This is a genomic window from Pseudomonas sp. TH39(2020) (assembly GCF_016650715.1).
GTDB lineage: Bacteria > Pseudomonadota > Gammaproteobacteria > Pseudomonadales > Pseudomonadaceae > Aquipseudomonas > Aquipseudomonas mandelii_C.
Genome location: NZ_JAEKFF010000008.1, coordinates 1 through 57,671 on the forward strand (window position 1 = coordinate 1; position 57,671 = coordinate 57,671).

At 59.4% G+C, this 57,671-nt stretch carries 51 protein-coding genes and 1 pseudogene (1 of these 52 running past the window's edge); 23 read left to right on the plus strand and 29 right to left on the minus strand.

Annotated elements, in window-relative coordinates:
• Positions 1-154 (plus strand): annotated as a pseudogene (locus tag JFU47_RS33195) (GntR family transcriptional regulator); the annotation flags it as partial.
• Positions 155-236: 82 nt separating this feature from the next.
• Here the strand turns inward: JFU47_RS33195 and JFU47_RS28275 are convergent.
• The 10 genes from JFU47_RS28275 to JFU47_RS28320 all read right to left on the minus strand — a co-directional run bounded on the left by JFU47_RS28275 (position 237) and on the right by JFU47_RS28320 (position 12,754).
• Positions 237-2,621 (minus strand): efflux RND transporter permease subunit, encoded by a 2,385-nt coding sequence (locus tag JFU47_RS28275; RefSeq protein WP_201187370.1) that lies wholly within the window; start codon positions 2,619-2,621, stop codon positions 237-239.
• Between the two features lie 28 nt (positions 2,622-2,649).
• Entirely contained in the window at positions 2,650-3,717 is a 1,068-nt protein-coding gene (locus JFU47_RS28280; RefSeq protein WP_201187372.1) for a WD40/YVTN/BNR-like repeat-containing protein, read from the minus strand.
• 582 nt (positions 3,718-4,299) lie between these two features.
• Positions 4,300-5,316 (minus strand): IS110 family transposase, encoded by a 1,017-nt coding sequence (locus JFU47_RS28285; RefSeq protein WP_201187374.1) that lies wholly within the window; start codon positions 5,314-5,316, stop codon positions 4,300-4,302.
• A 219-nt stretch (positions 5,317-5,535) separates the two neighbouring features.
• Positions 5,536-5,700 (minus strand): hypothetical protein, encoded by a 165-nt coding sequence (locus tag JFU47_RS28290; RefSeq protein WP_201187376.1) that lies wholly within the window; start codon positions 5,698-5,700, stop codon positions 5,536-5,538.
• Between the two features lie 537 nt (positions 5,701-6,237).
• Entirely contained in the window at positions 6,238-8,895 is a 2,658-nt protein-coding gene (gene pepN / locus JFU47_RS28295) for an aminopeptidase N (protein ID WP_201187378.1), read from the minus strand.
• A 10-nt stretch (positions 8,896-8,905) separates the two neighbouring features.
• Complete coding sequence (locus JFU47_RS28300) at positions 8,906-9,736, minus strand: DUF2797 domain-containing protein (protein WP_140679041.1); 831 nt, start codon at positions 9,734-9,736, stop codon at positions 8,906-8,908.
• On the minus strand, positions 9,733-9,993 hold the full coding sequence (locus JFU47_RS28305; protein ID WP_008152127.1) for a YeaC family protein: 261 nt from the start codon (positions 9,991-9,993) through the stop codon (positions 9,733-9,735). The genes JFU47_RS28300 and JFU47_RS28305 overlap by 4 nt, the downstream gene beginning before the upstream one ends.
• A 33-nt stretch (positions 9,994-10,026) precedes the next feature.
• Positions 10,027-10,896, minus strand: a complete 870-nt coding sequence (locus JFU47_RS28310; RefSeq protein ID WP_201187385.1) for a rhomboid family intramembrane serine protease — start codon at positions 10,894-10,896, stop codon at positions 10,027-10,029.
• Entirely contained in the window at positions 10,893-11,867 is a 975-nt protein-coding gene (locus JFU47_RS28315; RefSeq protein ID WP_403145944.1) for a metallophosphoesterase, read from the minus strand. The genes JFU47_RS28310 and JFU47_RS28315 overlap by 4 nt, the downstream gene beginning before the upstream one ends.
• Complete coding sequence (locus JFU47_RS28320; protein ID WP_030130396.1) at positions 11,864-12,754, minus strand: NAD(+) kinase; 891 nt, start codon at positions 12,752-12,754, stop codon at positions 11,864-11,866. The genes JFU47_RS28315 and JFU47_RS28320 overlap by 4 nt, the downstream gene beginning before the upstream one ends.
• A 112-nt stretch (positions 12,755-12,866) precedes the next feature.
• On the opposite strand from JFU47_RS28320, the gene JFU47_RS28325 reads away from it, so the two are divergent.
• Positions 12,867-13,817 (plus strand): DUF1853 family protein, encoded by a 951-nt coding sequence (locus JFU47_RS28325; RefSeq protein ID WP_201187387.1) that lies wholly within the window; start codon positions 12,867-12,869, stop codon positions 13,815-13,817.
• Between the two features lie 113 nt (positions 13,818-13,930).
• Here JFU47_RS28325 and JFU47_RS28330 read toward each other — a convergent pair whose 3' ends face one another.
• Together JFU47_RS28330 and JFU47_RS28335 are read right to left on the minus strand one after the other, a co-directional pair.
• The gene (locus JFU47_RS28330) at positions 13,931-15,214 is read right to left on the minus strand and encodes an arsenic transporter (RefSeq protein ID WP_201187389.1); all 1,284 of its coding nucleotides are present in this window, start codon (positions 15,212-15,214) and stop codon (positions 13,931-13,933) included.
• 263 nt (positions 15,215-15,477) lie between these two features.
• Complete coding sequence (locus JFU47_RS28335; protein WP_201187391.1) at positions 15,478-16,581, minus strand: DUF2855 family protein; 1,104 nt, start codon at positions 16,579-16,581, stop codon at positions 15,478-15,480.
• 55 nt (positions 16,582-16,636) lie between these two features.
• Here JFU47_RS28335 and JFU47_RS28340 point away from each other — a divergent pair, with 55 nt between their 5' ends.
• On the plus strand, positions 16,637-17,296 hold the full coding sequence (locus JFU47_RS28340; RefSeq protein WP_201187393.1) for a TetR/AcrR family transcriptional regulator: 660 nt from the start codon (positions 16,637-16,639) through the stop codon (positions 17,294-17,296).
• A gap of 13 nt (positions 17,297-17,309) precedes the next feature.
• On the opposite strand, the gene JFU47_RS28345 is transcribed toward JFU47_RS28340, so the two are convergent.
• Positions 17,310-17,870: an NADPH-dependent FMN reductase gene (locus JFU47_RS28345; protein WP_123364175.1), complete on the minus strand. Its 561-nt coding sequence runs from the start codon at positions 17,868-17,870 to the stop codon at positions 17,310-17,312.
• Between the two features lie 175 nt (positions 17,871-18,045).
• Between JFU47_RS28345 and JFU47_RS28350 the strand changes: the two genes are divergently transcribed.
• Both JFU47_RS28350 and JFU47_RS28355 read left to right on the plus strand, forming a co-directional pair.
• Complete coding sequence (locus JFU47_RS28350) at positions 18,046-18,306, plus strand: hypothetical protein (RefSeq protein WP_140679053.1); 261 nt, start codon at positions 18,046-18,048, stop codon at positions 18,304-18,306.
• A gap of 88 nt (positions 18,307-18,394) precedes the next feature.
• On the plus strand, positions 18,395-19,288 hold the full coding sequence (locus JFU47_RS28355; RefSeq protein WP_140679055.1) for a LysR family transcriptional regulator: 894 nt from the start codon (positions 18,395-18,397) through the stop codon (positions 19,286-19,288).
• On the opposite strand, the gene JFU47_RS28360 is transcribed toward JFU47_RS28355, so the two are convergent.
• The 5 genes from JFU47_RS28360 to JFU47_RS28380 form a co-directional block, all read right to left on the minus strand.
• Positions 19,254-19,868: a GNAT family N-acetyltransferase gene (locus JFU47_RS28360; RefSeq protein WP_140679057.1), complete on the minus strand. Its 615-nt coding sequence runs from the start codon at positions 19,866-19,868 to the stop codon at positions 19,254-19,256. The genes JFU47_RS28355 and JFU47_RS28360 overlap by 35 nt on opposite strands.
• Before the next feature lie 14 nt (positions 19,869-19,882).
• Complete coding sequence (locus JFU47_RS28365; RefSeq protein WP_201187395.1) at positions 19,883-22,138, minus strand: Orn/Lys/Arg family decarboxylase; 2,256 nt, start codon at positions 22,136-22,138, stop codon at positions 19,883-19,885.
• A gap of 127 nt (positions 22,139-22,265) precedes the next feature.
• Entirely contained in the window at positions 22,266-23,024 is a 759-nt protein-coding gene (gene dnaQ, locus JFU47_RS28370; protein WP_140679061.1) for a DNA polymerase III subunit epsilon, read from the minus strand.
• Positions 23,025-23,236: 212 nt separating this feature from the next.
• Entirely contained in the window at positions 23,237-23,689 is a 453-nt protein-coding gene (gene rnhA / locus JFU47_RS28375; protein ID WP_201187397.1) for a ribonuclease HI, read from the minus strand.
• Positions 23,690-23,781: 92 nt separating this feature from the next.
• A complete protein-coding gene (locus JFU47_RS28380) occupies positions 23,782-24,540 on the minus strand; it encodes a methyltransferase domain-containing protein (protein ID WP_008152097.1) in 759 nt (252 codons plus the stop codon).
• 65 nt (positions 24,541-24,605) lie between these two features.
• Here JFU47_RS28380 and gloB point away from each other — a divergent pair, with 65 nt between their 5' ends.
• From gloB to fabI, 8 genes are all read left to right on the plus strand, one after another.
• Positions 24,606-25,373: a hydroxyacylglutathione hydrolase gene (gene gloB / locus JFU47_RS28385; RefSeq protein WP_201188519.1), complete on the plus strand. Its 768-nt coding sequence runs from the start codon at positions 24,606-24,608 to the stop codon at positions 25,371-25,373.
• Positions 25,374-25,472: 99 nt separating this feature from the next.
• Complete coding sequence (locus tag JFU47_RS28390) at positions 25,473-26,921, plus strand: transglycosylase SLT domain-containing protein (RefSeq protein WP_201187400.1); 1,449 nt, start codon at positions 25,473-25,475, stop codon at positions 26,919-26,921.
• A 189-nt stretch (positions 26,922-27,110) separates the two neighbouring features.
• Positions 27,111-28,943 (plus strand): extracellular solute-binding protein, encoded by a 1,833-nt coding sequence (locus JFU47_RS28395; RefSeq protein ID WP_140679067.1) that lies wholly within the window; start codon positions 27,111-27,113, stop codon positions 28,941-28,943.
• A complete protein-coding gene (locus JFU47_RS28400; RefSeq protein WP_201187402.1) occupies positions 28,940-30,781 on the plus strand; it encodes an extracellular solute-binding protein in 1,842 nt (613 codons plus the stop codon). The genes JFU47_RS28395 and JFU47_RS28400 overlap by 4 nt, the downstream gene beginning before the upstream one ends.
• Before the next feature lie 4 nt (positions 30,782-30,785).
• Positions 30,786-31,859 (plus strand): microcin C ABC transporter permease YejB, encoded by a 1,074-nt coding sequence (locus JFU47_RS28405; RefSeq protein WP_201187406.1) that lies wholly within the window; start codon positions 30,786-30,788, stop codon positions 31,857-31,859.
• 1 nt (position 31,860) lies between these two features.
• Positions 31,861-32,880: an ABC transporter permease gene (locus tag JFU47_RS28410; protein WP_123364351.1), complete on the plus strand. Its 1,020-nt coding sequence runs from the start codon at positions 31,861-31,863 to the stop codon at positions 32,878-32,880.
• A 1-nt stretch (position 32,881) separates the two neighbouring features.
• On the plus strand, positions 32,882-34,492 hold the full coding sequence (locus JFU47_RS28415; RefSeq protein ID WP_140679071.1) for an ABC transporter ATP-binding protein: 1,611 nt from the start codon (positions 32,882-32,884) through the stop codon (positions 34,490-34,492).
• 21 nt (positions 34,493-34,513) lie between these two features.
• Complete coding sequence (fabI, locus tag JFU47_RS28420) at positions 34,514-35,308, plus strand: enoyl-ACP reductase FabI (protein WP_008152082.1); 795 nt, start codon at positions 34,514-34,516, stop codon at positions 35,306-35,308.
• 93 nt (positions 35,309-35,401) lie between these two features.
• On the opposite strand, the gene JFU47_RS28425 is transcribed toward fabI, so the two are convergent.
• Positions 35,402-36,268, minus strand: a complete 867-nt coding sequence (locus tag JFU47_RS28425; RefSeq protein WP_201187409.1) for a LysR family transcriptional regulator — start codon at positions 36,266-36,268, stop codon at positions 35,402-35,404.
• 111 nt (positions 36,269-36,379) lie between these two features.
• On the opposite strand from JFU47_RS28425, the gene JFU47_RS28430 reads away from it, so the two are divergent.
• A complete protein-coding gene (locus JFU47_RS28430; RefSeq protein ID WP_201187412.1) occupies positions 36,380-36,805 on the plus strand; it encodes a VOC family protein in 426 nt (141 codons plus the stop codon).
• On the opposite strand, the gene JFU47_RS28435 is transcribed toward JFU47_RS28430, so the two are convergent.
• From JFU47_RS28435 to JFU47_RS28455, 5 genes are all read right to left on the minus strand, one after another.
• Positions 36,774-37,373: a GGDEF domain-containing protein gene (locus tag JFU47_RS28435; protein WP_201187415.1), complete on the minus strand. Its 600-nt coding sequence runs from the start codon at positions 37,371-37,373 to the stop codon at positions 36,774-36,776. The two genes, JFU47_RS28430 and JFU47_RS28435, sit on opposite strands and share 32 nt — an antisense overlap.
• A 74-nt stretch (positions 37,374-37,447) precedes the next feature.
• Positions 37,448-38,026, minus strand: a complete 579-nt coding sequence (locus JFU47_RS28440) for a hypothetical protein (RefSeq protein WP_201187418.1) — start codon at positions 38,024-38,026, stop codon at positions 37,448-37,450.
• 1 nt (position 38,027) lies between these two features.
• Complete coding sequence (locus JFU47_RS28445; protein WP_201187421.1) at positions 38,028-40,196, minus strand: xanthine dehydrogenase family protein molybdopterin-binding subunit; 2,169 nt, start codon at positions 40,194-40,196, stop codon at positions 38,028-38,030.
• A 25-nt stretch (positions 40,197-40,221) separates the two neighbouring features.
• Entirely contained in the window at positions 40,222-40,677 is a 456-nt protein-coding gene (locus tag JFU47_RS28450) for a (2Fe-2S)-binding protein (protein ID WP_201187424.1), read from the minus strand.
• Positions 40,678-40,977: 300 nt separating this feature from the next.
• Positions 40,978-41,823 carry an oxidoreductase gene (locus tag JFU47_RS28455; RefSeq protein ID WP_201187434.1) on the minus strand — a complete coding sequence of 282 codons (846 nt, stop codon included), beginning with the start codon at positions 41,821-41,823 and terminating at the stop codon, positions 40,978-40,980.
• Positions 41,824-41,937: 114 nt separating this feature from the next.
• Here JFU47_RS28455 and JFU47_RS28460 point away from each other — a divergent pair, with 114 nt between their 5' ends.
• Complete coding sequence (locus JFU47_RS28460; protein WP_242485186.1) at positions 41,938-42,858, plus strand: LysR family transcriptional regulator; 921 nt, start codon at positions 41,938-41,940, stop codon at positions 42,856-42,858.
• A 72-nt stretch (positions 42,859-42,930) separates the two neighbouring features.
• On the opposite strand, the gene JFU47_RS28465 is transcribed toward JFU47_RS28460, so the two are convergent.
• On the minus strand, positions 42,931-44,289 hold the full coding sequence (locus tag JFU47_RS28465) for an XAC2610-related protein (RefSeq protein WP_201187446.1): 1,359 nt from the start codon (positions 44,287-44,289) through the stop codon (positions 42,931-42,933).
• 180 nt (positions 44,290-44,469) lie between these two features.
• Between JFU47_RS28465 and JFU47_RS28470 the strand changes: the two genes are divergently transcribed.
• The 3 genes from JFU47_RS28470 to JFU47_RS28480 all read left to right on the plus strand — a co-directional run bounded on the left by JFU47_RS28470 (position 44,470) and on the right by JFU47_RS28480 (position 49,743).
• Positions 44,470-44,973, plus strand: a complete 504-nt coding sequence (locus JFU47_RS28470; RefSeq protein WP_129444773.1) for a VOC family protein — start codon at positions 44,470-44,472, stop codon at positions 44,971-44,973.
• Positions 44,974-45,008: 35 nt separating this feature from the next.
• Complete coding sequence (locus tag JFU47_RS28475; RefSeq protein WP_201187449.1) at positions 45,009-45,842, plus strand: AraC family transcriptional regulator; 834 nt, start codon at positions 45,009-45,011, stop codon at positions 45,840-45,842.
• A gap of 235 nt (positions 45,843-46,077) precedes the next feature.
• The gene (locus tag JFU47_RS28480; RefSeq protein WP_201187451.1) at positions 46,078-49,743 is read left to right on the plus strand and encodes a hypothetical protein; all 3,666 of its coding nucleotides are present in this window, start codon (positions 46,078-46,080) and stop codon (positions 49,741-49,743) included.
• 10 nt (positions 49,744-49,753) lie between these two features.
• Here JFU47_RS28480 and JFU47_RS28485 read toward each other — a convergent pair whose 3' ends face one another.
• Positions 49,754-50,341, minus strand: coding sequence for a LysE family translocator (locus JFU47_RS28485; protein WP_201187453.1), 588 nt, complete (start codon positions 50,339-50,341; stop codon positions 49,754-49,756).
• A 170-nt stretch (positions 50,342-50,511) separates the two neighbouring features.
• On the opposite strand from JFU47_RS28485, the gene JFU47_RS28490 reads away from it, so the two are divergent.
• From JFU47_RS28490 to JFU47_RS28510, 5 genes are all read left to right on the plus strand, one after another.
• Positions 50,512-51,132, plus strand: coding sequence for a LysE family translocator (locus JFU47_RS28490; RefSeq protein ID WP_140894510.1), 621 nt, complete (start codon positions 50,512-50,514; stop codon positions 51,130-51,132).
• Positions 51,133-51,205: 73 nt separating this feature from the next.
• A complete protein-coding gene (locus JFU47_RS28495) occupies positions 51,206-52,246 on the plus strand; it encodes a DMT family transporter (RefSeq protein ID WP_201187455.1) in 1,041 nt (346 codons plus the stop codon).
• 80 nt (positions 52,247-52,326) lie between these two features.
• On the plus strand, positions 52,327-53,409 hold the full coding sequence (locus JFU47_RS28500) for a bifunctional transcriptional activator/DNA repair enzyme AdaA (protein WP_201187457.1): 1,083 nt from the start codon (positions 52,327-52,329) through the stop codon (positions 53,407-53,409).
• 41 nt (positions 53,410-53,450) lie between these two features.
• Positions 53,451-54,263, plus strand: a complete 813-nt coding sequence (locus JFU47_RS28505) for an isocitrate lyase/PEP mutase family protein (RefSeq protein ID WP_201187459.1) — start codon at positions 53,451-53,453, stop codon at positions 54,261-54,263.
• A gap of 5 nt (positions 54,264-54,268) precedes the next feature.
• The gene (locus JFU47_RS28510; RefSeq protein ID WP_201187461.1) at positions 54,269-54,943 is read left to right on the plus strand and encodes a DNA-3-methyladenine glycosylase family protein; all 675 of its coding nucleotides are present in this window, start codon (positions 54,269-54,271) and stop codon (positions 54,941-54,943) included.
• A gap of 10 nt (positions 54,944-54,953) precedes the next feature.
• On the opposite strand, the gene JFU47_RS28515 is transcribed toward JFU47_RS28510, so the two are convergent.
• The 3 genes from JFU47_RS28515 to JFU47_RS28525 form a co-directional block, all read right to left on the minus strand.
• Positions 54,954-56,051 carry an extracellular solute-binding protein gene (locus JFU47_RS28515; protein WP_201187463.1) on the minus strand — a complete coding sequence of 366 codons (1,098 nt, stop codon included), beginning with the start codon at positions 56,049-56,051 and terminating at the stop codon, positions 54,954-54,956.
• Between the two features lie 3 nt (positions 56,052-56,054).
• Positions 56,055-57,179 carry an agmatine deiminase gene (gene aguA / locus JFU47_RS28520; RefSeq protein ID WP_201187465.1) on the minus strand — a complete coding sequence of 375 codons (1,125 nt, stop codon included), beginning with the start codon at positions 57,177-57,179 and terminating at the stop codon, positions 56,055-56,057.
• Positions 57,180-57,279: 100 nt separating this feature from the next.
• Positions 57,280-57,671 carry the 3' portion of a LysR substrate-binding domain-containing protein gene (locus tag JFU47_RS28525; protein ID WP_201187467.1) on the minus strand. Its footprint extends 493 nt past the window's final position, so only the last 392 of its 885 coding nucleotides appear in the window; the start codon falls outside the window, past its right edge; the stop codon is at positions 57,280-57,282.

The window sequence follows — 57,671 nt, forward strand, 5'->3', positions numbered from 1 at the left end:
ACCGAACCTGCATGAACTGGCATTGCCCCGGCACAAGGCGATTCTTACGGCGATCGAGAACCGAGATGCGCTGGGTGCGCGACATGCGACATTGGTGCAGTTGGATGATGCGCGTAGTGCGTTGAATGCAGTGCTCGGCACTGATCCCTCATAAACAACGACATTGGATTTGGTGTGGAATTTGAGATGTAAAAAAGCCGCAACCATGGTTGCGGCTTTGTTGTTTCAGCGACCGGTCAGTGAGCAAACAGCGAGTTGCCCTTCTGCCCCGCCAGTTTCTCCGGTTTGATCAGGAACCGCGCCAACGCCGGCAACAGCCACAGTGCACCAAACATGTTCCAGAGCAGCATGAAAGTCAGCATCAGGCCCATGTCGGCCTGGAACTTGATGGCCGAGAAGATCCAGGTGCACACGCCGATCGCCAGGCACAGGCCGGTGAACAGTACGGCTTTACCGGTGGACTTCAGCGTCTGGTAGTACGCCTCTTGCAACGGCAGACCCGCACGGAGGAAGCTTTCCAGGCGGCTGTAGATGTAGATGCCGTAGTCCACGCCAATCCCCACCCCGAGCGCCACAACCGGCAGGGTTGCGACTTTCACGCCGATGCCCATGAAGGCCATCAGGGCGTTACCGAGCACCGAAGTCAATACCAGCGGCAGCACGATGCACAACGTCGCCGCCCATGAACGGAAGGTGATCATGCACATGGTCGCCACGCAGAGGTACACCAGGATCAGGATGGTCAGCTCGGATTCCTTGATCACCTCGTTGGTGGCGGCCTCGATCCCGGCGTTACCGGCGGCAAGGATGAATTCCAGGCCTTCCTTGTTGTTCTCCTTGGCGAAGTCTTGCACCGCATGCACGGCGCGATCCAGCGTGGCGGCCTTGTGATCGTTGAGGAACACCAGCACCGGCGCCAGGGAGCAACTGTTGTTGTACAGACCATCAGCCCGAGCGATCGAGTTGTTCAGCACATCCGGGTTACGCGACAAGGTTTCCCATTTCAGGTTGCCTTCGTTCATGCCCTTGATCATCTGCTTGGACACGGTCACCAGCGAGATCGCCGACTGCACGCCCTCGGTGTTCTGCATCTTCCACATCAGCTCGTCGATCGGCGCCATGGCTTCGTAGCGCGAGCAGCCTTCGGACTTGGTCTTGACCATCACCACCAACACGTCGGAACTGGTGGAGTAATTGCTGATGATGAAGTTGTTGTCCTTGTTGTAGCGCGAGTCCGGACGCAGTTCCGGAGCGCCCTGATCCAGGTCACCGATTTTCAGGTTCTGGCTGTACCAGAGGCCACCGCTGAAGGCCAACAAGGCCAAAACAATCGACACCGGCGCCACTTTCGGACTGGCAAAATTCGACAGCAAACGCCAGAACGGGTGTTCGCGGTGCGCGTCTTTCTTGCTGCGTTCGACCGCGCGTTTGCTGATGCCGACGTAGGAAATCGCCACCGGCAGCAGGATCAGGTTGGTGAACACAATGACCGCCACGCCGATAGACGCGCCGATGGCCAGTTCACGAATTACGCCGATGTCGATGATCAGCAGCGTGATGAAACCCACCGCATCCGCGAGGATCGCAATCATCCCCGGCAGGAACAGCTGACGGAACGTGCGCCGCGCCGCGGTCAAGGCGTTGTCTGCCTCGCTGGACTGCAAGGCAATACCGTTGATTTTCTGCACACCGTGGGAAATACCGATGGCGAAGATCAGGAACGGCACCAGCATCGAGTAGGGATCGAGCCCGAAACCAAAGAAGTGCATCAAACCGAGTTGCCAGACCACCGCCACCAACGTGGTGCTCAACACCGCCACGGTGCTACGCATGCAGTTGGTGAACCAGTAGAGCAGGATCAATGTGATGATGAAGGCGACGCCGAAGAACATCACCACCATGACCAGCCCATCGATCAGGTCGCCGACTTTCTTGGCGAAACCGACGATGTGGATCTGAACGTTAGGGTTCTGGGCTTCGAATTTATTGCGGATCTTGTCTTCGAGTTCGTGAGAGAACTTGCGATAGTCCAGCGCCAGCAACTTGCCTTGGTCCTGCGGGTCCGGGTAGGACTCCAGCAGCGGGATATCGACAATGCTCGACTTGAAGTCGTTGGCCACCAGACGCCCGACCTGACCGGACTTGAGCACGTTGTTGCGCAACAGGTCGAGGCTTTGCTGGGAGCCGTTGTAGCTCTGCGGAATCACTTCACCACCGGCGAAGCCCTCCTCTGTCACTTCGGTCCAGCGTACGCTCGGGCTCCACAGCGACTTGAGACCGGAACGGTCAACACCGGAAATGTAGAACACCTCGTCATTGATCTGACGCAGAGTCTCCATGTACTCCTTGGAGAAGATGTCGCCATCAGTGGCTTCCACCGAGATGCGCACCGTGTTGCCCAGGTTCGCCAGATCGTTGCGATGCTCCATCATCTTTTGAATGAACGGATGCTCGAGCGGGATCATTTTCTCGAAACTGGTGGACGGCCGGATCAGCGTCGCTTGCCAGAACAGGAAAATACTGACCAGCAGGCAGATGACGATCACTGCCGGGCGGTTGTTGAAAATCAGGCGTTCGAGAAACGTCGCCTTGTCATGATGATGAGTGCTCAAGGATGTCATAGACCCGCCTTCTTATTATTTGCCCGGCTCATTTGGACGACCCATTTTTTTCATTCTCTGCGCCGGTTGGCGAAGTGACGCGAACGCCACCCTGTCCTGCCAGAATCAGATTGCCGTTGCCCGCTGCGGTGACTGCCGAAACGGAAATGCGATCCGGACGGTTGAACACGCTGAAGGTTTCGCCGTTGTCGTTGCTGCGGATCACGGAGCCGCCGTTGCCGACGATCACGATGGAACCGTCGTCGAGCAGCGTCGCGCCGGACAGACCGAACTCCAGCGCACCGCGAGTGGCCTGGAGCTCAACCGGCTCCCAGGTCGTACCGAAATCGGTGGAGCGAAACAGATTGCCCCGCAGCCCGTAGGCCAGCAGCGTATTGGCTTGAGCGGTGCCGATCACGCCAAACAGTGAGCCCTCATAGGGACCTTCAAGCTTCTCCCAGGTCTGGCCCCAGTCGGCGGAGCGGAACATGCTGCCCTGCTCACCAACGATGAACAGACCGGAGTCCTTGACCGCGGCGATGCCGTTGAGGTGGTACTGGTCTTCGTTGTCGAGGCGATCGCTGACATCTTCCCAGTTCTTGCCGCCGTCGGTGGTGGCCAGTAACGCGCCGTAAGCGCCTACGGCAAAGCCGCTATTAACGTCCTGGAACCAGACGTCGAGCAGCGGCGATTCGCGTTTCAGATCTTCGAATTGCTTGGTCCAGGTGACGCCGCCGTCCTCGCTCGCGAGGATCTGCGCATCATGGCCGACGGCCCAACCGTGCTTGTCGTCGACGAAAAACACCGACGTCAGCAGTTGCCGGGTCGGCACCTTGGCTTGGGTCCAGATCGTGCCCTGGTCATCTGAATACAAAATGTGCCCGCGATCCCCGACCGCCACCAGACGCTTGCCGGCATGCACGACGTCGAGCATCAGGCTCTTGCTGGCTTTGGCAGATTCAACGGAATAGACAATGTCGGATGCTGGCGCAGCAGCGGCCAGCACAGGTGCCGACAGCACGGCACAGCCCAACAGCGAGAGCGCTGTAGCCAGCAACGCGAATTTGCGTAGTGCCGGCGGGCGGCAGATACCCACACCCATGACAGGCTCACTCATAGACCTTCCCCCATTATTATTGTTAGGTCGTTCAACCTTTCAGGGCGCCGTAAGGGCTGCTCTTTGGGATTGTCTTTTCTGGAGCATAGTCCTGAAATACGCAATCTAGAGCCCCTTCGGAAGCTGGCTTATCCTATCGGGGTTTGGAAAGGTCTGACAATCGACGCCACGTTATGTTTTGTTAACCTGGGGGGTATGGGTGGGTGCTGAATGATTCGGTATCAGGTGGGATGATTGGGTTTTGGGTTTGGTGTACATATCCGTTGCTGCGGTAACGGCCGCTTAGGGTTTCGCCCTTACGGCGACTCACTTTTCCAGACGCCGAAAAGTAAGCAAATGTATGGTCAGCCCATCTTCTGCCACCCAGCACTGATGAGCGGTAAATCGAGCTTGCGCTAATGTATCCGGGCTCAGTGTGAGCACGGATAGCGCTCGGCCCTTGATGAGTAGTCGCTCCTGCCTGTCCTTTAAAAAGGCTTCAGCCTCCAAAGCTCTTTTGCTTCTCAGGTTTTCAGCCAGGATGTCTGCCGTTTATCGTCATCAGCTACTAACGTCGCAAAAGCCGGTGGTAAAGCGTACGGGTCAAGCCTGGAGATGTGAGCTGTAGGTGCCGCCCTTGGTTAACAATGCCCAGACGATTCTGGCCAGTTTGTTTGCCAGGGCGCAGGCCACTTTGTTCAGAGGCTTGCGGGCGAGCAAGTTTTTGGCCCACATACCGAGGGCGTCGGTTCGGTGATCGACTCGACACAACACGGCGTGAGCGCCCTGTACAAGCAGGCTTCTCAGGTATTTATCACCCCGTTTGCTGATGCCGAGCAGAACAGTTTCGTCGCCTGTTGAATACTGTCGCGGCACCAACCCCAACGAGGCGGCGAAGTCGCGGGACGATTTGAAAACCGAAGCGTCGCCGACATCGGCCACCAGCGCGCTAGCGATGAGGGGGCCGATGCCGGGGATGCTTTGCAGGCGTTGGCCGGCGTCGTTTTGGACGAGGTTTTGCTTGATCTCGACATCAAGTTTTTTGATCTCGCAGGTCAGCTGCCGAATGTCTCCAAGCATGCGTTCAATGGCATTTATCAAGCGAATGGGCAGTTCACGGCTTTGCATCAAGCCCGAGACCCGATCAAGGGCGGCGTATCCGGCCGGAAAGATGACGCCGAACTCCAGCAGAAACCCATGCACCTGATTGATGACCGCAGTGCGTCGACTGACCAAGGATTTGCGCAATCGGTGCTCCGTGCACAACACCTGCTGTTCTACGGTTTTGACTTGGACTGAGCGAGTTCTAGGACGCGAGGCCGCTTCACAAATGGCCTCGGCATCAATGAAGTCGTTTTTGTTGCCGGTGACATAGGCCTTCACATGTTGCGGTGCAATCAACTGCACTTGATGGCCTTGCTCCTTGATTTTCCGGGCAAGCCACTGCGATCCGCCGCAGGACTCCATGGCAATTTTGCAGGTCGGAATCTGCGCCAGATAGGGGAGCAACTGGTTGCGGTTAAGCTTCTTGCGCAGCACCTGATGGCCTCTGGCGTCCTGGCCATGCAGGTGGAAAGTGTTCTTGCCAATGTCGATACCCAGAAGCGTCACGGTGTTCATGAGAGATCCTCCTTCGGTAAAGAGAGAACCTCGGCAAGTTTAGACTCGCCGAGGTTCTCACCGGGCTGACCATCTCATTAAGGCTTCGCCCCGGCGTACGGCACTTCGCTAAAGCTCAGTGTTCCCTCGCTCCGGTGTCCATCAGGGGGCATCGCCTACGGTCTGCTTCGCGACGACCTCCTCTCGATGTGTGCGGCTTCGCCGCACGGCGCTACGCGCCTAACCCCCTGATGAACACCTCCACTCGGCCTGCCGAAGGGGCGAAAGATCAAGATCAAGATCAACGTCAAAAGCCAACGGCAACGGCAACGGCAACGGCAACGGCAACGGCAACGGCAACGGCAACGGCAACGGCAACGGCAAGATCAACAGCTTCGCGAGCAAGCTCGCTCCCACAGGGATTGGATGTTTGGCAGTAAGAGATTGGTCGGCTGTCAGGCCGCCTTCGCGAGCAAGCCCGCCCCCACAGGGGATTGGTGTTCGCTTTTCGCTTCTCACCACTCAACAGGCCGAGCGTTAGCTCGCCTGCAGCTCTTGATCTTGCTTTGCCCGCCCCTTCGGGAGGCTGAGTGGAGGTGTTCATCTGGGGGGCAGGCGCGCAGCGCCGTTCGACGAAGTCGAACACATCGAGAGGAGGTTGAAGCGAAGCCAACCGGAGGCGATGCCCCCAGATGAATGCCGGAACGAAGGAACGCCGAGCCTAAGCGAGGGGCCGGACGCTCGGGGCGAGCCTTTTTTTGCTTACTTTTTTTTGGCGTTTGAAAAAAAAGTGAGTCGCCGTAAGGGCGAAACCCTAAGTGGCCGTTACCGCAGAAATGGATATGTACACCATCAAAATCCCGGTCGGCTCTAAGGCCGCCATCGCGAGCAAGCTCAGCTCCTACAGGGTTCAGGTGAACCACTGTAGGAGCGAACCCAAAGTCAGGCCAGACTTTTGCTGACCACCTCGAACACATCGCTCGACAGCTGACCCGAAGCGCGAATCCGCTCCAGTTCACCTTTCATCAACGCCTGACGCGCATCGTCATACTTGCGCCAGCGAGTCAGCGGTGCCAACTGCCGAGAAGCGATCTGCGGGTTGAACCCGTTCAGCTCGATCACCAGATCCGCGAGGAACCGATACCCCGAACCATCGGCCGCATGGAAATTAATCAGGTTCTGCCCGGCAAACGCCCCGACCAGTGCGCGAACCTTGTTCGGGTTCTTGATGTTGAATGCCGGATGCTGCATCAACGCCTTGACCCGCTCCAGGCCACCGGGCAACACGCTGCCCGCCTGGACGCTGAACCACTGATCCATGACCAGAGGGTTGTCCATGAAATGCTCGGCAAAACTGGCCAGGGCCTTGGCTTTTTCGTCTTCGAACGACGAATTGACCAGTACCGCCAGTGCCGTCAGGCGCTCGGTCATGTTGTCGCTGGTTTCGAACTGCTCAAGCGTCGCCGCCAACACTTGCGGTTTACCGCTGAGCATCAGGTACGACAGCGCAATGTTCTGCAATGCACGACGAGCGAAGTGCTCGGCCTCGGCGACATACGGGGTTTTCTTCGACAAGTCGCGATTGGCCTGATAACGCAGCCACAACGCTTCGAACAAACCTTCTGCCAATTGTTTACGAGCAAACTCGCGAGCGATGTGAATGGCGTCGACGTCAGCCACTTCGCTGATCTCGGTCAGGTACGCCTCGCCCGGCAGCGAGAGCATTTCCGCGACCATCGCCTGATCCAGCGTCTCGTCCGACAACACGGTGCGCAAGGCAGATACCAGACGCTGATCCAGCACCAGTTTCTCGCCCTTTTGCTGCTGAGCAATCAGCTCTTGCAGCACCTGAACCGACAATTGCTGACCCGCATCCCAGCGGTTGAAACCGTCGCTGTCGTGCTGCATCAGGAACATCAGCTGGTCGCGGTTGTACGGGAAGCTCAGTTTCACCGGCGCCGAGAAGCCACGCAGCAACGAAGGCAATGGCTGTTCCGCGATGTCGATGAAGGTGAATGTCTGCTCGGCTTCGGTCACCGAAATGACCCGTGAGGTGCCCTGAGCACTGGCTTCACCGGAAAGACGCAACGCGATGGCCGCGCCTTTGGAGTCCAGCAGGCCCAATTCGACCGGGATCACAAACGGCAACTTCTCAACCTTGTCCGGGGTTGCCGGGCAGCTTTGACGGAACGTCAGGCTGTAGGTTTTCGCCGCCGCGTCGTAGGACTCGCTGACCGCCAAACGCGGTGTGCCGGCCTGGCTGTACCAGCGCTTGAACTGGGTCAGGTCGACGCCGTTGGCATCTTCCATGGCCTTGATAAAGTCGTCGCACGTCACGGCCTGGCCGTCATGGCGTTCGAAGTACAGGTCGCTGCCTTTGCGGAAGCCTTCGGCGCCGAGCAAGGTGTGAATCATTCCGACCACTTCCGAACCCTTTTCGTACACGGTCAGGGTGTAGAAATTGGAAATCTCGATGAAGCTGTCCGGGCGCACGGCGTGAGCCATGGGACCGGCGTCTTCGGCGAACTGGTGGGTGCGCAGGTACGCCACGTCCTGGATACGCTTGACCGTGGCCGAATTCATGTCGGCGGAGAAGCCCGAATCACGGAACACGGTGAAGCCTTCCTTCAGCGACAACTGAAACCAGTCGCGGCAAGTCACGCGGTTGCCCGACCAGTTGTGGAAGTACTCGTGGGCAACAATCGCTTCGACCCGCTGGTGCGCGGCGTCGGTCGCGGTTTCAGCGCGGGCCAGCACGGCGCTGGAGTTGAAGATGTTGAGCCCCTTGTTCTCCATGGCGCCCATGTTGAAGTCGTTGACCGCGACGATCATGAAGATGTCCAGGTCGTACTCGCGACCGTACACCTCTTCGTCCCAGCGCATGGATTTCTTCAGGCTGTTCATGGCGTGCTGGCACTTGTCGATGTTTTCCGGCTCGACATAAATGCGCAGTGCCACGGAGCGATCGGTCATGGTGGTGAAGGTGTCTTCGACGCACCACAAATCACCGGCCACCAGCGCGAACAGGTAGGCAGGTTTCTTGAACGGATCTTCCCAGGTCGCCCAGTGCCGGCCGTCTTCGCCGGGACCTGAGGCAATCGGGTTGCCGTTGGACAGCAACACAGGATAGCTGTGCTGTTCGGCAACTACCGTTGTGGTGAAGGTACTCATCACGTCCGGACGGTCGAGGTAATAGGTGATCTTGCGAAAACCTTCGGCCTCGCACTGGGTGCAGAACATCGTGCCGGATTTGTACAGGCCTTCCAGCGCAGTGTTGGTTTCCGGATGGATCCTGACGCTGGTGTCGACCGTGAAAGTGGTGCTGGTCGGGTGCAGGGTCAGGTGATTCTCGGTCAACTGGTAGTCGGCTTCACTCAGTTCGCGGTCGGCCAACGTCACCGACAGCAGGTCGAGTTGCTGACCGTCCAGCACCAGCGGCGGCAGGCCCGGGCCACGCTCAGGATTGCGGCGCATCACCAGTTGCGCATGGACCAGGCTGTGGTCCTCGTACAACTCGAAGGTCAGGTGCGTCTCGTCGATCAGGTACTCGGGCGCCTGATAGTCCTTCAGGTAGATCATCTTCGGTTGTTCGGTGCGCATGCTGGAGTCCTTACTGATGCACGGCGAGCTGGTAGGCCGTGTATTTACGAATATTGATTACGCCGGTGTCGAAAATCAGGTACTGGCCCTTGATTCCCAACAGCGTGCCTTCGGCGATCGGATTCTTGTCCAGGTTGAAGCTGACGATCTTGGCCGGGTATTGCTCGACCGGATAGCGGATTTCGAGCGTTTCTACATCGGCAATAGTCTGGATCGCCTGTAGGCCGAATCGTTCCTGCAAAACTTGCAAACCTTCGGCGCAGCTGTCGAACAGCTGATCACGAACCTGCGCCAGGTCGACCGACACCGCGTCGCCCTTGAGTAAAGCACGCCAGTTGGTCTTGTCTGCCACCTGACTGCGAAACAGGTCTTCGACGAAGCCCGACTGCTGACGGGTCGAAACCCGCATGATCGGCAAGGCCTGACGGGCGCCCTGATCGATCCAGCGGGTCGGCAGCTGAGTGGCGCGGGTAATCCCGACCTTCACCCCCGAAGAGTTGGACAGATACACAATGTGATCCGTCATGCAGAACTTCTCGCCCCACTCCGGCTCACGGCAGGTGCCAGCGTCATAGTGGCAACGCTCCGGGCTCATGATGCAGATGTCGCATTGGGCCAGTTTGGTCATGCACGGGTAGCAGTAACCCTGACTGAAACTGGTTTTGGTCTTGCGTCCGCAATGGGTGCAATGAATCGCCCCCAGGTATTCCAGGCGCACCGTGGTCCCGATCAATGGATTGACCGGCACCTCGACGTCGTCCAGACGAAACGCGTACTGCACGTTCGGCCCGTCAAGGCGAGCCGACATTTTGCTGATTGCACCGCGGCCAATCTCGATCAATGGACGGCATCCGATTTGAACAGGATATTCGGCACTTCGATCGACTTGGAGCCGCACTCCTGCACGCCCATATAACCGGTGCGCTGGTCTTCGGGCAGGTTCTGGATTTCCCAGGCGATCATCGCTTGCAGCGACAGTTCGCGTTGTTCGGCGGTGAGTTTGCCACCGTCGGACCATTTACCGATTTCCACCGCCAGTTTCAGGCTCTGGTAGATATCAGGGGTGATGTTGTTGATCATTTCGTTAAAAGAGGACATCAAGGGCTCCGCGCTCTTTAATACATAACTGTTTTAGGCGGCCAGTTTACGGCGGTTGTACAAACCACCCAACAAGCCGGTCAAGCATCCGACGAGCAACCCGCCGACGTGGGCCGCATTGGCAATTTCACCGAAGCCGATCATCGAGACCAGCCCGGACAGGCACAGCAATAGCCACACCAGCATCATCACCAGCACGCCGCGCGGCAGGCGATAAGCATGGTTCGGCGACAATAGCTGGAAAATCCAGCAATGCCCGAGCAGGCCGTAGAGCACGCCGGACAACCCGCCAAACAGGGTCGGGCCACTGAAATAATACTGGGCGTAGTTGGACACCAGACTGAAGAGCAAGGTCAGGCCGATCAGGTTGATGCTGCCCTGGCGCGACTCGATGCGTCGCCCCAGTTCCCAATACCACATGCCGTTCATCGCCAGGTGCAGGATGCCGAAGTGGATCAGCATCGGTGTCACCAGACGCCACCATTGCCCCGCCGCCAAGCTGTCGGCCAAAGGCACGAAATGGATGTACTCGCCGACAACGCGAAAATCAAGGAAGGTCAGCCAGCGCATCGTGTCGAGGTTTTCGCCCAGCAGCGTCACGGCGCCGACAAGCAGGCTCAGCAGCAACACGAACGCTGTCGCCTTGGCGTGGCGCAGTTGCTCGACGAAACTTGGGCGCTTTATGGTTTTCGCCACCGGAATGTCCAGCTTTTGATCGGGATCACCGGCCGGGAAGCGTTCGTACAACGAGCGCACGTCTTCACTGATGTTGGCCGGCACCCAAAGCACTTGCTCGCCCGCCTCTTCGCTGACCCGATGCGGCACCTGCATGCGCTGCAACAGTTTGACGAACCCGCTCAAGTCCACCGCCAGCGGCAGCCGTAAAACAGCAACGGCACTCATCGCAGCACCTCCGGCCGCTCGACATCGACCCAGACAAATTTGTGCGGGTCGAGACGGGTTTCCTGGTCCAGACGGTAGGCGACCAGTTTGCCGTAGAGCACCGCGCTGTAATCCAGACAGGCCAGGTTCGGCCGGATCGGCACCGGTTTGCCGCTGCGCCAGTAATGGCCCACGAACAACAATGGCTCATCGACGCCATAGCGCAGCAAGGTGTTTTTTTCAGTGGACGACAGCGGCGTCCGGGCCACAGGTTCGGGCAAGGCGTCGGGCTGGAACACGATGTCTCCATAGGTTTGCGGGTCGTCTTCCCAGAATTTGGTGCGGAAGAACGAACGCGTCAGGCCATCGCCACTGGTCATTGTCAGGCCATGAGGCAAGCGCATGTCAGTGCCGCGCAGCAGGCGGTCGAACACGGTGCAGGCGAAACTGCCCGGTACGGCCGAGGCCTGGAGGAAATGTTCATCGACGCAACCGTTGGGGAATAGCGCGCGCAATGGTTCGATCAGGCCCGCATCCCAGCAGGCATGCACCACGCGGAAACGCCCGGCATCGACGAACAATGGCATCTCATAGAACCATTGCAGGAAGTCATGCCAGTCAGCCGGATGGTCTTCGAATTGGGTCAGGGTTTCGTTCAGCAAACGGGCATGGCGCGGGGTGTGTTCACGCACAAACTGCTTGCCGCTGCCCGGAGGCGCCGGCGTGCTCCAGCCGAGGGCGTTGAATTCATGGTTGCCCATGATGCACAGCGCCTGACCGGCTTCGACCATGTCGTGAACGATGTGCAGCGCTTCGCGAATCCGCGGACCGCGGTCGATGATGTCGCCGACGAACACCGCCATGCGCGACGGATGCCGCCAGACGCCACCGTGTTTTTGATAACCGAGCCGGTCGAGCAAGTGCTCAAGGGTCAGAGCGCAACCGTGCACGTCACCGATCAGGTCGTAGCTTCGCGCGGGATCGAGCATCAGTCGCCTCCACCACCCAACTTGCTGCCCCAGCCGAGTTTGGTCCGGCAGACTTCATAGTAGTTGTGGTCTAGTGGGTGAATCAGCCGCAACTTCTGGGCCTTCTTGCTGATGGTGATGGTGTCACCCGGCGCGCAGGTGAAATGGTTCTGCCCGTCACAGGAGACTTGCGGGTAAATCTGCATATCTTTGGACACGACGATTTTCAGCTCACTGTTGCCATCGACCACAATCGGCCTGCCCGACAAGGTATGGGGGTACATCGGCACAATCACAATAGCGTCGAGCTTGGGATGCATGATCGGCCCGCCCGCCGACAGCGCGTAGGCGGTCGAACCGGTGGGCGTGGCGACGATCAGGCCGTCGGCCTTCTGGCTGCAGACGAACTGGCCGTCAATGTACAACTCGAACTCGATCATCCGCGTCGACTTGCCGGGGTGCAGCACCACGTCGTTCAGCGCGTCGCCCTGACCGATGGCCTCGGCGTGGCGGCGGACTTCGGCTTGCAGCAGGAAGCGGTTTTCCACCAGATAGTGGCCGTCGAGCACTTCGGCGACTTTGACTTCCAGCTCATCGGGGCGAATATCGGTCAGGAAACCCAGGCTGCCACGGTTGATGCCGAGCACCGGAATATTGTGCTTGGCCAAAGCACGTGCAGCACCGAGCAAGCTGCCGTCACCGCCGACCACAATCACCATGTCACATACTTCGCCGAGCATCTTGCGCGACGAGGTTTGCAGGCCATGACCCGGCAACACTTCGGCGATGGTGTCTTCGAGGATCACGTGCAGGTGACGATCGAGCAGAAACCGTTTAAGTCGGCGAACGGTATCCAGCACCTGCGAACTGCCCAGGCGACCGATGATGCCGATATTACGAAATTGCTCCATGGGGCCCCTAAGGTCTACGGCGGCGAAAAACACGATTATGGGCGAAAGCGCAGGATAGACAAAATCCTTTCAGCCACAACGGTGTACTCACGATTGAGGCTATGCTCGCAAGATGATCCTATTTCCCGATTTGCTGCAGTTACCCCACCAGTTGCGCCACCCCGAAGTGCGCGACCTGGCTTGGGTCATCCTCGCGCCGCCGATGCTTGGCGTCACGACGTGGCCGCAGCGTCACCCGCTGACCGGGAGTGACTGGGTGCAGGCGCCAGAGCGGCTGGAACGGTGGCTGCGGCAACTCGATCACGACAGTTATGACTTGCTGCACTGGCTGGCGCAGGCCCGAACCCGGCGATTGGGCTTGTACTACGAACGCCTCTGGCAATACGCCGTGCGGCACGCGCCGGGTATCGAGCTGATTGCCGCCAACATGCCGATCCGCCGCGAAGGCCACACGCTGGGCGAGCTGGACATGCTGCTGCGCGACAGTGACGGGGTGCATCATCTGGAACTGGCGATCAAACTTTACCTTGGCCCGCAAAATGGCGACGGACACGACACGGCGCAGTGGCTCGGCCCCGGTTGCCATGATCGGCTGGACCGCAAACTGGCCCATCTGACTCAGCATCAATTGCCGATTTCGGCGCGCCCGGAGAGCCGCGAAGTATTGGCGGCGCTGGATATCCAGCAGTTCAGTGCGCATTTGTGGCTGGGCGGTTATTTGCTGTATCCGTGGCCGGGACCGGCCGAGCCACCGAATGGTGCACATCCCCAACATTTACGCGGTAGCTGGCTGCACCAGAAGGACTGGGCAGACTTTGTCGTACAGCGCCCGTTCGGTCGCTGGCAACCCCTGCCCCGCCATGCCTGGCTGGCGCCGGCGCACTATCCGGAGGAGCAGACCTGGAGCACTGAACAGCTGAATGCCTGGCTCAGCGACCTTGAGCCACTGGCCCCGGCGCAGTTACTGGTGCGACTCACAGAAAACGCCCAGGGCGATTGGGAAGAAGCCGAGCGGCTGTTTCTGGTGGCCGATCTTTGGCCGAACGTTCCTGGCAGTGGCTGAGATTTGTGGTGACTGCAATGGCCTCTTCGCGAGCAGGCTCGCTCCCACATTTGATCTCCTTGTGCCGAAGATCCCTGTGGGAGCGAGCCTGCTCGCGAAAGGGCCAACTCGGTTCAGATGGATAACCGCAAAGCCAGCGCCGCCAATGTCACCAACAATACCGGCACCGTCAGCACAATCCCGACCTTGAAGTAATACCCCCAGCCGATCCGGATACTCTTGCGCTCCAGCACATGCAACCACAGCAACGTCGCCAAACTGCCGATCGGCGTAATCTTCGGCCCCAGGTCGCTGCCGATGACGTTGGCGTAGATCATCGCCTCCTTAACCACCCCGGTCGCCTGGCTGGCATCGATCGACAGCAAACCGATCAGCACCGTCGGCAGATTGTTCATCATCGACGACAGCAGCGCCGTCAGCACGCCCGTGCCCATGGCCGCACCCCACACGCCGTAACCGGCAAAACCATCCAGCCATCCGGCCAGATACCCCGTGAGCCCCGCATTGCGCAGCCCATACACCACCAGGTACATGCCCAGCGAGAAAATCACGATATGCCAGGGCGCTTCTTTGATGACTTTGCGGGTGGAAATCTTGTGACCACGGGCGGCAATGGCCAGCAGCAGCGCCGCGCACACCGCAGAAATGGCGCTGATCGGTATCCCCAGCGGTTCCAGAGCGAAGCAGCCGAGCAGCAGAATCACCAACACGGCCCAACCGGCATAGAACGTGGCGTTGTCGTGGATCGCAGAAGCCGGATGCGCCAGTTGCTCGGGGTCGTAATCCTTGGGGATGTCACGACGGAAAAACCACATCAGCATCGCCAGGGTCGCCGCGACGCTCACCAGATTGACAGGGATCATCACCGCCGCGTAACGGTTGAAACTGATGTGGAAGAAGTCCGCGGAAACGATGTTCACCAGGTTCGACACCACCAGCGGCAGGCTTGCCGTGTCGGCGATGAAGCCGGCGCCCATGACGAACGCCAGGGTCGCCGCCGGGGAAAAGCGCAACGCCAGAAGCATGGAAATCACGATGGGGGTGAGAATCAGCGCTGCCCCGTCGTTGGCGAACAACGCCGACACCAACGCACCGAGCAGCACCATATAAGCAAACAGCTTGCGTCCGCTGCCCCTCCCCCAACGAGCCACATGCAGCGCCGCCCAGGCAAAGAACCCCGCCTCGTCCAGCAGCAGACTGATGACAATCAGCGCGACAAAGGTCCCGGTGGCGTTCCAGATAATCTGCCACACCAGCGGGATGTCGCTCAGGTGAACGACCCCGAAAATCAGCGCAAGTACCGCGCCGAATACCGCACTCCAACCGACGCCAAGGCCTTTTGGCTGCCAAATCACCAAGGTGATGGTCAGCAGGAAAATCAACGATGCGATCAGCATGCAGTGCAGCCTTGTCGGAAAAACAAACCGCGATTCAGCCGCAACACGCGATCGGAGTAAAGCCCAACTTGCTCCCCTGCTCCTAAACGCACCGGGATCGATGTAGCAGCTGCCGAGCAGCGCGAGGCTGCGTTCGGCGACGCAGTCGTCGTAAACCCTGCGAACGCGGTATTCCTGGAACACCGCAGTGCCTGATTTCACGACGACTGCGTCGCCGAACGCAGCCTCGCGCTGCTCGGCAGCTGCTACGACAGATCGGTGTGCTATAGCCGGATCACATGCCCCGCCACCGGCGCGATCTGGCCATGAAACAACCGGGAAATCACACTCTGCGCGGCTTCATAGCCTTTGTTCTCGACCACTTCCAGCAACGGTTTATCAGTCGCCGTCAACTGCCGGTAGAAACGCTGCAAACCCTCACCAATATGCTGACTGACCCCTTCCGGTCCCCACTCGGCATTGCGCTTGCGGATCTGGATCGGCGCAAAAAAGAACACCGGTTGCGGCCCCTCAATAGCCGTCAATCGAGCCTCATCGGTGCTTTGCGCAGAACCGGCGAAGCAGCTGTAAACCAACTGCCCGGAAAAATGCTGGTGCACCTGATCCCGTAAATCCAGGTCGCCGGAAAAATCTACATACAACGTAGGGCGGTCATTGGCCAGGCTCGTCAGTTCTGCGTAGGTCACGGTTCGCTCGTAACAACCGAGCTTCTCGACAAACGCCTTGTTGCCGGTCGAGGTCAACGCCACCCGCTCCAGGTCAGGATGATTTTCCAGGCAAACCGCCGTGCCGTACGCGGTTTTGCTCGAAGCGCTGGAGAACACTAACCGGGTCGCGCCAAAGAACTGCTTGTCCTGAAGGAAGTCCGCGAGCATCGACGACGTCAGAAACAGTGGCTTGAGCAAAATCTGCAGGTTTTCGGTTTCAGGGCTGTAGTACGAATCCCAACTGCAACGGGTGTATTGGTTGTAAGCCGACGTCAGTGCCAGCCGATGCTCGGCGGCGTCATAGAAACCACGCTCGGTGATCCGTTCCGGGCGCATCCACAGATGGCTGGCAATCGGAAAGTACCCGTAGAAGCGTTCCCCGACCTTGATGCCGGCCACATCAGACGCCACGACATCGGCAAAACCCCACGCCGGGACGTGTCCCCATTCCGCCAACCCTGTAGGAAAGAACTCCCAATAGCTCATCGAATTGCCATAGGCCGCGTAGGTAATGTTGTTGGTGGTCAACGCGCACCGGTCGATCTTGAAAATCACCTCACCGGCCGCCGGAATCAGGCTACGTTGCTCCTGTTCGATTCGACTTTGGTCAAGGGCGTTTTTGCGGGTAATCAGCCGTGTTACCGTGCTTGGACTTTGCATTGTTCAGACTCCTGCTGCGCATCAGTGGCGGGTCGCACCAGAGTAGTGGCAGCCGATGAAGAGCGGGTTCGGAAATTCCAGGGGCAGCACCCCCACCCTCAATCCCCGCGCCAAACCGTTGAAACGGCCGAGCCAGGCCCGGGCGATTTTCACCGTAGATGCAATTTACGAAGCATTTGTTCGGATTTGGCAGCGCGACGGCTGGTCGGGGTTGACCACGCGCGCAGTCGCGTTGGAAGCGGGCGTTGCCATTGGCACGCTGTACGATTATTTCCCGAGCAAGGAAGCCTTGCTGTCGGGCTACATTCGACATTGCCTGGACGCCTTGTTGCTGCGCCTTGATGAACACGTCGTGCACGCGAAAGAGCTGAGCTGGCCAGCCCGGATCAAACGCTTGATACGCCTGACCTGCGACCCGAACGATACGTTTCAACCACTGTTCAATGATGATGTGTTGGCGATCGAGCACCGAATCGCCGAACCCAAACACCACCGGCGGGTATTCCAGGAGCTGTCGCAAAAATGGCGTGAAGCCTTCGCTTCCTGCGAGGACTTGCCCGCTCAACCGCCACCCTCAACCATTGATGCCTGGGTAATCATGGCCTGGGGCGGCCGTCGTTATTGCGTCACTGCACAACCGGCGGCGGAGCAAACCGCCGCGTGGCTGTCGGAAATGGAAGCAATGATCTGTAGCCGACTGACCAGAACCCCGTAACCTACGGGACTTGTCACATCTTCTTGTGTTGTTCGACCCAAAGACCATAAGCATTGATGAATTTTTGCAAAAACGGTTTTAGCGACTCGGACAGGTTACCCGCCTCGTCGAACGCTGAACCGGCACCGCTCAGATAGGCTTCTGGTTGCTGCATGCACGGCACATCCAGAAACACCATGGACTGGCGCAGGTGATGGTTGGCGCCAAAACCACCGATAGCGCCCGGCGAAGCACTGATCACCGCTCCGGGCTTGCCGCTCCAGGCACTCTTGCCATAGGGACGCGAACCCACATCGATCGCGTTCTTCATCGGCGCAGGCACCGAACGGTTGTATTCGGGGGTCACGAACAGCACCGCGTCGGATGAGCTCACTTGTTGCCGGAAAGTGCTGTAGGCTGCCGGCGGTGAAGCACCATCGATGTCCTCGTTGTAGAGCGGCAGATCGCCGATTTCGACGATAACCAGTTTGAGATTGGCAGGCGCCAGCTCGGCCAGGGCCAGCGCCACCTTGCGATTGATCGATTCCTTTCTCAAGCTGCCGACCAGTACAGCGATCGTATAGACGTTGCTCATGGAAGATTCTCGACTGTCGATGGAAAGAGCTTGTAGTTATAGATGACGATTCAAGCAGTGGGCGACTGAAAAGCGCCGCCCCTGACTATTTTTTTCCTGTAGGAAAACTTACCTCGCCCAACCACGGTCTACAGAGCCGCAAATTGAGTGATTTATCCCCAGAGGTTCTAAGCAGATGGCAGCAGTACTCGTCGGTCAGTTCCATGCAAGAGACGCGGAAGGCCGCGTTTATTCCGTGCATGAGTTCCAGGAATCCACCCCGTCGGCAGACGGTCTCACTGGCTCGGTGCCTGTCACCACCTACAAATTGGCCATTGGCGATCGCGTCAAAAAGCTCGATGACAACCAATTTCTGCTGGTGCAATCGGACGTGACCATCGTGCGTGAACCCGACACCTATGTCGGCAAACTGCCGGAAACCAACGTCGCTTCATAACCCCGTGTTATGAGCAGAAGTCATATGCGCGCACTTGAGTTAGGATTCAGCCACTGACTCCCTCACCTGCTGAACATGGACTTCACGCATGCGTTTACGTCATATCGAAGTGATCCAGGCGCTCCTGCAGACCGGTCACCTGGGCACCGCCGCCGAATGGCTGCAGTTGCCTGTGGCTGAAGTCGAAGGGATTCTGCGCGACGCCGAGGATCAGTTGGGTTTCATGCTGTTTTCCAGCGTGCGTGGACGCTTGCAGGCCACGCGTGAGGCGCGGGAGTTGCAGGTCCAGATCGCCCACGTCTATGAAGCGCTCGAGCCGGTTCAGCGGCTGGCCAACAGCCTCAAGCAATATCAGGCTCCGCCCTTGCGGATCGTCTGCACACCACCCCTGGCACAGCAGCTATTGCCACAGAGCATTGCCGCCCTGCGCCGACGCCTTCCTGACGCGCCTTGCACCCTTCTGAGTCAACCTACCCGCGAGATCGTCAGAAACCTGCTGCTGCGTGAAAGCGATCTGGGCCTGAGCCTGCATGACCCCGATCACGCCGACATTCATTGCCAGGTGATCGCCCAAGGCAAACTTCAGCTGCTGGCACCCCACGGCTGGTTGCAACCCAAACAAAAGTACATCTCGCTGCAGGACCTGGCCGGCCAATCGATGGTGGGCCTGGAAGGTCATGATCCGCTGAGCCCGGCGCTGGAAAACAAGCTGCATGCCCTGCGCCCTGCCCCGGTCATTCAAACCCGGGTACAGACTCACCAGATGATGCGCAGCATGGTCGAGGCCGGTGAAGGTCTGGCCATCGTCGACCCTTTCACCGCCCTCGGGGCGAAATCGGCCGGGCTGGATGCCTGCCCGCTGGCGCCGGCCGTGCCGATCAGCCTGTATGCCTTGACCCTCAAGAACGGGGAGCCATCGCCAGCGGTTCAGGCATTGCTGGGCATCATCACGGAACAAGCCGTGGCGATGTTGGCGAACTAAGCGGGGTTTCCAGCGGATTATCGAACAATCGATACCAGAACAGCGCCACTTCGGCGGTGTTCGGGTCGATCCCGCGATAGCGCAGATGATCGATTCCGCCCAAGACGTAACCGCGGCGCTCATAAAGCCGGCAGGCTCCCAGGTTGTTGTTCTGGGTTTCAAGCATGATGCCCGGCAGTTTCTTTTTACGACTCCAGAACTGCGCCACATCCAGCAACGCCTTGGCCACACCATGACGGCGCGCCGGCGCATGCACCGCCAACTCGTCGATATGGGCAAAGCCGTTCCAGTTGGTGCTGACCACCAGGTGACCCACGGGCTCATCATCGAGATAAGCCATGAAGATCGCGCTGTCAGCGGCATCGCGGAAACTGCTGAACTCTTCAGGATCAATGCCGTAGCACTTTCGATAGGGCGTGATCGGCGTCACCGGCCACTGCTCCACCGGTTTACCGATTTCGGCGGCACCGTAGACCGCGACTTCAAAACTGAAATCACTGCCCCAGATGTAGGCTGCAAAACCATCGTCGGCAACGCGCACCGACAGCCCTGGGTATTTCGGATTCATGACCGGTTGCATACTGGGAAAGGTCCTCATTCCTTGATGCAATCGACGGTATACAGCCGTCCATTGCCCTCGTCTTCGTGTTGCAGGCCGTGCACATCAGCGACAAACCCCGGGAAGCTGCTGTCGAACGTACGGGCAAACGCCAGGTAATCGATGATCGAGCGTGTCGACTCGGTAAAACGCTCGCCGGGCATGATCAACGGAATTCCCGGCGGGTATGGCACCAGCATCACCGCGGCGATCCGCCCATCCAGAGCATCGATCGACACTGCTTCAACCTCGCCACGCACTAATTGATCATAGGCGTCAGACGGCTTCATGGCGACTTCAGGCAGCACTGTGTACATGCGTTTGAGGTGTTTGGCCGTGGCATTGCTGCGATAGCAGGCGTGCAGTTGATCGCACAGGTCGCGCAACCCCATGCCCTGATAGCGCGTGACATTCTCTTGTGCCACGCACGGCAGGCACGTCGCGAGGCTGACATTGGCATCGTAGCTGCGCTTGAACTCCAGCAACTCGGTCAGCAGCGTGCTCCATTTGCCCTTGGTGATGCCCATGGAGAACAGCACCAGGAACGAATACAGCCCGGTCTTTTCAACGACCAACCCACGTTCCCAAAGGAATTTGCTGACCACCGCCGCCGGAATCCCTCGCTGGCTAAGGGCGCCGCCTGCCGTCAGGCCCGGCATCACCAACGTGACCTTGATCGGATCAAGCAGCACGTAGTCGTCAGTCACGCCGCCAAAGCCGTGCCAGTCGGCGTCGGGTTGCAGCAGCCAGTCGTCGGTGATCACGCGGTCAATGCCTTCCACGGACGGCGGCTGCCAGATGGAAAACCACCAATCGTCAGCGGCGATGTGCTGACGCAAATTGGCCAGCGCCCGGCGGAAACTCAGCGCTTCGTCGAACATTTCCTGCAACAGCGATCGCCCGGCCGGGCCTTCCATCATGGCCGACGCCACATCCAGCGAAGCGATGATGCTGTACTGCGGCGAGGTCGAGATGTGCATCATGAACGCTTCATTGAAGCGATCCCGATCCAGCTGCCGCGCGCCGCCGTCCTGGACGTGAATCATCGACGCCTGACTGAACGCCGCCAGCAGTTTGTGAGTGGAATGGGTGGTGAACACCAGGGGGCCGCCTTCACTGCGGGAAGTGCCCATGCCGTAGCGTCCGGCGAAGAACTCGTGAAACGCCGCGTAGGCGTACCAGGCTTCATCGAAGTGCAAGACCTCGACACTGTTGCCCAGTTGCTGCTTGATCAGCTCAGCGTTGTAACAGAGGCCGTCGTACGTCGAGTTGGTCACCACCGCCAGCTTGACCTTGGGCGCCCGGCCCTTGGTCAGCGGGCTGGCGTCGATCTTGGCCTGAATCGATTCGCGACTGAATTCGCTTAATGGAATCGGGCCGATGATCCCCAGCTCATTGCGTTCCGGGCACAGGTACAGCGGAATGGCGCCGGTCATGATGATCGAGTGCAATATCGACTTGTGGCAGTTGCGATCCACCAACACCAAGTCATCGCGAGCGACCATCGAATGCCAGACGATTTTGTTGGCGGTCGAGGTGCCATTGATCACAAAGAAAGTGTGATCGGCGCCGAAATTGCGGGCAGCACGGGCCTCGGCTTCTGCCAGCGGACCGGTGTGATCGAGCAAAGAACCGAGTTCCGGCACCGACACCGATAAATCGGATCGCAGGGTATTTTCCCCAAAGAACTGGTGAAACGCCTGACCCACCGGGCTCTTGTGGTACGCCACACCGCCGCCATGGCCGGGCGTGTGCCAGGAATAATTGGAATCGGCCGTGTGCTGCACCAGCGCTTTGAAAAACGGCGGCAGCAGACCATCCAGATATTTGCGGGCCGCTCGAGCGACCTGCCTGGCCAGAAAAGGCACGGTGTCTTCGAACAGATAAAGAATCCCGCGCAGCTGATTGAGTTCGGCCATGGCGTCGGCAGGAGCGCTCTCAAGGGTCACCTGCTCACCCAGCGCGAAGATCGGCAAGTCGGGCGCACGCACCCGCGCCAGGCCGATCAGCTCGGCCATGTTGTGCAATAGATGAGAGTGGGTGCTGGCGTCTTCGGCCGCAATCAACATGCAGGAAAGACCGTGATGGGTCGAGGCAACCAGACGCCCTTCGGTGTAATCCACCGCCGAGACAATGCTGAAGCCTTCCTGCTCCAGCTCCCGGGCGATGCCACGCACGCGATCACCGGCGACGGTGTCGGCCTTGATGTCGCGATGGACGATCAGGACCGGGAATTTCAAATCTTTATACATGGGGCTCAGTGTCCTGAGGCGGCAGACCGTGGTCCGCCAATCACCTCAGGGTAGAGGGTTCGAGCGCATGTGGCGAGTGCGGCGCCCCGAAGGAGGTCATCGGGCGCACCATTGTGTGGCGAAAAAATCAGGCTTGAGCCTTGGCCTCGGCCAGTTGTTGCCAGAGCGAAGGGGCGCCGGCGGATTTGGCGATGGTTTCCAGGCGTGCCACGTGTTGGGCCAGGTCATCTTCGCTGGCACGGATGATACGCGTCGGTTGACGATCGATCGGCAGGCGGCGGATCTCGGTGGCGGAATTGTCCGCACCTTCCCCGGAACCGTTGCCGTCCGAAGCATTACCGGCCAGGGACAGGCTGGTCTGGCCGCCCGTCATGGTCAGGTAAACGTCGGCGAGGATCTCGGAGTCGAGCAAGGCGCCGTGCAGTTCACGACCGGAGTTGTCGACGCCATAGCGTTTGCACAAGGCGTCGAGGCTGTTGCGCTGCCCCGGGTGACGTTCCCGGGCCATCATCAGGGTGTCGAGGATCGAGCAGTGCTGCGTGATGTCCGCACGATCGTGCTGGCCCATCAGGGCGAATTCGTTGTTGATGAAGCCAACGTCGAACGCCGCGTTATGGATGATCAGCTGCGCACCCTTGATGAATTCAAAGAATTCATCGGCCACTTCAGTGAAGCGCGGCTTGCCGACCAAAAATTCGTTGGTGATGCCGTGGACGCCAATGGCGCCTTCATCACTCTCGCGGTCCGGTTGCAGGTAAACGTGGAAATGCCGGCCCGTCAGGCGCCGACCGATCAACTCGACACAACCGATTTCGATAATCCGGTGGCCGTCGGTCACCGGCATGCCGGTGGTTTCGGTATCGAGTACAACGGATCTGGTGGCCATCAGTGCTCAGCTCTCAACGGGTCATTCGTGCAAAAGCGGCGATGTTAACACGCCCGCCGGGGTCTTTCAGATACACCGTGTTGCACCCATCGCGAGCAGGCTCGCTCCCACATTGAATTCGGGGGTTCACAGAATTTGTGCTCAACGAAGATCAAATGTGGGAGTGAGCCTGCTCGCGATTGGCTACGACGGGTACGTCGGTAGAACCGGAATCAAGCCTGTTTGTAACCGCGCACTTCATCCACGCCACGATTGGCCAGTTGGTCGGCGCGTTCGTTGCCATGATGGCCAATGTGCCCGCGTACCCATTTCCAGGTGACGTTGTGGCGATTGACCTGCTCATCCAGCAACTTCCACAGATCAGCGTTTTTTACCGGTTCTTTCGCAGCGGTTTTCCAGCCGCGCTTCTTCCAGTTGTCCATCCACTCGTTGATGCCTTTCATCACATACTGAGAGTCGGTGACCAGCAGCACGTCGCAGGAGCGCTTGAGTTCTTCAAGACCACGGATCGCACCCATCAGCTCCATGCGGTTGTTGGTGGTGTTGGCTTCGCCGCCCCACAGTTCTTTTTCAATGCCCTTGCACACCAGCAAAGCGCCCCAGCCACCAGGGCCAGGGTTGCCTTTACAGGCGCCGTCAGTGAAGATTTCTACGCTATCGCTCATGCCAATCTATCCAGAAAATGCGGTGGCTCGCCGATCGGTGATCGACGATGCCCGAGGCCGGGGCAAAACCGGCCGGGAAAATAAAAAGTGTATTACGGATCGATGCGGCGACGATTGACCTTGGCCATCGGCAATGGAATCAGCTTGCCCATCGGTTCGCGCCGCTCCTGACGGACGGGCCGCAGGCCCACCACGATCTTGCGCGCAACCAATAAATAGAAGCCGCCACCCGACAGTTGCCAGTCACCGGCCTTGCGCTCCCATCCGGCCAGGCGAGCCTGCCAGGCGGGTGACGCAAGCGGCGGACGATAGCACCCGAAGCGGCGTTTCTCCAGTGCGAAGCCCAGCAGGTTCAGCCAGTCACCGACTCGCGACGGGGAGATGCAGCGAGCCTTGCGCAAGGCGTCGTGAGCAAAAACGTGACGCAAGCCCCAAGTGCTCCAGGGGTTGATCCCGACGATCAGCAGATGCCCGCCGGGCCGCACGCTGCTCGCCGCTTCACGCAGCAAACCGTGGGGCGACAGGCAGAAATCCAGCCCATGCTGCAACACCACCACATCGGCGGCATGCTCGCTCAAAGGCCACGCCTGCTCTTCGCAGACGATCTCGACACCCGGCAACGGCGCGCCGAGCCGCACATTACGCTGGACTTGCGGCGCCGACGGCGGCGTTTGGGCCGACGGGCCGTAATGCACCAGGTAGCCACCGAAGAACCGTCCCAGCTCGTCTTCGAGCATGCGACGTTCTTCGTCCAGCAAAAATTGCCCGATGGGGCCGGACAGCCATTCACGGGCCGCGCTGATCAATGTCAGCCATTCAGGATCAGCCTGAGCGAACGCTTTATCGGTCATTGCATTCTCCAACGCGCCAGGAAGTTCTAAGATGCGCCATTGTTTTCCGCTTGGCGAATCCGACGATGATACAGATCAGTGCCCTGCCCGCCTTCACCGACAACTACATCTGGTTATTACAAGACCACCGCACCCAGCGCTGCGCGGTGGTTGATCCGGGCGATGCCGCGCCGGTGCAGGCCTGGCTCGCCGCGCATCCGGGTTGGGTGTTGAGTGATATTTTGATCACTCACCATCATCATGACCACGTCGGCGGCGTCGAGCAGCTCAAAAAAGCGACAGACGCGACAGTCTACGGTCCGGCCAGCGAAACCATCCCGCTGCGGGACGTGGCCCTCAAGGACAACGACCGCGTCAGCGTGCTGGGCTGGGACTTCGATGTCTATGCCGTCCCCGGCCACACCTTGGGGCATATCGCCTATTACCATCATGGTTTGCTGTTCTGCGGTGACACCCTGTTCGCGGCCGGTTGCGGGCGCTTGTTCGAAGGCACCCCGGAGCAAATGCATACCTCACTGACGCGCCTCGCGGCGCTGCCTGAAGATACGCTGGTCTACTGCACTCACGAATACACCTTGAGCAACCTGAAGTTTGCCGCAGCGGTCGAACCGGGCAATCCGGACACCGCCACACGTCTGGAAAAAGTCACCGCTCAGCGCGAGGCCGGAATCATGACGCTGCCCTCTACTCTGGCGCTTGAAAAGCTTACCAACCCGTTTTTGCGTGTCCACGAAACATCCGTTAAAGAAAAAGTGGACGAACGGAATGGAACCAAAAACCGGGCTCCGAGTGCGGTTTTTGCTGCTCTGCGTGCTTGGAAAGATAAGTTCTAAGTAGCCATCACGTTGGTACAAAAATTCTGAATGGTTGACCGCAGGGGGTGCGCTTTCTAGAATCGCCCGACATTTTTGCCCGGAACTTACTTCCAGCCAATGTCGTCATCTATTCGTAAAGCCATCAATTCAGACGCATTGACCCGCTTGGCTCAAGCCATCGCGGTGGCTGTGTCCGCCACTCTGGCGGGCTGCTCAAGCCATGTGCCGCAGACCGACGCGACACACACTCCGAACATCGCCGCTCGAGCCAAACAGAAACCTATCTGGCTCAGTGAAAAACCGACTCCACAAATTCCACAAGATGTCTGGGAGCGCATGCGCCAGGGCTTCCAGTTACAGGACAACCTGGGCGTAAACCCGCGCATCGAGCAACAGCGCCTGTGGTTCGCCAGCAACCCGTCCTTCCTCGAAAACGCCGGCGAACGCGGCAGCCTCTACATTCACTACATCGTCGAACGCCTTGAAGAACGCAACATGCCGCTGGAACTGGCGCTGCTGCCAGTGATTGAAAGCGCCTACAACCCAATGGCCTATTCCCGGGCCGACGCGGTTGGCTTGTGGCAATTCATCCCGTCCACCGGGCGTTACTTCAACCTGCGTCAAACCCGTTTCTATGATGGCCGTCGCGATATCACCGCCTCGACCACCGCGGCCATGGATTACCTGACCCGCCTGCACGACATGTTCAACGGCGACTGGCTGCTGGCCCTGGCGGCGTACAACGCCGGCGAAGGCACGGTCAGCCGGGCCATCGAGCGCAACGAAAAGCTCGGTTTGCCGACCGATTACTGGAACTTGCCGCTGCCGGCCGAAACCCAGGCCTACGTGCCAAAGCTGCTGGCCCTGTCGCAAGTGGTGCTGGCACCTGAAGCCTACGGCGTGAACCTGAACCCGATCGCCAACGAACCGTACTTCCAGGTCGTCGAAATCAACCAGCGCATGGACCTGTCCAAGGTCGCCGCGGTGGCTAACATCGACGAAGACGAACTGTTCCAGCTCAACCCGGCCTTCAAGCAGCGCACCACCATCGATGGCCCCCAGCATTTGCTGGTGCCGACGTCCAAGGCGCAGCTGCTGACCGCCAGCCTGTCGACCATGCGTCCTGAAGAGTTGATCAGCAAGAAGCCGCTCCAGCCAGTATTCGAAGGCTCGGACGACTCCGAACTCGCCAGTCTCAAACGCGGTTACCGCGTTAAACGCGGCGACAACCTCGGCACCATCGCCAAGGCCAACAAGGTCGACATCAAGGACCTGCAGCGCTGGAACAAACTGACCGGCAAAAACCTCAAGGTTGGCCAGACACTGGTTATGCAGGACACCAACAAGCGCAGCAGCGGTCGCGTCAACACCGTCGTGGCGGCGAACAGCAAAGCAAACAGTAAAGCTGACAAACAGCAGACCCAGTACAAGGTCAAGCAAGGCGACTCGCTGTACATGGTAGCCAAGCGTTTCAACGTTGAAATGCAGCACCTCAAGCGCTGGAACCCACGTGTTGGCCAGGCGCTGAAGCCTGGTCAGATGCTGACGGTGGCTTCCCCACGCTGATTGATGTGAAACCGAAAAAGATCGCAGCCTTCGGCAGCTCCTACGCATGTAAACGCAGGTAGGAGCTGCCGAAGGCTGCGATCTTTTTTTGTGCCCCTACACCGCTTTCAGCACCCGTCTTTTTCCTGTCGATACAAGCTGTTACTGTACCGGCCACAAAGCCCAAGCCGCCTGGATCGGATCCCTGACTTGAAGCGTCCCCTCCTCCTGCTCCTGATCAGCCTGGCCTTAAGCTCCCCCGCAAGCGCGACGATCAGCGAAAGCCATGGTTATGCGCAGTTCGGCACGCTCAAGTACCCGGCCAGATTTACCCACTTCGACTGGGTCAACCCGCAAGCGCCCAAGGGCGGTACGTTGCGGGTGATGGCGTTTGGCACCTTCGATACGCTCAACCCCTACACCTTCAAGGGTTCAAGTCCGGTTTCTACGCCGAATTTCCTGCAATACGGCATCAACGAGCTCAACGAACCGTTGATGGTCGGCACCGGCCAGTACGCGCCGTCCGGCGATGAGCCGACCTCCAGCTATGGCCTGATCGCCCAATCGGTGGAATACAGCGAAGACCGCAGCTGGGTGGTGTTCAACCTGCGTCCGGAAGCGCGTTTCCACGATGGCACGCCGATTACCGCCTATGACGTGGCGTTTTCCTACCGCTTGCTGCTCAAGGAAGGCCATCCGCAATACCGCACCAACCTTCAGGAAGTGTCCCGGGTTGACATCCTCAATCCGCAGCGCATTCGTTTCGTCTTCAAGCGCGCCGGCAATCCGTTGCTGATCCTGCGCCTGGGCGAATTGCCGGTGCTGCCCCAGCATTACTGGAAAGGTCGCGATTTCAAGGCCACCACCTTCGAACCGCCACTGGGTAGCGGGCCGTATCGCATCACCTCGGTAGAGCCTGGGCGCCGGATTGTTTTCGAACGGGTCAAGGATTACTGGGGCAAGGACCTGCCGGTCAATCGCGGCAAATACAACTTCGACCGTATGGAAGTCGAGTTCTACCGCGACAGCGACGTCGCGTTCGAAGCCTTCAAGGCCGGCGAATTCGACATCTATATCGAGCACCAGGCGAAGAACTGGGAAAACGGCTACAGCTTCCCGGCGGTGCAACGCGGCGACGTCATCAAGGCGCAAATCCCGCATCAGATCCCGACCCAGAGCCAGGGTCTGTTCATGAACTCCCGACGCCCCGCCTTCTCCGAGACCAAAGTCCGTGAAGCGCTGGGCCTGATGTTCGACTTCGAGTGGACCAACCGCACCCTGTTCAGCGGCGCTTACAAGCGCGCCTTGAGTTACTACCCCAACAGCGAGTTCTCCGCGACCGGCCTTCCGGTCGGCCATGAATGGCTGATGCTCACGCCGTATCGCGAGCAGTTGCCCGCCAAGCTCTTCACCGAGCCGTTCAGCCTGCCGCAGACCCAAGGGCGCGGCATCCCCCGGGAAACCATGCGCAAGGCCCTGAGCCTGCTCTCTGAGGCCGGCTGGAAGCTCAGTGGCCAACACGTACAGAACGCTGCCGGCCAACCGTTGCGTTTGGAGATCCTGCTGGTCAACCCGAACCTGGAGCGCATCCTTCAGCCTTACGTCGAGAACCTCGCCAGCATCGGCATCGACGCTCGGCTGCGCACAGTCGATCGCGCCCAGTACAAGCAACGCCTTGATCAGTTCGACTTCGACATGATCCTGATGACCCTCAACCAGACGCTCAGTCCGGGCCTGGAACAATGGCAGTACTTCCATTCCAGTCAGGTCGGGGTCAAGGGCAGCAAAAACTACGCCGGTATTGCCAATCCGGCGGTCGACCATTTACTCGAACAATTGCTCGCCGCCCAGACCCAGGATGAACAGGTCGCCGCCGGCAAGGCCCTGGACCGGGTGTTGCTGTGGCAGCACTACATCATTCCCAACTGGTACCTCAATTATCACCGCCTGGCCTACCGCAACCGGTTCGCCTTCGTCACCACGCCGCCCTACACATTGGGCCTGAGCGCCTGGTGGCTGAAATCTTCGGAGAAAGATCGATGAAACCCGTACGCACCCTGCTCTTGCAGGCCAGCGGTCTGTTGTTCGCCGGGCTGGCCTGTGCCGCCCCGCAACATGCCCTGACCCTGTACAACGAGCCGCCGAAATACCCGGCCGATTTCAAACATTTCGATTACGTGAACCCCGACGCGCCCAAGGGCGGGATCTTCCGTCAGGCCGGTTTCGGCGGCTTTGACAGCCTCAACCCTTTCATCAACAAGGGTGTCGCGGCCGACGACATCAGCATGATCTACGACACCCTGGCCAAACAGGGCCTGGATGAACCGTTCACCGAGTACGGCCTGGTCGCCGGCAAGATCGAAAAAGCCCCGGACAACAGCTGGGTGCGTTTCTACCTGCGCCCCGAAGCGCGCTTCCACGACGGGCATCCGATGCGCGCCGAGGACGTGGTGTTCAGCTTCCAGACCCTGATCAAAGACGGCGCGCCGCTGTACCGCGGTTACTACAGCGATGTCGAGGAAGTGGTCGCTGAAGATCCGCTGACGGTGCTGTTCAAGTTCAAACACAACAACAACCGTGAGCTGCCGTTGATCCTCGGCCAGTTGCCGGTGTTGCCCAAGCATTGGTGGGCGACGCGCGATTTCACCAAGGGCAACCTGGAAATGCCGTTGGGCAGCGGCCCGTACAAGGTCAGCGAAGTGAAGGCCGGGCGGTCGGTGCGCTATGAACGGGTCAAGGATTACTGGGGCAAGGACCTGCCAGCCAACCGCGGGTTCTACAACTTCGACGTGATGACCACCGACTACTACCGCGACAACACCGTGGCCCTGGAAGCGCTCAAGGCCGGGCAGTTCGATTACTGGCTCGAAATGGCAGCAAAGAACTGGGCCAACGCCTACAACATTCCGGCCGTCACCGAGGGCCGGTTGATCAAGGAACAGATCCCGAACGGCAACCCCACCGGCATGCAGGGTTTTGTGTTTAACCTGCGCCGCCCGGTTTTCCAGGACGTACGTGTACGTCAGGCCTTGACGCTGTTGCTGGATTTCGAGTGGACCAACAAACAACTGTTCAATGGCGCCTATGTGCGCACCCGCAGTTATTTCGAGAATTCGGAAATGGCGGCCAGCGACCTGCCGGACGCCGATCAATTGGCGATCCTCGACCCGTTCCGCGGCAAGATTCCCGAGCAGGTATTCAGCGAGGCGTTCCAGAACCCGGTGACCGACGCCAGCGGCATGATCCGCGCCCAACAGCGCAAAGCTTATCAACTGCTGCAAGAGGCGGGCTGGCGGATCGTCGATGACAAGATGGTCGACACCCATGGCAAACCGGTGACCATCGAGTTCCTGCTGGCCCAGACCGAGTTCGAGCGGGTGCTGCTGCCGTTCAAGCGCAACCTGAGCGACTTGGGGATTGACCTGGTCATCCGCCGGGTCGATGTCTCGCAGTACATCAATCGCGTGCGTTCACGGGACTTCGACATGATCGTCGGCAGCTTCCCCCAGTCCAATTCACCGGGCAATGAACAGCGTGAGTTCTGGATGTCTGCCGCCGCCGACAAACCCGGCAGTCGCAACTCCATGGGCCTCAAAGACCCGGTGGTGGACCAACTGGTCGAGCAACTGATCAACGCCGATTCGCGCAAAAGTCTGGTGGCCCATGCCCGCGCGCTGGACCGCGTGCTGCAATGGGGCTATTACGTGATCCCCAACTGGCACATCAAAACCTGGCGCGTGGCGTACTGGAACCACATCGGCCACCCGAAAATCTCACCCAAGTACGACATCGGCATTAACACCTGGTGGATCAAGCCCGATGCCAAACCTGCGGTAGAAGTCGAAACCAAACTGCAAGCCGACCCTGCGGGCACGGAGTAATCAGATGCTGGCGTATATTTTTCGGCGACTGCTGCTGATCATCCCGACCTTGCTCGGCATTTTGCTGATCAACTTTGTGATCATCCAGGCCGCCCCCGGCGGGCCGGTGGAGCAGATGATCGCCAAGCTCGAAGGCTTCGAAGGCGCCACCAGCCGCATCGCCGGCGGCGGTGCCGAAGTCTCGGTGGCGGGTTCCGCCTATCGCGGCGCCCAGGGCCTGGACCCTACGCTGGTCAAGGAAATCGAGCACATGTACGGCTTCGACAAATCGGCGCCGGAACGGCTGTGGATCATGATCAAGAACTACGCCACCCTGGATTTCGGCGACAGCTTCTTCCGCGACGCCAAGGTCATCGACTTGATCAAGGAAAAGATGCCAGTGTCGATCTCCCTCGGGCTGTGGAGCACGCTGATCATGTACCTGGTGTCGATCCCGCTGGGGATCGCCAAGGCGACGCGACACGGCAGCCACTTCGACGTCTGGACCAGTTCGGCGATCATCGTCGGTTACGCGATTCCGGCGTTCCTGTTCGCCATCCTGCTGATCGTGGTGTTCGCCGGCGGCAGCTATTTCGACTGGTTCCCGCTCAGAGGGCTGACCTCCAACAACTTCGATGAGTTGAGCATGGGCGGCAAGGTGCTCGATTACTTCTGGCACTTGGCATTGCCGGTGACGGCGCTGGTGATCGGCAACTTCGCGACCATGACCTTGCTGACCAAGAACAGTTTTCTCGACGAAATCAACAAGCAGTACGTGGTCACCGCCAAGGCCAAGGGCCTGACCAATCACCGCGTGCTCTACGGCCACGTGTTCCGCAACGCCATGCTGTTGGTCATCGCCGGGTTCCCGTCGGCGTTTATCGGCATCTTCTTCACTGGCTCGTTGCTGGTGGAAGTGATCTTCTCCCTCGACGGTCTCGGGCTGATGAGTTTTGAGGCGGCGATCAACCGCGATTACCCAGTAGTGTTTGGCACGCTGTTCATCTTCACCCTGTTGGGATTGGTGGTGAAACTCATCGGCGACCTCACGTACACCTTTGTCGATCCGCGCATCGACTTCGAAAGCCGGGAGCATTGAGATGAATCTGTCCCCTCTCAATCGCCGACGCTTCGAACTGTTCAAGGCCAACAAGCGTGGCTGGTGGTCGCTGTGGCTGTTTCTGCTGCTGTTTGGGCTGAGCCTCGGCGCCGAGTTGATCGCCAACGACAAACCGCTGGTGGTGCATTACGACAACGGTTGGTACTTCCCGGCGCTCAAGCGTTACCCGGAAACCACCTTCGGCGGCGAATTCCCGCTGGAAGCCAATTACAAGAGCCCGTACATCCGCGAACTGCTCAAGGCCAAAGACGCCTGGGTGCTGTGGGCGCCGATTCCCTACAGCTATCAAAGCATCAATTACGATCTGAAAGTCCCGGCACCCGCACCGCCCTCGACCGACAACCTGCTGGGCACGGACGATCAGGGTCGCGACGTGTTGGCGCGGGTGATTTATGGCTTCCGGATTTCGGTGCTGTTCGCCCTGACGCTGACCATTCTCAGCTCGATCATCGGGGTGATTGCCGGGGCCTTGCAGGGTTTCTACGGCGGCTGGGTGGATTTGGCCGGGCAGCGCTTTCTGGAGATCTGGTCCGGGCTGCCGGTGCTGTACCTGCTGATCATTCTCGCCAGTTTCGTCCAGCCGAACTTCTGGTGGCTGCTGGGGATCATGCTGTTGTTCTCGTGGATGAGCCTGGTGGACGTGGTCCGCGCCGAATTCCTGCGAGGGCGTAATCTGGAATACGTGCGCGCCGCGCGGGCGTTGGGGATGCAAAACGGAGCGATCATGTTCCGCCACATCCTGCCCAACGCCATGGTCTCGACGATGACCTTCATGCCGTTCATCCTGACCGGCGCCATCGGCACCCTGACCGCTCTCGATTTTCTGGGCTTCGGTCTGCCGCCTGGCGCACCGTCCCTGGGTGAGCTGGTGGCCCAGGGCAAATCCAACCTGCAAGCGCCGTGGCTCGGCATGAGCGCGTTTGCCGTGCTGGCGTTGATGTTGAGTCTGCTGGTGTTCATCGGCGAGTCCGCTCGCGATGCCTTCGACCCGAGGAAGTGAAATGAATCAGGACAATCTGATCGAAGTGCGCGACCTGGCCGTCGAATTTGTCGTCGGCGAGCGCGTTCAACGAGTGGTCGAAGGCGTGAGCTTCGATATCAAGCGCGGCGAAACCCTGGCGCTGGTGGGCGAAAGTGGCTCCGGCAAATCGGTGACCGCCCACTCGATCCTGCGGCTGCTGCCCTACCCGCTCGCCCGACATCCGTCCGGCACTATCGAGTACTCCGGGCAGAACTTGCTGAGCCTGAAAGAGAAAACCATTCGCCACATCCGCGGCAACCGGATAGCGATGATCTTCCAGGAGCCGATGACCTCGCTCAATCCGCTGCACTCGATCGAGAAGCAGATCAACGAGGTGTTGAGCACCCACAAAGGGCTGATCGGCAAAGTCGCGACCAAGCGCACCCTGGAGCTGCTGGAGATGGTCGGCATCCCGGAGCCCGAGAAGCGCCTCAAGGCCCTGCCCCACGAACTGTCTGGCGGCCAACGGCAGCGGGTGATGATTGCCATGGCCCTGGCCAACGAGCCGGAACTGCTGATCGCCGACGAGCCGACCACCGCGCTGGACGTGACCGTTCAACTGAAAATTCTCGAATTGCTCAAGGAATTACAGGCCCGGTTGGGCATGGCGCTGCTACTGATCAGTCACGATTTGAATCTTGTACGAAGAATTGCGCATCGCGTATGTGTCATGCAGCGCGGTTGCATCGTCGAACAGGCATCGTGCGAAGAGTTGTTCCGCGCACCGCAGCATCCGTACACTCGGGAACTGCTGGCAGCGGAGCCCAGCGGCAAACCGGCGACCAATGTAATCGGCCCGCCGTTGCTGCAGGTCGAGGACCTGAAAGTCTGGTTCCCGATCAAGAAAGGCTTTCTGAAAAAGACCGTCGACCACATCAAAGCGGTGGACGGAATCAATTTCAGCCTGCCTCAGGGCCAGACTCTGGGGATTGTGGGAGAAAGCGGCTCGGGCAAGTCGACACTGGGTTTGGCGATTTTGCGGCTGATCGGCAGCAAAGGTGCCATCCGTTTTGAAGGCAAGCAGCTAGACTGCCTGACGCAGCAACAGGTTCGACCGCTGCGTCGGCAGATGCAGGTGGTGTTTCAGGACCCGTTCGGCAGCCTGAGTCCACGGATGTGCGTGAGCCAGATCGTCGGCGAAGGCCTGCGGATCCACAAGATGGGCACCGAGGCAGAACAGGAACAAGCGATTATTGCGGCACTCAAGGAGGTAGGTCTGGACCCGGAAACCCGGAATCGCTACCCCCACGAATTTTCCGGTGGGCAACGGCAGAGAATCGCCATTGCCCGGGCATTAGTGCTAAAACCGGCGTTGATTCTGCTGGACGAGCCGACATCGGCCCTCGACCGGACAGTGCAACGCCAAGTGGTGGAGCTTTTGCGTTCACTGCAAACCAAGTACAACCTGACGTATCTGTTTATCAGCCATGACCTGGCTGTCGTCAAAGCGCTGAGCCACCAGCTGATGGTGGTCAAGCAAGGCCAAGTGGTCGAACAGGGAGACGCGCAAAGTATTTTTGCGGCCCCCAAACATCCGTATACACAGCAGTTGCTGGAAGCCGCTTTCCTGGCCCCGGCCACTGCGCAATAACCTGAAAGAGAGGAGCAACACATGGGTTTTCTCGCCGGTAAGCGCGTACTGATCGTCGGTGTCGCCAGCAAGCTGTCCATCGCATCCGGCATCGCTGCCGCCATGCATCGCGAGGGCGCTGAGCTTGCCTTCACTTATCAGAACGACAAACTCAAGGGTCGTGTCGAAGAGTTCGCACAAAGCTGGGGTTCCAACCCTGATCTGTGCTTCCCGTGCGACGTGGCCAGCGATGAAGAAATCGCCAAGGTCTTCGTTGAGCTGGGCAAGAAGTGGGACGGCCTGGACTGCATCGTGCACTCCGTCGGCTTCGCCCCGGGCGACCAACTGGATGGCGACTTCACCGAAGCCACCACCCGTGAAGGTTTCCGCATCGCTCACGACATCAGCGCCTACAGCTTCGTGGCCCTGGCCAAAGCTGGCCGCGAAATGATGAAAGGCCGCAACGGCAGCCTGCTGACCCTGTCGTACCTGGGCGCCGAGCGCACCATGCCGAACTACAACGTAATGGGCATGGCCAAGGCTTCCCTGGAAGCTGGCGTTCGTTACCTGGCCGGCTCCCTGGGCCCGGACGGCACCCGCGTCAACTGCGTATCGGCTGGCCCGATCCGCACCCTCGCCGCTTCCGGCATCAAGAACTTCCGCAAGATGCTGGCCGCCAACGAAGCGCAAACTCCGCTGCGTCGCAACGTCACCATCGACGAAGTCGGCAACGCCGGCGCCTTCCTGTGCTCGGACCTGGCGTCCGGCATCAGCGGCGAAATCATGTACGTGGACGGTGGCTTCAACACCACGGCCATGGGCAGCCTTGAAGAGTAATCTTCAGTCGGCCAACTAAAAAACCCGCCTCTTCAGGCGGGTTTTTTGTGCCTGCTATTCCAGGCCTGATGCAAACCCTTGTGGGATTTGTGTTTAGCCGGAAATGTGTGTCAGGCAACTGGCAAATAGCTGCTGGATCGGCTGTGTGCGCTGGCTATAGCGCTGCAACAGGACGATCTCGCGGTAGAACGTCAACGCCCCCAGCGGGATGATCCGAACCTTCGCCCCGTACTCAAGCCAGAGCCCCGCCTCGGGTAGCAGCGACACCCCCAACCCGCATTCAACCATCTTCACGATGGCTTCCAGCTCATCCAGCTCCAAAGCCACCTGCACATCAATCTGCTGCTCGCGCAAAAACCGCGTCACCAATCTGCCACCGAACGAGTTGCGGTCGTAGCGCACATGCGGATGGCTCGCGAGGATCTGCAACGGCTCATCCCCTTCAAGGTCCACTGGCACGATCAATACAAACGGCTCCTTGCGGATGACCTGCGCTGACAGTTCTTTGGGCAACTCGAACGGCGGCTTGATCAGGATCGCCAGATCCACCTCACCGGTGTCCACCTGACTTAACAGGTTCAGCGACACACCGGGCACCAGTTTCGGTTCCAGCAACGGCGCCTGTTGCCTCAGTCGAAGCAACGCCTGGGGCAGCAGTCCGGTCTGGGCCGTAGCCACCGCGCCTATTTTCAACTCGCCGCGATACTCACTGACGTCATCGCTGACCGCCATGCGGCTGAAGGTTTCCAGCATTTCCCTGGCCATCGGCAATGCCCGCTGGCCCGCCGCATTGAGCAGCGCCTGACGTCCGGTGCGATCGAACAAACGAATACCCAGAGCCTGTTCCAGATTGCGAATCTGCGCGCTGACGGCCGACTGGGTCAGGCCGATGTGCATCCCGGCGGCGGCAAACGTGCCGTAGCGCGTCACGGCGATGAAGGTTTTCAGTTCCCGCAGCATGGCGTACTCGATTGATCGAAATAATTTGAGCTCGATGCAAAAATTATCGTCTTTTAATCAAAAAGCACAGGGCTAAACTCAGTCTGAATCCAGACAGTCGAGGCACATCCGATGCAACTCTCCCCTTTTCACTTGGCCATCCCGGTTTACGACCTGACCGCCGCGCGCAATTTTTATGGCGAAGTGTTCGGCCTGGAAGAAGGTCGCTCAAGCGATCATTGGGTCGATTTCAATTTTTTCGGCCATCAGCTGGTCATTCACCTGGCGCCGAAAAATGCCTCTCAAGAAGCCGCGCACACCAATGCTGTCGACGGTCATGACGTACCGGTGCCGCATTTCGGCGTGGTGTTGGGGATGAACGAATGGGAGGCGCTGGCCGAGCGGTTGAAAGCCCTCGACACCCGATTCGTGATCGAACCGGGCATTCGCTTTCAGGGCTTGGTGGGTGAGCAAGCGACGATGTTTCTCTTCGATCCGTGCGGCAACGCGCTTGAGTTCAAGGCATTCAAGGATGTGGCTCAGCTGTTTGCCAAGTGAACGCATCGGCCTGTGCCATCAGCTCCTCGATCGAGCCGGGAAGCTGAGGGTTGCACTCGATTTGTCCAATGCTGAAGTGGATGTCATAACCGCGATGCACCGTGGCATTGCGCTCTTTGAGTATTTCTTCGAGTCGCGCCCTGATCGCGGGAATCTCCACAACGCTTGAGCCGGTCAGCAACGCGACGAATTTGTCACTGCCCAACCGGCCGATCACATCGCTCTCGCGAAAGGCAATTCGCAGCACATCAGCGAAGGTTTTCAGGGCGTTGTCGCCCTCGGCACGACCATAGAGATAGTTGATGTGTTTGAAGTCATCAATATTGAAAAGCAGCAGCGTTGCTGGCTTTTTCAGCTGATGGCAGACATCCAGCCCTTGTTGGGCCAGCGCTGTAAAACCGTGTCGGTTGGAGAGCAGCGTCAACTCGTCCATGCTCGCCATCTGCACGCCCATCAACTCCTCCTCGGCCTTGCGGGCCAGGTCACGCAGCAGCTCGCGCTCCTGCAGTGGCGTGCGCAACGGGTCGGCGCACGCGCCTGGTTTTACCGGTTTGCCTGGGATCAGCATTACTCACTCCATTGGCGGGTATATTTCTTAGAGTCGTCCATACCCGGTTTGGCTCCCTGTTAACGGACCGCCGGTCAACTACCCACGACCGGACATGGCCCCCCAGCGTCTGCCCAGCGCTTGAACTGGGTGACGAAAATGTCGTGCGGCACCGGTACCGGCGCCCTTCCCTGACCCGGATTCCAACCCCAGAGCACCAGTTTGTCGTCGCTGACATGCTTGATCAGCGCGGCGAAATCGCGGTCACCGTTGCTGGAACGGTCCTTGATCATTGCGCACAACTGGTCGGCCGGCAGACCGATCCAGGCCATTTTGTGCGCGGCTGGCGGCAAGCTCCAGTGCGGCGCCCCTGGCGGTGCGTGAGCGCCGTAACTGGCTGGCGGATTACTCTCGGCGTGGCAGGTAGCGCAGGGCAAACCCGCCGCACCCTTGCCGTCCATGCCCCGCACGACGTTCATTGCGTGAGTAATCCCGGCGTCGAATTGCAACGGCGAATCGCCGGGGATATGGCAGTTCTGGCAGCGCGGGCTCTGAAAGACCTTTTGCACGGTATCGAACGCCTTGATGGCCTCCTTATCATCAGCGAACAGGTCCTCGGCGTAGCCGATCAGGCCGACCAACACCACCGCGCCAAGAATCAGATGTCGTCTCATCTCACACCCCCGACAGTTGCAGTGGCAGTTCCCGCAAGCGTTGGCCGGTCAGGGCGAACACCGCGTTGGCCACTGCCGGCGCCGTGGGCGGCACACCGGCCTCGCCGATGCCGCCGGGTTTGTCGCTGCTGGGCAAGATATGCACTTCCACTACCGGCATTTCGTTGAGCCGCAGCACTTGATAGTCGTGGTAATTGGACTGCACCACTTGCCCGTTCTTGAAGGTCAGTTTGCTGTGCAAGGTAAACCCGAGGCCGAACGTGATGGCCGATTCCATTTGCGCCGCGATGCTCATCGGATTGACCGCAATCCCGCAATCCACCGCACACACCACCCGGTGCACGCGGATCGCCAGGTTGTCCTCGGACACCTCGGCCACCTGGGCAACATAACTGCCGAAAGACTCATGCACCGCGACACCCAACGCATGGCCGTCCGGCAGTGGCGCCTTCCAGTTGGCTTTCTCGACGGCCAGGTTCAGCACGCCAAGATGCCGCGGATGCTCCTTGAGCAAGGTTCGTCGGTACTCGACCGGATCCTTGCCGGCCGCCTCTGCCAGTTCGTCGATCAGCGACTCCATCACGAACGCGGTGTGGGTGTGCCCCACCGAGCGCAGCCAGAGCACGCGAATGCCGGTTTGCGGCGAATGCAGATCAACCTGGTGATTCGCCAACCCCTCAAGGTACGGACTGTCGGCGACGCCTTCGACAGACGTCTTGTCGATGCCATTCTTGACCATGGTCGCCTCGAATGACGTGCCCGCCATGATCGACTGCCCGACCATCACATGCTTCCAGGCGATCGGCAGGCCTCCGGCATCGAGGCCGATACGGGCCTGATGGAGGAATGCCGAGCGGTAGTAGCCACCGCGAATGTCGTCCTCCCGGGACCAGACGGTTTTCACCGGTGCGCCCGCCGCCTTGGCGACTTCCACGGCCTCAGCGACAAAGTCCGAGGTCGGATTGGCCCGGCGACCGAAACCGCCGCCCAGAAACTCGGTATGAATCTCCACCTGCTCGGGTTTGAGCCCGGTGATTTTCCCGGCGACCATTTGATCCAGGGTCTGGAACTGGGTGCCGGTCCAGATTTCACATTTGTCCTGAGTGATTTTCACCGTGCAGTTGAGCGGCTCCATCGGCGCGTGGGCCAGGTATGGCACGCTGTATTCGACATCGATGGTCTTCGCCGCTTTCCCCAGACCTGCCGCGACATCACCGGCCTGACTGGCCGACGCGCCAGGGGTGGCGGCGAGTTTGCGGAAGCTTTCCAGCAGTGTCTGACTGTCGAGCCCGGTGTTCGGCCCCAGGTCCCAATCAATCTTCAACGCATCGCGCCCCAGCTTCGCCGCCCAGTAATGATCGGCAATCACCGCCACCCCGGTGGGCACCTGCACCACTTTTTGCACGCCAGGGATCGCCAGCGCTTCGGCGCCTTCGAAGGATTTGACGCTGCCACCGAACACCGGCGAGCGCGCGACCATGGCGGTCATCAGCCCGTCGAACTGCACGTCCATGCCGAACTTGGCGCGGCCAGTGATTTTCTCCGGAGTGTCCAGGCGCTTGGTCGGTTTGCCGATGATTTTCCAGTCCTTGGACTCCTTGAGCTTGATCGACGCCGGATCCGGCACCGGCAGCTTGCCGGCGTCATCGGCCAGTTCGCCGTAGGTGGCGCGTTGGTCGCCGGCAATCACCACACCCGATTCGGTGCGAATCCCGGAGGGCGCGACGTTGAAGCGCTTGGCCGCCGCGTCGATCAACATCAAACGCGCCGCTGCACCGGCCTGCCGGTAGCGGTCGAACTCCATCCAGGTCGAGGTGGACCCGCCAGTGATTTGCATCCCGCCAAACCCGGCCAGGCCATACTCGGCGGCCGAAGCCGGTGCATGTTCGACACGGATCTTCGACCAGTCGGCGTCCAGTTCTTCGGCGATCAGCATGGTCAGGCCGGTCCAGATGCCCTGGCCCATTTCCGAATGGCCGAGCAGTATGGTGACGCTGTTGTCATTGCCGATCCGTAAAAACGCGTTGGGCGCGAAAACATTGCCTTGATTCTCGGCGCCCATGGCAAAGCGATGACCACCGGGGATGACAAACGCCACCACCAGACCACCGCCCAGCACCGCGCTGCCCTTGAGGAAACCGCGGCGTGACAGAGGATTGAGGCTGTTCATTGCTCAGACTCCCTTCAACGTGGCATCAACCGATCTCGGCGGCGCGTTTGACCGCTGCGCGGATCCTTGGGTAGGTGCCGCAGCGACAGATGTTGCCGGAGAGCGCCTGATCGATGTCGCTGTCGGTGGGCTTGGGAATTTTCGCCAGCAACGCGGCGGCCGACATGATCTGCCCGGACTGGCAGTAACCGCACTGGACTACATCGAGCTCCGCCCAGGCTTGTTGCACCGGGTGCGAACCGTCGGTAGACAGACCTTCGATGGTGAGGATTTTTTGCCCATTGGCCACCGCCATGGCGGGGGTGATGCAGGAGCGCAGCGGCGCGCCGTCGACGTGCACGGTGCAGGCCCCGCACTGGGCGATGCCGCAACCGAATTTGGTGCCGGTCAGGTGCGCGACATCGCGCAGGACCCACAGGAGCGGCATGTCTGCGGGGACATCCAGCGCCTGGTCCTTGCCATTGATGTTGAGGGTCAACATTGCGAATGTCCTCAGACTCACGGTGTTCTGAAGGGGCTCTCGGGAACCTCCGGTTATCCCTACAGCTAAGCGCAAATTGCCGGGCGAGACCGGTTCATCGACCACCGGTCACACGATGAAGGAGAACAGGATCGCTCTGTAGCAGCTGCCGAGCCCGCGAGGCTGCGTTCGGCGACGAAGTCGTCGTAAACCCTGCAAACGCAGTTTTCCTGACACACCGCAGAGCCTGACTTCACGACGACTTCGTCGCCGAACGCAGCCTCGCAGGCTCGGCAGCTGCTACACAGAGCGGTTGGGGGCTTAGAAGTCGGTGGACACCGACACTTCGCGCCACGTCTGCAATTCATCAGCGACGAAGGCGTTCTTGGCTTCGATCGCCGCGACACAGTCGCTGCCCAGCGGTAAGCGCAGCGGGGCTTTTTGCGCTTGCACCAGGGTGATCATGGCCTGGGCGAGCTTGTCCGGATCGCCAGGCTGATTCAGGGTTACAGCCTTGGCGATTTTGCGCACCTCACCCGCTGTGGTGTCGTATTCGGCAATCGAAGCCGGGGATTCAACCAGCGAATTGCCTTCGAGGAATTCGGTGCGGAAGTAACCCGGCTCGACAATGGTCACGTTGATACCCAGCGGTGCCAACTCGGCGTGCAGCGCCTCGCTCAAGCCTTCGACGGCAAATTTGGTCGAGCAGTAGACGCCAAAGCCTGGCCCCGACCTGTAGCCGCCCACCGATGAGAGATTGATCACATGTCCACGGCGAGCAGCGCGCATGTGCGGCAGAACGGCGCGCGTGACATTCAGCAAGCCGAAGACGTTGGTTTCGTACACGCGTCGCACTTCATCGGCGCTAGCTTCTTCCACCGCACCGAGTACGCCGAAACCGGCGTTGTTGACCAGCACATTGATGCGCCCGAAGTGCTCAATGGCCGCCTTGGCAACCGCAACGCCTTGGGCTTCGTTGGTCACATCAAGGGTCGCGGCCAACAAACCCGGCTGCTCGCCAAAACGCTGGGTGATGCTACTGGCGTCACGAGCGGTGGCGACTACGGCGTCGCCATTGGCCAGCGCGGCGGCAGCAATCTTGGCGCCGATACCGCGAGAAGCACCGGTGATGAGCCAGACACGTTTGAAGTTTTGGGAAGTGGTCATGATGGCGAATCCTTGTAGGCAGTTGGGGTAAGCACAAGGTACGCAGGAACATTGGTCTGAAAAATGCCCTCGTGTTACAAGCACTATGAAACTCTCTTTCATAATGACGCCGATATGAATCACGACCCGTTTGATGGTTTGACCGAGTTTCTCGCCGTCGCCGAGCATAAAAGCTTCACTCTGGCCGCGACTCGGCTAGCCGTTACGCCCACCGCCGTCAGCCATGCGATCAAACTGCTGGAACGGCGCACCGGCGTGTTGCTGTTTCAGCGCACCACACGCCGAGTGGCGCTGACCGAAGCCGGCGCCAGTCTGTTTGCCCGCTTGCGTCCGGCGGCCAGTGAAATCGATGAAGCGCTGGCGGTGCTCAGCGGTTTCCGCGATCAGCCCATGGGCACGCTGCGACTCACGGCCCCACGATTGTCCGGGGCCTTGTTGATGGAGCCGCTGATTCCGCTGTTCCGCGAGGCCTACCCGCAAGTCACCCTCGATATTTCCCTGGACGACGCTACGGTCGACCTGATGGCCGGCGGCTTCGATGCCGGGATTCGCTTGGGAGAGTCGATTGAAAAAGACATGATCGCGGTACGCCTGACACCTGACCTGCAATGGTCGGTGGTGGGCTCCCCGGCCTACTTCGCCAAGGCGGGAAAACCGGTCATCCCGGAAGACCTGACCCGACATGAATGCATCGGCTTTCGCTTCTCGACCTCCGGCAGCGCGCATCGCTGGGAGTTTCGCCGCGAGGGGCGGGACTTCACCGTGGGCGTCGAGGGTGGCGTGATCGTCAATGATCGCCGGTTGTTGGTGGCGGCCGCTCGTAGCGATTCAGGCCTGGCCTACGCCTGTGATCTGGAGATTGCCGACGAGTTGGCGGATGGACGCCTCGAACGGGTGCTGCAACCCTTCGTACCGCTCAGCTCGGCGTTGTACCTGTACTTTCCCAGCCGCACTCAGACCCAGCCAAAACTGCGGGCCTTTATTGATTTGGCCACCCGCTGGATCGCTGAAAAAGGAGGCCTGGGTCGTCGCTGAACCGTCGTCTTCACAGTATGACTGCATTCAAAAACAGTCATATCGACCCTACAAAAAGTCATTACGACTACATCAGGGTTGTTTCACGTAAGCCGCGCTGTACTTCTGATACTCACCAAAACCGGTCACTTCTGCGGCGCCATTGAGCAACTGCAGGCGAAACAGTGGATCGCCCTCAGGGTCCACTGCGATGACGAGGTTGCCGGCAAGCAATGGGTACTGATGATGGACTTCGACAGGCGGGTCCTTGAGCTGAAAAATGCTCAGGTTGATATCCGCCATCTCGGGGCCGTTGTCGATCCCTGGCAATACTCTGAGGGTCAACTCGCCGATACGCCGATCCTGGACATTGCTCACGAGGTAGCGCCCTTCTCGCTGACTGTCTGCTACCCGCTCAAGTTTTTGCGCGGCGACTTTGAACGCAGTCGGCCTCACATTGATGCTTAATTGACGAGAGCCGTTGATCCACGTGCCGGTCTGGCTGCCCTGCTCGTTCGGCGTGCCTTCGACGAACCAGTTGCCGATCATCTGACCGTCGTCGTCCAGTTCACGCAGAACAATACCGCCATCCTCGTAGGTATTGCCCACCAGCCGGATCGGTTGACCGCTGCCGGTCTTGCTGTAGCGAACTTCCCCGACGTAGACATCACCCTGACGTTGCCACCACAGCTCAACGGGGATCTTGTCATCGAGGGTGCCGCGTAACATGACGGGCGCTTCACCGACGGGTCCCTCAAGGCGACGACGCTCCGTCCACTGGCCGGATTTCAGTTCACGATCGGTGACGTCCACATAGCCATCAGGCATGAACGGGTTGGCTTCCGACGGCTTTTGCACCACCTCCGTTTTCTCGGCCACCTTCACAGGACGGTTGTCCTGTATTTGCCAGGTCGCGCTCTGGCGCCAGCAGCAGCCGCTTTTGGACTGGGTATGCAGGCTTTTGGTAACCGGGTCGATATCGAACATACCCAGATTTGCGCCACGGGTCAGAGCGGAAAAGGACGTGCTCAACACGAGCGTCGGGCTCTCGGGATCGAACAGATAGATGTCGTAGGAAGGACCGCCATAGCCCGCTTCATTGCCATTGCGTACGGCAAGATCTTGTTGCCCGTCGAAATTGAAATCGCCGAACAACAGCAGACTTTGATCGGCATACGCCAGGTTGCGGTCGAACTCCGAAGCTTTGCGGCCTGGTTTGAACAGGGCGAACGCTTCGGCTGACTCGATGCGCTGCAGCACCTGCCCGCCGGTCCTTTCGCGCAACGTAATCAGCGCAGGAGCACCGTCGAAAGTCTGGGTGGGCGGCTGTGCAAACAGCACGTCGATGACGTATTTCTGCGCAGGGTCCGTGAGGTGATACGTCAGCGGTTCGGCGCTTACGGCAGCGGCAACCAGCAGGCAGGAAACAGCCAATAAACGATGGGCAACCATGATGCAGAGCGTCCTTGCGGCAAACCAGGTCGACAAGTCTAGCGGCTATCGGGTCATGCCGACATCGTTGATTCCGTCGACAGGAAACTCTTTCTACTTGTCGATCTACGGTACGGCCAGACGACCCGAGGCTGGCTACGCTGAAAGTCCAGCCTGAGTAATCCGTAGAGGAGCTACACCATGCACCGCGTTCAAAAACTCACGCCCTGCCTGTGGTTCGACAATCAGGCCGAGGAGGCCGCGAAGTTCTACTGTGCGATCTTCGATCATTCGAAAATCAGCGCCACCACCCACTACGGCAAGGCCGGTCAGGAGATTCACGGCAGGCCCGAAGGCTCGGTGATGACGGTCAGTTTCGAACTGGACGGACAGAGTTTTACCGGCCTCAACGGCGGCCCTATATTCAAGTTCAATGAAGCAGTTTCGTTTCAGGTCAATTGCCATACTCAGGAAGAAGTCGACCACTTCTGGGGGCGCCTGTCCGCGGGCGGGCCCGTTGAGGCCCAGCAATGCGGCTGGCTCAAGGACAAATTCGGCGTGTCCTGGCAGATCGTGCCAGTGGCCCTGATGGACATGATGAAAGACCCTGATACAGCAAAATCCCAACGCGCCATGACAGCGATGTTGCAGATGAAAAAACTCGACATCGCAGCACTGCAACGAGCCTTTGACGGCGAGAGCTAATACACTTCGACGCTGACCTGCCGAGGACGCTGACCATGAAGCCCGCCGTTGCCAAAGACGCTGACAAAGCCCCGCGCTTCTGGCGCGACGACGCCCTGCCCTTCATCGAAGCCCGCTCCATCGCCGACGGCCGCGAGGTCTGTTACATCCGGCATTCCCACGAGCACTTTTCCATCGGTGCGATCACGGCCGGGCGCAGTACCTACCTCCACGAGCATTCGGAGTTTCAGGTCAGTGCCGGCACCGTGGTGCTGATGAATCCCGGTGATGTCCACGCCTGCAATCCCATCGATGACCAGCCGTGGTCGTACCTGATGCTGTACGTCGAGACACCCTGGCTGACCGATTTGCAGCATCAGTTGGGGTTTGGCCAGGACCAGGCGTTTCGGCGGTTTTCCATCACTCACTTGCACGACGCCGATCTGTTTGCCGGGCTCAAGGGTTTGTATGAAGTGTTGGTCGATGATCAGCACGACATCCTGCGCAAACACAGCGCCGCGGTGGAGTTTTTCACCGATGTGCAACAGCGCCTCAACCCTGGTGATCAACCACTGCGCGAGCCCAATTTCAAACTGGAACGGGCCGCCGAGTACATCCGCGACAACTGCACGCAACTGCTCAAGCTCGAAGACATTTGCGCGGCCGCACAGTTGTCGCCTTCCTACCTGATCCGCGCGTTCAAGCAGCATTACGGCATGACGCCCCACGCGTTTGTGCTCAACCAGCGAATCCAGTTCGCCCGGGAGCAGTTGCGTAGCGGCAAATTGATTGCCGATGTGGCACTTGAAGCCGGGTTTGCCGATCAAGCGCACTTTCAACGGGTATTTAAACAGCATTTGGCGGCGACGCCGGGGCAATATCGGAATTGACATCAGACGTCATCATTAAAAGAACCCGCGGCAAACTTTCGCATATACATACTGCAATACATCGCCCCACTAAGATATTTACCACGTCACCCGACACTTCGCTCACCCCGCGTCTGTTTCATACATATATGGATATATAGCTAAAACGACAACGCGCATCAGTTCAATTAGCGTAATGGGCAAGTTCCCTCCAGCCAGGAAACTTACTCACTTACTCGAAGATGGAACTTAAATCATGCAATTGCAAGAACAGGCCAACCTGGCTTCCGGCGATGAACGCCAACGAATGGCGATTACCCAAGCGCTCACCAACGCCATGGGGGATGAGGACATTCACCAGACCTTGGCGTGGCCGTGGGATCGACTGGCCGTTTCCTGCGTGCCCAACTCCGCCTTCCATGACGTTCATCACAGCAGCGCCGTTCTTTTGTCGCAAATGATTCGACAGCCCGACTTCCTCAACATCCGCGCCGAACAATTTATCCCCGAACACGCCAGTTTCCATATTGACCAAGAAGGCCGTCTCTATTACGTCCGGGAAGACATCAGCTCTTTCGGCCGCCCTGGCGATGCTGCTGAACAGGCCACCAACCACTTCTTCGCGCGCGTCGATATTACCTCTCATATTACCGACGTTGCCGAGTTCAAACAGAATCTGGCGTTACTGGCAAAGATGGCCAGGCTCACGGGCGGTTTCATAACTTCCAATGATCGAATTGCCGTTGGCCAATGGCTGCGTTTTCACAACTTGCCACTGCCCACCGATGAAGAAAGTACCAAAGCGCTGATTGACCTGCTCAACTTCGCCGTTATGCCGGACCTGCCGGACACCGCTAACTACTGGGCGCTGCTGGACGCTCCAGAGGATTCGCCCTTCGAGTTAACCAAGAGCAAACGCGCGATCATTCGTGACATCACCACGCAACTGACCGGCAACGAAATGCCCTTGGCCGAATACTTTGGCGCAGCGCTGGTGTTGGAAAACGCAGGATCGGACAAGCAGCCGCAGAGCCTCGAGTACCGCTTGCAACGGCTGATCAGCGACGCGAGCCTGCTGGATGAAACAGGGCAAAACTACATTGATGCGCTGGGTTGGTTCACCGACGAGTCAGGCCCCAAGGCGTCGAAACAATTTATCGAACAGTTGCTGATCGCCGCCATGCTGCTGGACCTCGATCCCGAGGTAGACACGGCCAACACGACGCTTGCAGGGTTCAACCTTTACTCCTCAGCTCAGGTTCAGCGCCAGCCTTGCGATGTCCGCAACGACCTGGAAGCGCATCTGATTCGGCGCTTCAAGCTCGATAAACTCATCGCCCCCCTGGTGGCCGAACTGGCATTGGCGGGTATGGCACCGGAGTATCTGGTGCGCGAACTACCCCCGTCGTTGAAGGTCGGAACCCCGGGCTGGGTCATCCTCTGCCAAGCCGTGGGCCTGGCTGAAAGCATTGTTCCCGGTTGCTCCCGGCGCCTGACCTATGAACACTTGCTGGGCTTTAGCCCGATCTCGGGGCTCACCCCGCAACTCAACGATTTGCACGCCATGGCGGGGATTGACCCGGTCGTTACGTGGGCATTGATGAATGGACTGGTCCAACGCGACGCGGACGGCAACCTGAGCCTCGAAACGATCAATAAAGGCATCGAGGCCTATAACGAGCATGTCGAGACGCTGTCTACCGCGCTTAACGCGATCAACAAGCCAATTCCCCGGCGCAAAGCCCTCGCATTGAAAGAGCTGACATCGAACGTACCGGCCTGCGACCCTCATGAACGGCTGGTCAAACACCGGGGCTCCGGTGGCGGTGGCGCAAGCAAAGTATCGGTGTTGGACTTGTACATGAGCGACCAACTTCACACGCAAGACTGGGGGCGTATCAGGGGCCGCGATATTTATCAGGAATTTCCCAGGCTCAAGCAGCTGTACCCGGTTGCCGACCTATATGAAACAGCCGTGCACGATCACTACAACGGCCTGATATCCGGCCTGTCGACCACGATTCGCTATGTGTTTTCACAGATGGAGAAATCCGATAAAAGATTTATCGAACATGGGCGATTGGCTATCTACCGCGTAGAAGCCTACAAACAGCATCTTTTCGCAGGATCAATACCCGAGGCGACACGGGAGCGAACGGGCCGTTACGGCGTGATTATTTGTGCGGAATATCAAGGCACGCTGGTTCGCTGCTTCGAGCTGTTCCCGTTGCGCTCTGAATGCCGGAGCACGCCGGAACTCAGGGAGAAAGTCGGTCAATACCTGTTTACTTATGAACAGGACGGCACACGGGGCAACTTTGTCAAAGACAACGGCCTTGTGGATGCGCCACTGGATCTGGATGCCTACTTTGAAAACGTTGCGCCGCGCAGTGATACGAAGTCTTCGGTATTCGTGCGCAAGATAGGTGAATTCGACAGTGCGTCGCACCCGACCCACTCCAATAAACCGATGGCTTACTTCAACGCCGAGCGCATAAAAGCCATCAGCGACCTGATCGCTGAACAGCATCCCTTCCTGGCCGAAAGTGAACTGGCGGACATGGGCCGTGACAGCACGGAACAGGAACTGGCGGCGGAAAAGTTCGATGTCATCTTTAATTCGCTGTTGAATTTGATCATTCCGTTCAAGGAATGCATCGAGGGTTTGTCTTCCGGTGTTCCGGCCAGGCAGCGGGGCGCGATCGCCAGTTGCGTGATGGACGCGGCGCTTGTTGCCTTTGTCTTTGCCAGCGTGCCGGCGCAAGTGGGCAAGGCCGTTGGAAAGAGCGCGTCATTGGCCACAAAGTTGTTGTCCGCGTCCCGGATTGGCACGCGCACCGTCGTTTCCCTGTTGAACCCGCTGGACGGAATACCGACCCTGCTCACGGGCGGAGTAAAACTGATGGGCAGAGGCGCGATAAAACTCGCCGGCCATACTGCCGCTGCGGTGCATATCGTCAGGGCGCAGCTGTATCGCCTGACAGGCGCCCATTCCTACAACCTGCTGCGCGCCCTCGACCACACCGGTGCGGCCGCACGGATCCGCATGAGCCTCGACACCGTAGCGCATGCGCGGGCGCTGTTTAAAAGCGATGGGCTCGAAACCGCGGAACATGTGCTCAAGCACCTGCAAGCCAATGATGCAAAGTTGCTCAAGAACGTTCCCCAAACGGAGCTTCAGCATTTGTTTGAAGGCTCGTTGACCGACCTTGCACGCCAGTCTGACACTGCTCAATCGCTGAAGAAGGTCCTGGATTCGGACGTTGTCGATTCGTTGATACGCCAGCAAGCGCAAAAGTTTTCCCTGGATAACCTGCAACAGTTCAAGGATCACACGACGCTGCCGGAGCTGTTCAACGACCTTCTGGAGGTGGAGTACAAAAACCTGACGGCCATGAATCAACATCAAAAAACATTACTCGCTTCGGACCTTGGCAAAGCACCTTACAGCGCCTTTCTCGACGATGTGTCCTTTAACCCGGACCATTTGACCGACAACACTGATCGAGCCGCTGCCTGGATTCTCAAAGCGTCGAGCTCTCGAAACGAGGTTGATAACATCAGGACCTTGCTTCGCGAGTTCAGCGGTAATGGCAAGTCCCTGACCGACCCTGCCGTTTACAAAGAACTGCATCGGCGTCTGGTGCCCGAAGCTACAGATGCCTTGCGCAGCCCTACTGCTCAAGCGCGTTACCCGTCCAACGTTTCGGGCGCAGCGATGCTGGAAAAACACCTGGCAGCCCTGGATTCGGCTCATGAGCACTTCGGCAAACAGATGCTGGGTGCATTCCTGGGCTACCACAGTTTTGTCGACGGAAATGGCCGCACGGCGCGCGCCCTCTATGCCATCACGGAACTACGAGCCAATCGGTTCAACGCCCTGCCGCTACCGGTAGAAAATGCACTGAGCGGTCTGGGTTGATGCGCAGCGCCTAAGTCCGAATCAAATATCCCGCGCACACCACCAAGAGCAACGCCATGCTTCGGTTAAACAACCGCATGCCTTTGGCGTTGCTCAAATACCCGCGCAAAAACGTCCCGGCATAGGCCCAACAGCCGACCGACACGTAGCAAATCACCAGATACACCGCCGCAAACTGCCAGACCAGTCGCGCCTCGCCATCCGCCACAAAAGCGCCCATGCCGGCCACGCAGGCCAGCCAGGCTTTCGGGTTGAGCCACTGCATCACCGCGCCATACAGCATCGACGGCGCCCGGCCTGACTCCTTCGCATCCAGATGCCCTTTGTCGGCGGCCAACTTGAAGGCCATGTACAACAGGAACGCCACACCCGCCCATTGCACCCCCTGCGTCAGCACTGGCCAACGCTGCAACACCTCATGCAGGCCTAATCCCATCAACACCAACAAAAGAACGAAACCCAGTGTCGCCCCGGCCACATGCCGTTGACTGGCGCGAAAACCAAACTGCGCGCCGGAACTCAACGCCACGATATTCACCGGCCCTGGCGTTATCGAGGCCACCAGTGCAAACGCCGCCATCGAGATCATCAGATTCATCACAGACCTTCTTCAATTCAGTTGAACGAGGCCTCAAGGTAAAGAGCGACCTGATGGCTGTATTGAACAAAACACCCCTCAGCTGTACCGCGCCCGCTGTCCACCACTGTATGGGTCAAGCCACCCCAAGCCTGTGATAAAAATGCCGTTCCTGCTTTTGGAGCCCCGCCATGGACCTCGCCACCCTCACCTTGTTTCTTCCGGCCTGCTTCGCCCTGAACATGGCGCCCGGGCCGAACAACCTGTTGTCGGTCAGCAACTCGACCCGCTACGGCTATCGCATCGCCTGTATCGCCGGGATCGGTCGGCTGCTCGCGTTCGCCGGCATGATCGCCCTCGCGTCGGCGGGGCTGGCGGTGGTGCTGCAAACCTCGGAATTGTTGTTCTACGGGATCAAGATTCTGGGGGCGGCGTATCTGCTCTACCTCGCCTGGCAATTGTGGCGCGCCGATCCCGGGACGGAAAACGTGGTAGCGGGCGCGCCGGTGGGGATGCTGGCGTTGGCGCGGCAGGAGTTCCTGGTGGCGGCCGGCAATCCGAAAGCGATCCTGATCTTCACCGCGTTCCTGCCCCAGTTCGTCGACTCGACCCACGCCGTATCGCCGCAATTCGCCGTGTTGGGTGCGTTGTTCCTGATGCTGGAATGGATCGCCATCGGTGCCTACGCCTACATGGGCCTGCACATGCGCCGCTGGTTCGCCGAACCCCGGGGCAAGCGGATATTCAATCGGTGCTGCGCGGGATTGTTGTCGGCGGCGGCTTCAGTGTTGCTGATGGCGCGGCGGGCCTGAAGTTATGGATTGACGGGATGCAACGCAGGTTCACACTGCGTGACATCCCGTATCAATATCCGACGAGCCGTGAATGAACCTGAACATTGTCTACGCCCTTGGCGCTGCCGCTCTTTTTGGCGCGAGTACACCATTGGCCAAGTTGCTGGGCCTGAACCTTTCGCCGGTCCTGCTGGCCGGGTTGTTGTACCTGGGCAGCGGACTGGGCCTGACGCTCATCAGACTGTTGCGTGACCGGGGCTGGCAGTCCAGCGGACTGAAATCGTCAGAGTGGCCCTGGCTGATCGGTGCCATCGCGTTTGGCGGCGTGCTCGGGCCGGTGGCGCTGATGTTCGGTTTGACCCTGACCTCTGGCGCCACGGCCTCGTTGATGCTCAACCTCGAATCGGTATTGACCGCCGTGCTGGCCTGGGTGGTCTTCAAGGAGAACGCTGACCGGCGCATCGTCGCCGGAATGCTGGCCATCGTCGCCGGTGGCTTGCTGCTGGCCTGGCCGCAGAACCCGGCGCAGTCACAGGGCTGGATCGGACCGTTGGCGGTAGCGCTGGCCTGCGTCTGCTGGGCGATCGATAACAACCTGACGCGCAAAGTGTCGGCCTCGGATGCGCTGTTTATTGCCGGCATCAAGGGGTTGGTCGCCGGAGTGGTGAACTGTTCCCTGGCGCTGTTGCTCGGCGCGACACTGCCACACCTGACGGTGCTGGGGCCTACGTTGATCGTTGGTTTCCTGGGGTATGGCATCAGCCTGGTGTTGTTCATTCTGGCGCTTCGTGGCCTGGGCACTGCGCGCACCGGCGCTTACTTTTCCACGGCACCTTTCCTCGGCGCGGCAATCGCCATCCTGCTGCTGGGTGAACCCGTCACGCTGACGTTTTGGGCCGCTTCACTGTTGATGGGCCTTGGAGTCTGGATTCATCTCAAGGAAAGTCATGCCCATGAGCATCAACATGAGGCGCTCAAGCATGGTCATCGCCACGTGCATGACGAGCACCATCAACATGAACATTCGTTCCAGTGGGACGGTACCGAGCCCCACAGTCACGAACATGAACACACGCCGCTGCACCACAGCCATCCACATTTTCCGGACATCCATCACCGACATAAGCATTAAACAATCCTCATGACGAATGACTGGAATTCTCTGTCGATTTTCCGGTGGAGGCGTTGGGCGACGCGTCTTATGCTCACCTCATGAACCTACAAAACGCTTTGCTTCCGCCCCACGCCGAGATGGTTCGCGCCATGCTCGAACGAGACACCGCCTACGAGGGGGTGTTCTTTACCGCGGTCAAAACCACCGGCATCTTCTGTCGCCCCAGTTGCACGGCGCGCAAGCCGAAACCGGAGAACGTCGAGTTCTTCGCCCATGCCGATGAGTGCATGTCGGCCGGCTACCGCGCTTGCCTGCGCTGCAAACCTCTGGACGCGGCGGCCATCGCCCCGGACTGGGTGCAGCAGCTGCTCAAATCGGTGGACGCCGACCCCGACCAGCGCTGGACCGATGCCCAGTTGCTGGCCGAAGGCATCGAACCGCTGAAACTGCGCCGCTGGTTCAAGCAGCATTTCGGCATGACCTTTCACGCCTGGTTGCGCACCCGACGCCTCGGCATGGCGTTGGGCGGGATCAAACAGGGCGATTCCATCGACAACGCCGCATTTGACTCGGGCTACGAGTCCCTGAGCGGGTTTCGTGATGCGTTTCAAAAGTCCTTCAAGATCACGCCCGGCCGCGCCGCCAACAGCGAGCCACTGCTGTTCACTCGCCTGACCACACCGCTGGGGCCGATGATCGCCATGGCCGAACGACGCGGGCTGGTGCTGCTGGAGTTTCTTGATCGGCCAGCGCTGACCAAGGAAGTCGAAGCATTGCAGAATCGATACGGCTATGCCGTCGCGCCAGGACATAACGCGCATTTGCAGCAGATTGAAGCCGAACTGACGCAGTATTTCGCCGGCAAACTCACTGACTTCAACGTTGCACTACACTTGCCGGGCAGTGATTTCGCCCGACAGGTCTGGGCCGAACTGGCGAAGATCCCGTACGGCCAGACCAGCACCTACGGCACCATTGCGGCGTTATTGGGCAAGCCCGGCGCCAGTCGCGCCGTGGGCCTGGCCAACGGGCATAACCGTCTCTCGATTGTTGTGCCCTGTCACCGGGTGATCGGCGCAGACGGCTCGCTGACCGGCTATGGTGGAGGACAACCGCGCAAGGCATTCTTGCTAAGGCTGGAAAAAGCGGCGGTGCAGATCACGCAACAACTCGCATTCTGATCATTTGCAGGTTTCTCAAAAGTCATAAGGAAGGACATTCGATGGACACGCTCGACAATCAATTTCATCAGTTCCACCACGACGGCTTGCTGATCCTCACCAATGTCGCCGATGCCGCCGGGGCGCGCATCGTGGAACAGTTGGGCTGTAAAGCCGTCGCCACCAGCAGCGCGGCAGTCGCCTGGGCTCACGGTTATCCGGACGGTAACGCCCTGCCCCTCGAACGCCTGGTATCGACAGTCGAGTCCATCGCCCGGGTGATCTCGGTGCCGTTGACCGTGGACATCGAGGCCGGCTACTCCGATGACCTGACGCGGGTGGCCGACCTCATCGATGCGGTGATTGCCGCCGGGGCCGTCGGGATCAATATCGAGGACGGTGCGTCCCCGCCCGAGCTGCTGGTGCGCAAGATCGAAATCGCTCGGCAGGTTGCCAGTCGCCGAAATGTGAAGCTGTTCATCAATGCCCGGACCGATGTGTACCTCAAGAGCCTGGTGCCCGCCGAAGATCGCGTGGCAGAGACGCTCAAGCGCGCCGCGTTGTATCAGGCGGCCGGTGCCGATGGGTTGTTCGCAGCTGGCGTTACCGCAGAGTACGAAATCGCTGCACTCTGCCAGGGCACCCCGCTGCCGTTGAACGTGCTCGGGCTCCCCGGACTGCCATCGCCTGAAGAGCTGAAAGCCCTCGGCGTACGCCGCTTGAGCGCGGGTTCACGCATCGCCGAGTTTCTTTATGGCGCCATGAGCGCACTGGCCAAGAGCTTTCTGGAAACAGGAACACTCGATAGCCGTGATCTTAAGGCCTTCACCTATGGCGAAGTGAACGCCCTGTTGGCGCCGTCCGGGAAAGCTTGACCTCCATGCCCGACGCCTATCTGCCCGCCACCGAGTTTCTATCGTCCATCGATGAGGATTGGCGCCGCCACATCGCCGCCATCGGCCCTTGCCTGCATCAGCCCCATGCGGCTCGCGATCCTTATGAGTCGCTGGTGCGGGCGATTGCCTATCAGCAACTGCATGCAAAGGCCGGGGATGCGATTGTCGGTCGGCTGCTGGCATTGTTTGGGACGGGCGCCTTCCCGAGGCCTGAACAGATTGTCGCGACTGACTTCGATCAACTGCGCAGTTGCGGCTTTTCCGCCAGCAAGATCGCGACCATTCAGGGCATTGCCCAAGCGGCGCTGGACGGAGTGGTGCCGGATTACGCCACGGCACTGGCCATGGAGGATGAGGCGCTGATCGAGCGGTTGATTACCTTGCGTGGGGTTGGACGCTGGACGGTTGAGATGTTGCTGATTTACAGCCTGGAACGGCCGGATATTTTGCCGGCCGATGACTTTGGCGTGCGTGAGGGGTATCGGCGACTCAAGGGGCTAGAGGTGCAGCCGACGCGCAAGCAGATGATTGAGATCGGGCTGGGGTGGCGTCCGTTTCGGACGGTGGCGGCGTGGTATTTGTGGCGGGTGCCGAAACCACCCCTCACCCCAACCCTCCCGAAACGTCGGACCGCCCGAGGGGGTAAAGGGTTGGGGTGAGGGGTCGATTTCAAAGCCCCGACTTCAACCGACTGAACGCCCGAATCAAAGCCCGGTTAAACGCCTTGCCATTGTCATTCTTGCTATACAACGAAGCCCTCACCTCGGCCGACGGATACGTCCCCGGATCATTGCGAATCGCCGGATCAATCAAGCCGTCCGCCGCCGTAATCGCATTGGCGTAATGGATGGTGTCCGTGATTGGCGCAATCACCTCCGGTGTCATCAGATAATCCATCAACGCCAGTCCCGCCTGAGGATGAGGCGCATCCTTGGGAATGACCATCGCGTCGAACCAGATCAACGTGCCCTCCTTCGGTATGCGATAACTCAGCTTGAACGGCTTGTTCGCAGCCTCGGCCTGTCCCGCGGCAATGGCCACATTGCCGTTCCACGACATCGCGACGCAGGTGTTGCCATTGGCGAGGTCGCTGATGTTCAGGTCATTGTCGAAGTAGCGGATATAGGGCCGAATCCTGGCCAGTTGCTGTTCGGCCCGTTTCAGGTCATCGAGGTTCTGGCGGTTGATGTCCAGGCCCATGTACTTCATGACCGCGGCGAACACTTCGTTGGGATCATTGAGCAAACTGACCCCGCAATCGGCAAATTTCGACACCACTGCCGGGTCGAACAGCATGGCCCAACTGTCCCGTGGTGCGTCGGGCAGGCGCTGCTTGATCGCCTCTTCCTGGTAGCCGACGCCGGTGGTGCCCCAGGCGTAGATCCCGGCGTAGCGATTGCCCGGATCGAACACGGCCATGTGCTGGCGGAACTCATCACCCACGCCAGCAAAATGCGGCAGCTGTTGCGGGTTTAGCGTTTGAATCGCACCGCTCTGGATCGCCCGGGACAAATGCTGGCCGGCGGTCAGCACCAGGTCATAGCCGCTGCGGCCGGTGAGCAGTTTGGTCTCTACGGTTTCCAGGGAGTCGAAGTGGTCGGCTACCACGTGGATGCCGGTTTTCTTCTCGAAATTGCTCAGGGTGTCCGGGGCCAGGTACTCGCCCCAGATGTACAGATTGACCACCGGTTTGGCGGTGTCGGCGGCCTGCACACACAGGGGTGCGAGCACCAGCAGTAATGCTTGGGTCAGGTTGTGCAGGCCCATTTTTCAAACTCCCTTTTTGTTGCAGGCACTGCCTGCGTACTGCGGCATGGTGATACAGGCGACGTTACCGCCGCCGAGGAGGATTTCCCGGGAGTTTTCGATACCGACGATTTTGTGTCGCGGGAACAGTTCGGCGAGGGTCGCCATTGCTGCCTGATCGTTGCGATCGCCAAACAGCGGCACGACGATCGAGGTGTTGCCGGCGTAGTAGTTGATGTACGACGCACAGATTTTGGTCCCGGCCTGACGGGTGTGCGTGCTGTCTTGCTGATCCAGGCCTTCGGCTTCCTCGGCGGTCCATTCCAGCACATCCGGTTGTGGCAGCTTGTGCACTTTCAGCTCGCGGCCACGGCTGTCGCGGGTGCTGCGCAGAATGTCGTAGGCCTCCTGGTAGATTTCCCATTGCGGATCATCGCGATTATCGGTCCATTGCAGCACCACTTCACCGGGACGCACGAAGCACGCGAGGTCGTCGACATGGCCGTCGGTTTCGTCGAATTTGCAGCCCCGTGGCAGCCAGATGATTTGCTCGGCGCCAAGGTAATCGGTCAATCGCCGGGTGACTTCGGCCTTGCCCAGGTGCTGGTTACGGTTGCGGTTGAGCAGGCATTGCTCAGTGGTGAGAATGCAGCCCTGGCCGTCGCTCTGGATACCACCCAGTTCGGCAATCAGCGGCGCGCGGTAGCGGTCGAACCGTTCGATTTCAAGGATTTTGCTGGCGATTTGATCGTCCTTGTCCCACGGGTAGTACAAGCCGCCGTCGAGACCGCCGTATGCGTTGAACTCGAAGTCCACGCCACGCACCTCACCGCTGTCGTCGTTGACCACAAAGCACGGGCCACTGTCACGGAACCAGGCGTCGTTGCAGGTCATTTCCACCACCCGCACTTGAGGCGGCAATTGGCGGCGAGCGGTGGCGAACTGCGCGGCGGAGGCGCACACGGTGACCGGTTCGCTCCGGGAGATGGCGGTGACGATCTGCACCCAGACTTTCTGCGCAGGCTTGGCGCCATTGCGCCAGACGTCGGTACGCTCCGGCCAGCCGAGCCAGCAACCGGACTTGGTTTCGAACTCGCCGGGTAAACGGAAACCATCGAGTTTGGGGGTGGAGTCGAGCAAACGTGCCATGGTCAAACCTCATCAGCGGGGATTGGAATGACCACAGGCTACGGTCGCCAGCGCCCTCCTCGCCAACGATGATTATTTCGGAATACTTGAATTCAACTCATCAATCGATCAGCTGATCGTTGAACCATTCCAGCATCTGCGCCACGGCCGGGCGCTCCAGCCTCACCCGCTCACACACCAGCGCATATTGGCCGAGTGCAGTCATGCTTGAAGTGAACGGCCGGACCAGACGACCGCTGAGCAAATCCTCCTGCGCGGTCAAGTTATCGCCCATGGCCACACCCTGGCCTTGGGCTGCCGCTTCCAGCGCCAAACCCGCGTGAGCGAAATACAGCTGCCGTTCGGGGCGCTGATCGCCGGCATGGCTGGTGAGCCAGGCGGTCCAGGTCTTGCCGTCCTGATCGTCGTGCAGCAGGCAGTGACGTGTCAGATCCTTCGGGGTTTTCAAGGTGCCCTGGTTGAACAGGCCGGGGCTGCACACCGGGAAGAACT

Coding starts and splice junctions, on each gene's coding strand:
- JFU47_RS28275 (WP_201187370.1), bottom strand. CDS start 2,621: ATGACATCCTTGAGCACTCATCATCATGACAAGGCGACGTTTCTCGAA.
- JFU47_RS28280 (WP_201187372.1), bottom strand. CDS start 3,717: ATGAGTGAGCCTGTCATGGGTGTGGGTATCTGCCGCCCGCCGGCACTA.
- JFU47_RS28285 (WP_201187374.1), bottom strand. CDS start 5,316: ATGAACACCGTGACGCTTCTGGGTATCGACATTGGCAAGAACACTTTC.
- pepN (WP_201187378.1), bottom strand. CDS start 8,895: ATGCGCACCGAACAACCGAAGATGATCTACCTGAAGGACTATCAGGCG.
- JFU47_RS28305 (WP_008152127.1), bottom strand. CDS start 9,993: ATGTCCTCTTTTAACGAAATGATCAACAACATCACCCCTGATATCTAC.
- JFU47_RS28310 (WP_201187385.1), bottom strand. CDS start 10,896: ATGAGTGCCGTTGCTGTTTTACGGCTGCCGCTGGCGGTGGACTTGAGC.
- JFU47_RS28320 (WP_030130396.1), bottom strand. CDS start 12,754: ATGGAGCAATTTCGTAATATCGGCATCATCGGTCGCCTGGGCAGTTCG.
- JFU47_RS28325 (WP_201187387.1), top strand. CDS start 12,867: ATGATCCTATTTCCCGATTTGCTGCAGTTACCCCACCAGTTGCGCCAC.
- JFU47_RS28330 (WP_201187389.1), bottom strand. CDS start 15,214: ATGCTGATCGCATCGTTGATTTTCCTGCTGACCATCACCTTGGTGATT.
- JFU47_RS28335 (WP_201187391.1), bottom strand. CDS start 16,581: ATGCAAAGTCCAAGCACGGTAACACGGCTGATTACCCGCAAAAACGCC.
- JFU47_RS28340 (WP_201187393.1), top strand. CDS start 16,637: ATGAAGAGCGGGTTCGGAAATTCCAGGGGCAGCACCCCCACCCTCAAT.
- JFU47_RS28345 (WP_123364175.1), bottom strand. CDS start 17,870: ATGAGCAACGTCTATACGATCGCTGTACTGGTCGGCAGCTTGAGAAAG.
- JFU47_RS28350 (WP_140679053.1), top strand. CDS start 18,046: ATGGCAGCAGTACTCGTCGGTCAGTTCCATGCAAGAGACGCGGAAGGC.
- JFU47_RS28355 (WP_140679055.1), top strand. CDS start 18,395: ATGCGTTTACGTCATATCGAAGTGATCCAGGCGCTCCTGCAGACCGGT.
- JFU47_RS28360 (WP_140679057.1), bottom strand. CDS start 19,868: ATGCAACCGGTCATGAATCCGAAATACCCAGGGCTGTCGGTGCGCGTT.
- JFU47_RS28365 (WP_201187395.1), bottom strand. CDS start 22,138: ATGTATAAAGATTTGAAATTCCCGGTCCTGATCGTCCATCGCGACATC.
- dnaQ (WP_140679061.1), bottom strand. CDS start 23,024: ATGGCCACCAGATCCGTTGTACTCGATACCGAAACCACCGGCATGCCG.
- rnhA (WP_201187397.1), bottom strand. CDS start 23,689: ATGAGCGATAGCGTAGAAATCTTCACTGACGGCGCCTGTAAAGGCAAC.
- JFU47_RS28380 (WP_008152097.1), bottom strand. CDS start 24,540: ATGACCGATAAAGCGTTCGCTCAGGCTGATCCTGAATGGCTGACATTG.
- gloB (WP_201188519.1), top strand. CDS start 24,606: ATGATACAGATCAGTGCCCTGCCCGCCTTCACCGACAACTACATCTGG.
- JFU47_RS28390 (WP_201187400.1), top strand. CDS start 25,473: ATGTCGTCATCTATTCGTAAAGCCATCAATTCAGACGCATTGACCCGC.
- JFU47_RS28400 (WP_201187402.1), top strand. CDS start 28,940: ATGAAACCCGTACGCACCCTGCTCTTGCAGGCCAGCGGTCTGTTGTTC.
- JFU47_RS28405 (WP_201187406.1), top strand. CDS start 30,786: ATGCTGGCGTATATTTTTCGGCGACTGCTGCTGATCATCCCGACCTTG.
- JFU47_RS28410 (WP_123364351.1), top strand. CDS start 31,861: ATGAATCTGTCCCCTCTCAATCGCCGACGCTTCGAACTGTTCAAGGCC.
- JFU47_RS28415 (WP_140679071.1), top strand. CDS start 32,882: ATGAATCAGGACAATCTGATCGAAGTGCGCGACCTGGCCGTCGAATTT.
- fabI (WP_008152082.1), top strand. CDS start 34,514: ATGGGTTTTCTCGCCGGTAAGCGCGTACTGATCGTCGGTGTCGCCAGC.
- JFU47_RS28425 (WP_201187409.1), bottom strand. CDS start 36,268: ATGCTGCGGGAACTGAAAACCTTCATCGCCGTGACGCGCTACGGCACG.
- JFU47_RS28430 (WP_201187412.1), top strand. CDS start 36,380: ATGCAACTCTCCCCTTTTCACTTGGCCATCCCGGTTTACGACCTGACC.
- JFU47_RS28435 (WP_201187415.1), bottom strand. CDS start 37,373: ATGCTGATCCCAGGCAAACCGGTAAAACCAGGCGCGTGCGCCGACCCG.
- JFU47_RS28440 (WP_201187418.1), bottom strand. CDS start 38,026: ATGAGACGACATCTGATTCTTGGCGCGGTGGTGTTGGTCGGCCTGATC.
- JFU47_RS28445 (WP_201187421.1), bottom strand. CDS start 40,196: ATGAACAGCCTCAATCCTCTGTCACGCCGCGGTTTCCTCAAGGGCAGC.
- JFU47_RS28450 (WP_201187424.1), bottom strand. CDS start 40,677: ATGTTGACCCTCAACATCAATGGCAAGGACCAGGCGCTGGATGTCCCC.
- JFU47_RS28455 (WP_201187434.1), bottom strand. CDS start 41,823: ATGACCACTTCCCAAAACTTCAAACGTGTCTGGCTCATCACCGGTGCT.
- JFU47_RS28460 (WP_242485186.1), top strand. CDS start 41,938: ATGAATCACGACCCGTTTGATGGTTTGACCGAGTTTCTCGCCGTCGCC.
- JFU47_RS28465 (WP_201187446.1), bottom strand. CDS start 44,289: ATGGTTGCCCATCGTTTATTGGCTGTTTCCTGCCTGCTGGTTGCCGCT.
- JFU47_RS28470 (WP_129444773.1), top strand. CDS start 44,470: ATGCACCGCGTTCAAAAACTCACGCCCTGCCTGTGGTTCGACAATCAG.
- JFU47_RS28475 (WP_201187449.1), top strand. CDS start 45,009: ATGAAGCCCGCCGTTGCCAAAGACGCTGACAAAGCCCCGCGCTTCTGG.
- JFU47_RS28480 (WP_201187451.1), top strand. CDS start 46,078: ATGCAATTGCAAGAACAGGCCAACCTGGCTTCCGGCGATGAACGCCAA.
- JFU47_RS28485 (WP_201187453.1), bottom strand. CDS start 50,341: ATGAATCTGATGATCTCGATGGCGGCGTTTGCACTGGTGGCCTCGATA.
- JFU47_RS28490 (WP_140894510.1), top strand. CDS start 50,512: ATGGACCTCGCCACCCTCACCTTGTTTCTTCCGGCCTGCTTCGCCCTG.
- JFU47_RS28495 (WP_201187455.1), top strand. CDS start 51,206: ATGAACCTGAACATTGTCTACGCCCTTGGCGCTGCCGCTCTTTTTGGC.
- JFU47_RS28500 (WP_201187457.1), top strand. CDS start 52,327: ATGAACCTACAAAACGCTTTGCTTCCGCCCCACGCCGAGATGGTTCGC.
- JFU47_RS28505 (WP_201187459.1), top strand. CDS start 53,451: ATGGACACGCTCGACAATCAATTTCATCAGTTCCACCACGACGGCTTG.
- JFU47_RS28510 (WP_201187461.1), top strand. CDS start 54,269: ATGCCCGACGCCTATCTGCCCGCCACCGAGTTTCTATCGTCCATCGAT.
- JFU47_RS28515 (WP_201187463.1), bottom strand. CDS start 56,051: ATGGGCCTGCACAACCTGACCCAAGCATTACTGCTGGTGCTCGCACCC.
- aguA (WP_201187465.1), bottom strand. CDS start 57,179: ATGGCACGTTTGCTCGACTCCACCCCCAAACTCGATGGTTTCCGTTTA.